Annotated in this window: 61 protein-coding genes (2 of these 61 running past the window's edge); 41 read left to right on the top strand and 20 right to left on the bottom strand. The window is 65.5% G+C overall.

Features of this window, described 5'->3' with window-relative positions:
• Positions 1-191, top strand: partial view of an electron transfer flavoprotein subunit beta/FixA family protein gene (locus KUV38_RS20735; RefSeq protein WP_222472116.1) — the end only. The gene continues 568 nt to the left of window position 1, outside the view; only the last 191 of its 759 coding nucleotides appear in the window; its start codon lies beyond the left edge, outside the window; its stop codon occupies positions 189-191.
• Positions 191-1,117 (top strand): electron transfer flavoprotein subunit alpha/FixB family protein, encoded by a 927-nt coding sequence (locus KUV38_RS20730; RefSeq protein WP_222472115.1) that lies wholly within the window; start codon positions 191-193, stop codon positions 1,115-1,117. The genes KUV38_RS20735 and KUV38_RS20730 overlap by 1 nt, the downstream gene beginning before the upstream one ends.
• 80 nt (positions 1,118-1,197) lie before the next feature.
• Here the strand turns inward: KUV38_RS20730 and KUV38_RS20725 are convergent, their stop codons facing one another.
• Positions 1,198-2,031, bottom strand: coding sequence for a DUF6473 family protein (locus KUV38_RS20725; protein ID WP_222472114.1), 834 nt, complete (start codon positions 2,029-2,031; stop codon positions 1,198-1,200).
• Between the two features lie 167 nt (positions 2,032-2,198).
• Between KUV38_RS20725 and KUV38_RS20720 the strand changes: the two genes are divergently transcribed.
• On the top strand, positions 2,199-3,074 hold the full coding sequence (locus KUV38_RS20720) for a 3-hydroxybutyryl-CoA dehydrogenase (protein ID WP_222472113.1): 876 nt from the start codon (positions 2,199-2,201) through the stop codon (positions 3,072-3,074).
• A 51-nt stretch (positions 3,075-3,125) separates the two neighbouring features.
• Here KUV38_RS20720 and KUV38_RS20715 read toward each other — a convergent pair whose 3' ends face one another.
• Genes KUV38_RS20715 through KUV38_RS20685 form a run of 7 tightly spaced genes read right to left on the bottom strand, consistent with a single transcriptional unit; the run spans position 3,126 to position 8,633 of the window.
• Positions 3,126-4,058 (bottom strand): lysophospholipid acyltransferase family protein, encoded by a 933-nt coding sequence (locus KUV38_RS20715; RefSeq protein ID WP_315898671.1) that lies wholly within the window; start codon positions 4,056-4,058, stop codon positions 3,126-3,128.
• Between the two features lie 31 nt (positions 4,059-4,089).
• Positions 4,090-4,359: an HPr family phosphocarrier protein gene (locus KUV38_RS20710; protein ID WP_222472112.1), complete on the bottom strand. Its 270-nt coding sequence runs from the start codon at positions 4,357-4,359 to the stop codon at positions 4,090-4,092.
• 12 nt (positions 4,360-4,371) lie between these two features.
• The gene (locus KUV38_RS20705; RefSeq protein ID WP_222472111.1) at positions 4,372-4,764 is read right to left on the bottom strand and encodes a PTS sugar transporter subunit IIA; all 393 of its coding nucleotides are present in this window, start codon (positions 4,762-4,764) and stop codon (positions 4,372-4,374) included.
• Positions 4,761-5,720 carry an RNase adapter RapZ gene (gene rapZ, locus KUV38_RS20700; protein ID WP_222472110.1) on the bottom strand — a complete coding sequence of 320 codons (960 nt, stop codon included), beginning with the start codon at positions 5,718-5,720 and terminating at the stop codon, positions 4,761-4,763. The genes KUV38_RS20705 and rapZ overlap by 4 nt, the downstream gene beginning before the upstream one ends.
• Positions 5,717-6,181, bottom strand: a complete 465-nt coding sequence (locus KUV38_RS20695; RefSeq protein ID WP_222472109.1) for an HPr kinase/phosphorylase — start codon at positions 6,179-6,181, stop codon at positions 5,717-5,719. The genes rapZ and KUV38_RS20695 overlap by 4 nt, the downstream gene beginning before the upstream one ends.
• A 34-nt stretch (positions 6,182-6,215) precedes the next feature.
• Positions 6,216-7,913, bottom strand: a complete 1,698-nt coding sequence (locus KUV38_RS20690) for a sensor histidine kinase (RefSeq protein WP_222472108.1) — start codon at positions 7,911-7,913, stop codon at positions 6,216-6,218.
• Positions 7,914-7,931: 18 nt separating this feature from the next.
• On the bottom strand, positions 7,932-8,633 hold the full coding sequence (locus KUV38_RS20685) for a response regulator transcription factor (RefSeq protein WP_222472107.1): 702 nt from the start codon (positions 8,631-8,633) through the stop codon (positions 7,932-7,934).
• Between the two features lie 354 nt (positions 8,634-8,987).
• Between KUV38_RS20685 and KUV38_RS20680 the strand changes: the two genes are divergently transcribed.
• The 6 genes from KUV38_RS20680 (at position 8,988) to KUV38_RS20655 (ending at position 14,243) form a co-directional block, all read left to right on the top strand.
• A complete protein-coding gene (locus tag KUV38_RS20680) occupies positions 8,988-10,586 on the top strand; it encodes a phosphoenolpyruvate carboxykinase (protein WP_222472106.1) in 1,599 nt (532 codons plus the stop codon).
• A gap of 98 nt (positions 10,587-10,684) precedes the next feature.
• Positions 10,685-11,182, top strand: coding sequence for a DUF3859 domain-containing protein (locus KUV38_RS20675; RefSeq protein WP_222472105.1), 498 nt, complete (start codon positions 10,685-10,687; stop codon positions 11,180-11,182).
• The gene (locus tag KUV38_RS20670; RefSeq protein WP_222472104.1) at positions 11,179-11,763 is read left to right on the top strand and encodes a DUF3859 domain-containing protein; all 585 of its coding nucleotides are present in this window, start codon (positions 11,179-11,181) and stop codon (positions 11,761-11,763) included. Before KUV38_RS20675 ends, KUV38_RS20670 begins: the two co-directional genes overlap by 4 nt.
• A 57-nt stretch (positions 11,764-11,820) precedes the next feature.
• Positions 11,821-12,756: a bifunctional riboflavin kinase/FAD synthetase gene (locus KUV38_RS20665; protein ID WP_222472103.1), complete on the top strand. Its 936-nt coding sequence runs from the start codon at positions 11,821-11,823 to the stop codon at positions 12,754-12,756.
• Positions 12,753-13,196 carry a YcgN family cysteine cluster protein gene (locus tag KUV38_RS20660; RefSeq protein ID WP_222472102.1) on the top strand — a complete coding sequence of 148 codons (444 nt, stop codon included), beginning with the start codon at positions 12,753-12,755 and terminating at the stop codon, positions 13,194-13,196. The genes KUV38_RS20665 and KUV38_RS20660 overlap by 4 nt, the downstream gene beginning before the upstream one ends.
• Positions 13,197-14,243: a threonine aldolase family protein gene (locus KUV38_RS20655; RefSeq protein WP_222472101.1), complete on the top strand. Its 1,047-nt coding sequence runs from the start codon at positions 13,197-13,199 to the stop codon at positions 14,241-14,243.
• A 183-nt stretch (positions 14,244-14,426) separates the two neighbouring features.
• On the opposite strand, the gene KUV38_RS20650 is transcribed toward KUV38_RS20655, so the two are convergent.
• Positions 14,427-15,860, bottom strand: a complete 1,434-nt coding sequence (locus KUV38_RS20650; RefSeq protein WP_222472100.1) for an MORN repeat-containing protein — start codon at positions 15,858-15,860, stop codon at positions 14,427-14,429.
• A 166-nt stretch (positions 15,861-16,026) separates the two neighbouring features.
• Between KUV38_RS20650 and KUV38_RS20645 the strand changes: the two genes are divergently transcribed.
• Positions 16,027-17,685 (top strand): NAD+ synthase, encoded by a 1,659-nt coding sequence (locus tag KUV38_RS20645; RefSeq protein ID WP_222472099.1) that lies wholly within the window; start codon positions 16,027-16,029, stop codon positions 17,683-17,685.
• Between the two features lie 4 nt (positions 17,686-17,689).
• Positions 17,690-18,628 (top strand): 1-phosphofructokinase family hexose kinase, encoded by a 939-nt coding sequence (locus KUV38_RS20640; RefSeq protein WP_222472098.1) that lies wholly within the window; start codon positions 17,690-17,692, stop codon positions 18,626-18,628.
• Positions 18,629-18,648: 20 nt separating this feature from the next.
• On the opposite strand, the gene KUV38_RS20635 is transcribed toward KUV38_RS20640, so the two are convergent.
• Together KUV38_RS20635 and KUV38_RS20630 are read right to left on the bottom strand one after the other, a co-directional pair.
• The gene (locus KUV38_RS20635) at positions 18,649-19,419 is read right to left on the bottom strand and encodes an SseB family protein (protein WP_222472097.1); all 771 of its coding nucleotides are present in this window, start codon (positions 19,417-19,419) and stop codon (positions 18,649-18,651) included.
• Positions 19,416-20,003, bottom strand: a complete 588-nt coding sequence (locus KUV38_RS20630; RefSeq protein WP_222472096.1) for a uracil-DNA glycosylase family protein — start codon at positions 20,001-20,003, stop codon at positions 19,416-19,418. The genes KUV38_RS20635 and KUV38_RS20630 overlap by 4 nt, the downstream gene beginning before the upstream one ends.
• A 115-nt stretch (positions 20,004-20,118) precedes the next feature.
• On the opposite strand from KUV38_RS20630, the gene KUV38_RS20625 reads away from it, so the two are divergent.
• The 6 genes from KUV38_RS20625 to KUV38_RS20600 all read left to right on the top strand — a co-directional run bounded on the left by KUV38_RS20625 (position 20,119) and on the right by KUV38_RS20600 (position 25,948).
• On the top strand, positions 20,119-20,457 hold the full coding sequence (locus KUV38_RS20625; protein ID WP_222472095.1) for an ArsR/SmtB family transcription factor: 339 nt from the start codon (positions 20,119-20,121) through the stop codon (positions 20,455-20,457).
• Positions 20,450-21,487: a permease gene (locus KUV38_RS20620; RefSeq protein ID WP_222472094.1), complete on the top strand. Its 1,038-nt coding sequence runs from the start codon at positions 20,450-20,452 to the stop codon at positions 21,485-21,487. The genes KUV38_RS20625 and KUV38_RS20620 overlap by 8 nt, the downstream gene beginning before the upstream one ends.
• A gap of 166 nt (positions 21,488-21,653) precedes the next feature.
• Positions 21,654-22,901, top strand: coding sequence for a Na+/H+ antiporter NhaA (locus KUV38_RS20615; protein ID WP_222472093.1), 1,248 nt, complete (start codon positions 21,654-21,656; stop codon positions 22,899-22,901).
• A gap of 188 nt (positions 22,902-23,089) precedes the next feature.
• Complete coding sequence (locus tag KUV38_RS20610; protein ID WP_222472092.1) at positions 23,090-23,749, top strand: ABC transporter ATP-binding protein; 660 nt, start codon at positions 23,090-23,092, stop codon at positions 23,747-23,749.
• Between the two features lie 46 nt (positions 23,750-23,795).
• Complete coding sequence (locus KUV38_RS20605) at positions 23,796-25,568, top strand: capsule biosynthesis protein (RefSeq protein ID WP_315898670.1); 1,773 nt, start codon at positions 23,796-23,798, stop codon at positions 25,566-25,568.
• The gene (locus KUV38_RS20600) at positions 25,565-25,948 is read left to right on the top strand and encodes a hypothetical protein (RefSeq protein WP_222472090.1); all 384 of its coding nucleotides are present in this window, start codon (positions 25,565-25,567) and stop codon (positions 25,946-25,948) included. Before KUV38_RS20605 ends, KUV38_RS20600 begins: the two co-directional genes overlap by 4 nt.
• 10 nt (positions 25,949-25,958) lie before the next feature.
• On the opposite strand, the gene KUV38_RS20595 is transcribed toward KUV38_RS20600, so the two are convergent.
• Complete coding sequence (locus KUV38_RS20595) at positions 25,959-28,100, bottom strand: lytic transglycosylase domain-containing protein (protein ID WP_222472089.1); 2,142 nt, start codon at positions 28,098-28,100, stop codon at positions 25,959-25,961.
• Between the two features lie 152 nt (positions 28,101-28,252).
• On the opposite strand from KUV38_RS20595, the gene dapA reads away from it, so the two are divergent.
• The 6 genes from dapA to KUV38_RS20565 all read left to right on the top strand — a co-directional run bounded on the left by dapA (position 28,253) and on the right by KUV38_RS20565 (position 33,029).
• Positions 28,253-29,125 (top strand): 4-hydroxy-tetrahydrodipicolinate synthase, encoded by an 873-nt coding sequence (gene dapA, locus KUV38_RS20590; RefSeq protein WP_222472088.1) that lies wholly within the window; start codon positions 28,253-28,255, stop codon positions 29,123-29,125.
• A complete protein-coding gene (gene tsaA, locus KUV38_RS21145) occupies positions 29,029-29,589 on the top strand; it encodes a tRNA (N6-threonylcarbamoyladenosine(37)-N6)-methyltransferase TrmO (protein ID WP_315898672.1) in 561 nt (186 codons plus the stop codon). The genes dapA and tsaA overlap by 97 nt, the downstream gene beginning before the upstream one ends.
• Before the next feature lie 60 nt (positions 29,590-29,649).
• Positions 29,650-30,126, top strand: a complete 477-nt coding sequence (smpB, locus tag KUV38_RS20580) for an SsrA-binding protein SmpB (RefSeq protein ID WP_222472086.1) — start codon at positions 29,650-29,652, stop codon at positions 30,124-30,126.
• Positions 30,127-30,223: 97 nt separating this feature from the next.
• The gene (locus KUV38_RS20575; RefSeq protein WP_222472085.1) at positions 30,224-30,838 is read left to right on the top strand and encodes a LysE family translocator; all 615 of its coding nucleotides are present in this window, start codon (positions 30,224-30,226) and stop codon (positions 30,836-30,838) included.
• A gap of 69 nt (positions 30,839-30,907) precedes the next feature.
• On the top strand, positions 30,908-31,759 hold the full coding sequence (gene sseA, locus KUV38_RS20570) for a 3-mercaptopyruvate sulfurtransferase (protein WP_222472084.1): 852 nt from the start codon (positions 30,908-30,910) through the stop codon (positions 31,757-31,759).
• Between the two features lie 85 nt (positions 31,760-31,844).
• Complete coding sequence (locus tag KUV38_RS20565; protein ID WP_222472083.1) at positions 31,845-33,029, top strand: aromatic amino acid transaminase; 1,185 nt, start codon at positions 31,845-31,847, stop codon at positions 33,027-33,029.
• Between the two features lie 18 nt (positions 33,030-33,047).
• Here KUV38_RS20565 and KUV38_RS20560 read toward each other — a convergent pair whose 3' ends face one another.
• On the bottom strand, positions 33,048-34,256 hold the full coding sequence (locus KUV38_RS20560) for a cytochrome P450 (RefSeq protein WP_222472082.1): 1,209 nt from the start codon (positions 34,254-34,256) through the stop codon (positions 33,048-33,050).
• A 150-nt stretch (positions 34,257-34,406) separates the two neighbouring features.
• Here KUV38_RS20560 and KUV38_RS20555 point away from each other — a divergent pair, with 150 nt between their 5' ends.
• Both KUV38_RS20555 and KUV38_RS20550 read left to right on the top strand, forming a co-directional pair.
• Complete coding sequence (locus KUV38_RS20555; protein ID WP_222472081.1) at positions 34,407-35,150, top strand: GntR family transcriptional regulator; 744 nt, start codon at positions 34,407-34,409, stop codon at positions 35,148-35,150.
• 115 nt (positions 35,151-35,265) lie between these two features.
• On the top strand, positions 35,266-35,706 hold the full coding sequence (locus KUV38_RS20550) for a hypothetical protein (RefSeq protein WP_222472080.1): 441 nt from the start codon (positions 35,266-35,268) through the stop codon (positions 35,704-35,706).
• A gap of 76 nt (positions 35,707-35,782) precedes the next feature.
• Here KUV38_RS20550 and KUV38_RS20545 read toward each other — a convergent pair whose 3' ends face one another.
• Positions 35,783-36,451, bottom strand: a complete 669-nt coding sequence (locus KUV38_RS20545) for an SOS response-associated peptidase (protein WP_222472079.1) — start codon at positions 36,449-36,451, stop codon at positions 35,783-35,785.
• A gap of 4 nt (positions 36,452-36,455) precedes the next feature.
• Positions 36,456-36,758, bottom strand: coding sequence for a DUF1992 domain-containing protein (locus KUV38_RS20540; protein ID WP_222472078.1), 303 nt, complete (start codon positions 36,756-36,758; stop codon positions 36,456-36,458).
• A 101-nt stretch (positions 36,759-36,859) separates the two neighbouring features.
• Here KUV38_RS20540 and KUV38_RS20535 point away from each other — a divergent pair, with 101 nt between their 5' ends.
• Complete coding sequence (locus tag KUV38_RS20535; protein ID WP_222472077.1) at positions 36,860-37,969, top strand: glycine cleavage system protein T; 1,110 nt, start codon at positions 36,860-36,862, stop codon at positions 37,967-37,969.
• Positions 37,970-38,005: 36 nt separating this feature from the next.
• Entirely contained in the window at positions 38,006-38,269 is a 264-nt protein-coding gene (locus KUV38_RS20530; protein WP_222472076.1) for a hypothetical protein, read from the top strand.
• A gap of 3 nt (positions 38,270-38,272) precedes the next feature.
• Here KUV38_RS20530 and KUV38_RS20525 read toward each other — a convergent pair whose 3' ends face one another.
• Together KUV38_RS20525 and KUV38_RS20520 are read right to left on the bottom strand one after the other, a co-directional pair.
• Positions 38,273-38,740, bottom strand: coding sequence for a GFA family protein (locus KUV38_RS20525; RefSeq protein WP_222472075.1), 468 nt, complete (start codon positions 38,738-38,740; stop codon positions 38,273-38,275).
• 475 nt (positions 38,741-39,215) lie between these two features.
• On the bottom strand, positions 39,216-40,784 hold the full coding sequence (locus KUV38_RS20520; RefSeq protein WP_222472074.1) for a bifunctional metallophosphatase/5'-nucleotidase: 1,569 nt from the start codon (positions 40,782-40,784) through the stop codon (positions 39,216-39,218).
• Between the two features lie 222 nt (positions 40,785-41,006).
• Between KUV38_RS20520 and KUV38_RS20515 the strand changes: the two genes are divergently transcribed.
• Genes KUV38_RS20515 through arsC form a run of 3 tightly spaced genes read left to right on the top strand, consistent with a single transcriptional unit; the run spans position 41,007 to position 42,741 of the window.
• Entirely contained in the window at positions 41,007-41,345 is a 339-nt protein-coding gene (locus tag KUV38_RS20515) for a DUF952 domain-containing protein (RefSeq protein WP_222472073.1), read from the top strand.
• Positions 41,342-42,400 carry a quinone-dependent dihydroorotate dehydrogenase gene (locus KUV38_RS20510; RefSeq protein ID WP_222472072.1) on the top strand — a complete coding sequence of 353 codons (1,059 nt, stop codon included), beginning with the start codon at positions 41,342-41,344 and terminating at the stop codon, positions 42,398-42,400. Before KUV38_RS20515 ends, KUV38_RS20510 begins: the two co-directional genes overlap by 4 nt.
• Positions 42,397-42,741 carry an arsenate reductase (glutaredoxin) gene (arsC, locus tag KUV38_RS20505; RefSeq protein WP_222472071.1) on the top strand — a complete coding sequence of 115 codons (345 nt, stop codon included), beginning with the start codon at positions 42,397-42,399 and terminating at the stop codon, positions 42,739-42,741. Before KUV38_RS20510 ends, arsC begins: the two co-directional genes overlap by 4 nt.
• A gap of 36 nt (positions 42,742-42,777) precedes the next feature.
• Here arsC and KUV38_RS20500 read toward each other — a convergent pair whose 3' ends face one another.
• The 3 genes from KUV38_RS20500 to KUV38_RS20490 are packed head-to-tail and all read right to left on the bottom strand — an operon-like array spanning position 42,778 to position 45,108.
• Complete coding sequence (locus tag KUV38_RS20500; RefSeq protein WP_222472070.1) at positions 42,778-44,121, bottom strand: MATE family efflux transporter; 1,344 nt, start codon at positions 44,119-44,121, stop codon at positions 42,778-42,780.
• Complete coding sequence (locus KUV38_RS20495; protein WP_222472069.1) at positions 44,099-44,623, bottom strand: PaaI family thioesterase; 525 nt, start codon at positions 44,621-44,623, stop codon at positions 44,099-44,101. The genes KUV38_RS20500 and KUV38_RS20495 overlap by 23 nt, the downstream gene beginning before the upstream one ends.
• Complete coding sequence (locus tag KUV38_RS20490; RefSeq protein ID WP_222472068.1) at positions 44,620-45,108, bottom strand: PaaI family thioesterase; 489 nt, start codon at positions 45,106-45,108, stop codon at positions 44,620-44,622. The genes KUV38_RS20495 and KUV38_RS20490 overlap by 4 nt, the downstream gene beginning before the upstream one ends.
• 138 nt (positions 45,109-45,246) lie before the next feature.
• Between KUV38_RS20490 and KUV38_RS20485 the strand changes: the two genes are divergently transcribed.
• The 11 genes from KUV38_RS20485 to KUV38_RS20435 form a co-directional block, all read left to right on the top strand.
• Entirely contained in the window at positions 45,247-45,627 is a 381-nt protein-coding gene (locus tag KUV38_RS20485) for a MerR family transcriptional regulator (protein ID WP_222472067.1), read from the top strand.
• A 271-nt stretch (positions 45,628-45,898) separates the two neighbouring features.
• Positions 45,899-46,297 (top strand): MerR family transcriptional regulator, encoded by a 399-nt coding sequence (locus KUV38_RS20480; RefSeq protein ID WP_222472066.1) that lies wholly within the window; start codon positions 45,899-45,901, stop codon positions 46,295-46,297.
• A gap of 25 nt (positions 46,298-46,322) precedes the next feature.
• The gene (locus tag KUV38_RS20475) at positions 46,323-48,101 is read left to right on the top strand and encodes an acyl-CoA dehydrogenase C-terminal domain-containing protein (protein ID WP_222472065.1); all 1,779 of its coding nucleotides are present in this window, start codon (positions 46,323-46,325) and stop codon (positions 48,099-48,101) included.
• A 56-nt stretch (positions 48,102-48,157) separates the two neighbouring features.
• Positions 48,158-48,370, top strand: a complete 213-nt coding sequence (locus KUV38_RS20470; protein ID WP_222472064.1) for a hypothetical protein — start codon at positions 48,158-48,160, stop codon at positions 48,368-48,370.
• Positions 48,370-49,023, top strand: a complete 654-nt coding sequence (locus tag KUV38_RS20465) for a hypothetical protein (RefSeq protein ID WP_222472063.1) — start codon at positions 48,370-48,372, stop codon at positions 49,021-49,023. Before KUV38_RS20470 ends, KUV38_RS20465 begins: the two co-directional genes overlap by 1 nt.
• Before the next feature lie 181 nt (positions 49,024-49,204).
• Positions 49,205-49,831 (top strand): glutathione S-transferase family protein, encoded by a 627-nt coding sequence (locus KUV38_RS20460; protein ID WP_222472062.1) that lies wholly within the window; start codon positions 49,205-49,207, stop codon positions 49,829-49,831.
• Positions 49,832-49,835: 4 nt separating this feature from the next.
• Positions 49,836-50,507: a hypothetical protein gene (locus tag KUV38_RS20455; protein ID WP_222472061.1), complete on the top strand. Its 672-nt coding sequence runs from the start codon at positions 49,836-49,838 to the stop codon at positions 50,505-50,507.
• A complete protein-coding gene (locus tag KUV38_RS20450) occupies positions 50,504-51,715 on the top strand; it encodes an acetyl-CoA C-acetyltransferase (RefSeq protein WP_222472060.1) in 1,212 nt (403 codons plus the stop codon). The genes KUV38_RS20455 and KUV38_RS20450 overlap by 4 nt, the downstream gene beginning before the upstream one ends.
• A gap of 9 nt (positions 51,716-51,724) precedes the next feature.
• Complete coding sequence (locus tag KUV38_RS20445; RefSeq protein ID WP_222472059.1) at positions 51,725-52,192, top strand: hypothetical protein; 468 nt, start codon at positions 51,725-51,727, stop codon at positions 52,190-52,192.
• Complete coding sequence (locus KUV38_RS21140; protein WP_222472058.1) at positions 52,183-53,115, top strand: cupin domain-containing protein; 933 nt, start codon at positions 52,183-52,185, stop codon at positions 53,113-53,115. Before KUV38_RS20445 ends, KUV38_RS21140 begins: the two co-directional genes overlap by 10 nt.
• A 19-nt stretch (positions 53,116-53,134) precedes the next feature.
• On the top strand, positions 53,135-53,285 hold the 5' portion of the coding sequence (locus tag KUV38_RS20435; RefSeq protein WP_222472057.1) for a 3-hydroxyacyl-CoA dehydrogenase NAD-binding domain-containing protein. It continues 2,051 nt past the right edge of the window; the window shows 151 of its 2,202 coding nt (coding positions 1-151); the start codon lies at positions 53,135-53,137; its stop codon lies off the right edge, out of view.

The raw sequence follows: 53,285 nt of genomic DNA, 5'->3' as shown, positions 1-53,285 counted from the left end.
CCTCGCTGCCCAACATCATGAAGGCCAAGAAGAAGCCGCTGGATGAGAAGACCGCCGCCGACTACGGCGTCGACGTGTCGCCGCGTCTGGAGATCGTGAAGACCTCCGAGCCCGAAACCCGCCAAGCTGGTGAGATCGTGCCCGACGTGGACACGCTGGTGGCCAAACTCAAAGAGAAGGGGATCGTCTGATGGCCGTTCTGCTGCTTGCCGAAGTGACCGACGGGGCGCTCTCCGTCGATGCCACCGCCAAGGCCGTGTCGGCCGCCAAATCTCTGGGTGACGTGACCGTGCTCTGCGCGGGGGCTTCCGCCTCTGCCGCAGGGGCCGAGGCCGCCAAGATCGAAGGCGTGGCCAAGGTGCTGGTTGCCGAAGATGCCTCGCTGGGCCACCGCCTCGCCGAACCGACTGCCGCGCTGATCGTCAGCCTTGCCGGCGACTACTCGCACATCGTCGCCCCGGCCACGACCGATGCGAAAAACGTGATGCCCCGCGTTGCGGCCCTGCTCGACGTGATGATCCTTTCGGACGTGACCGCCGTGGTCGATGCCGACACGTTCGAACGCCCGATCTACGCAGGCAACGCAATCCAGACGGTGAAATCGAAAGACGCCACCAAGGTGATCACCTTCCGGACCTCCACCTTCGACGCCGCAGGCGAAGGTGGATCGGCGGCCGTGGATACCATCGGCGCTGCCGAGAACCCCGGCCTCTCCGAATGGGTCGAGGACAAGGTGGCCGAGAGCGACCGCCCCGAGCTGACCTCGGCCGGCATCGTGGTCTCCGGTGGCCGTGGCGTGGGCTCCGAAGAGGACTTCGCCCTGATCGAGAAGCTGGCCGACAAGCTCGGCGCCGCCGTGGGTGCCTCGCGCGCCGCGGTGGACTCCGGCTTTGCCCCCAACGATTGGCAGGTCGGTCAGACCGGCAAGGTCGTGGCCCCCGAGCTCTACGTCGCCGTGGGCATCTCCGGTGCCATCCAGCACCTCGCCGGCATGAAGGACTCCAAGGTCATCGTCGCGATCAACAAGGACGAAGAGGCCCCGATCTTCCAGGTTGCCGACTACGGCCTGGTGGCCGACCTCTTCACCGCCGTGCCTGAGCTGATCGAAAAGCTCTGAGCACATCACGGGCGGCCTGAGCCGCTGTCAGAACACGCGAAGGCCCGCCCCAATGGCGGGCCTTCTTGCTTTTAGGCGGGCTAGTTCACCAGCGTGCTGATGACAGGCGAAAGCGCGCTGGCGATCTCCTCATGCACAGCAGGCCCCGGCATCTCGACGGCGGCGGGGGCCTCCATCTCGGAATACACCATGCCTGCCGTGCCCGCTCGCCAGGCTGCCACACTGGGCGTGATCTCTACCACATCAGCCAGTTGCGGGCGGAGGATATCGACCATCTCCTCATCCACGAAGAGCGGGTCGTTTCCGAGGCAATCGTGTGTCTCGTCGCGGCTGGGTGTCCGGGCATCGCGCACCCAGAGCAGCACCACCTTTCCCGGCACCCGCGCCAGCATGGTCTGCATCCGTGCCACCCAAGCCGACTTCAGCTCTTCCACCACCATCCCGTATTTCTCGGCGCTGACGCGATTGAGCGTCGAGAGCATGTGTCGTGTGAAGTTGAACTCGGTAAAATCCACCTCGCGGAACACCGTTTTCATCAGGCTGGAGGCCCGCAAGAAACGGTCATTCCGGCGGGGATGCACCGCGTAGAACCGGTTCGACATGTTCTGCGCGCCCATCACCTGCACCACCGTCACTGCAGCCCGCGTGGCGGCGTCGATCAGCGTTGGATCGTTTACGTACAGGTCAGCCCCCGCATTGAGGCAACCGAAGTTGACACAGCGCCGGCCGGTCGTCTCCTCGATCAACGCCGGAAACGGGTCTTCGACAAATTTTCCGTAGGTCTCGGTGCCACCGAAGAAGGCTACATAGGGGCCGTCCAGCTTGCGCCGCGGCCCACGAAACAGCAGCCGTGACTTGCCGTAACGACAATGCAAATAGTCCAGAGCACTTTGACCCGTCGTATCAACGGTCATTCCACCACCTCACAAATTTCTCTTCACCCGAAGGCGACCCTGACCGATGGGCCTTGCGATTTTGCTAAAGTTTCGAATTCGACCGATATTTCTTTGGTCCCCGGCTCTTGCTGCGGCTGCACAGCGCCCCTAATCTCGCCGCGACCAGCAAGAGCGGGGTAGCTATCATGGACATCCAGACCATCGGCGTTGTCGGCGCAGGACAGATGGGCAACGGCATTGCCCATGTGCTCGCGCTCGCGGGCTATGACGTTAAGCTGAATGACATCAAGCAGGATGCGATCGACAAGGCGCTGGGGACCATCGCCAAGAATATGGATCGGCAGGTCAGCCGCGAGAAGATCACCGCAGAGGAGCGCGACGCTGCCCTTGGCCGCATCTCCTCGACCCTCACGCTCACCGATCTCGGCCCCTCCGACCTGATCATCGAGGCCGCCACCGAGCGCGAGACCATCAAGACCGCGATCTTCGAAGACCTCGTGCCGCATCTGGCGCCGCATACGATCCTGTCGTCCAACACCTCCTCGATCTCCATCACCCGGCTCGCCTCGCGCACCGACCGGCCGGAAAAGTTCATGGGGTTCCACTTCATGAACCCGGTGCCGGTGATGCAGCTGGTCGAGTTGATCCGGGGCATCGCCACCGATGACGCCACCTACAAGGCCTGCGCCAAGGTGGTCGATAAGCTGGGCAAGACGGCCTCCTCGGCAGAGGACTTCCCGGCCTTCATCGTGAACCGCATCCTGATGCCGATGATTAACGAGGCGGTCTATGTGCTCTACGAAGGCGTGGGCAACGTGAAGTCGATCGACATGGCCATGAAGCTCGGCGCCAATCACCCGATGGGCCCGTTGGAACTGGCCGATTTTATCGGGCTGGATACCTGTCTCGCAATTATGAACGTGCTGCACGACGGGCTGGCCGACACAAAGTATCGCCCCTGCCCGCTACTTACCAAATACGTCGAGGCCGGTTGGCTGGGCCGCAAAACCCAACGCGGGTTCTACGACTACCGCGGCGAGGAGCCGGTGCCGACGCGGTAAGGAACCCTCGAGAAGGCTCTCAACTTCAGAAGAATTTTCTTTAGAAGCCTGCTACTTGGCCGGTTTGAGCGCCAGCGTCTGTTCCCGCAGCCATTTGATGAAGCCGCGCGGGTTATCCTTGCGGGCGTCAATCTCGTCGCGGCCGATCGGCTCGCCGACCACCGGGGCCTGCGGCTTGTTCAGCGCGTGGCGCACTTCGTACAGCAGAAGGCTCTGCCGCAGCACTGCACTCAGCTTGTTGGCGATCTGGTACCAGCGGCTGTTTTGCCCCTGAAAGTAGATCGGCAGCACCTTGGCCTCGGAGCGGAGCACCATCTTGGCCGTGAAGGCGTGCCATTCCTTCTCGATGGCCGGGCCGAACCAAGTTTTGGCCGAGGCCACCTCGCCCGCCGGGAAGAGCACCACGCAGCCGCCCTGCTTGAGGTGGTCGTTCGCCTTCTTCCGCATTTCCAGATTGCGCTCCAGCGCATCCGGTTCATGCGGAAAGGGCACCGGGATCATGAAATCGTCGATCTCGGCCACGCCGGTCAGTAGCGACCGGGTCAGGATCTTGTAGTCGGTCCGGCGGCGCCCGATCAGCTCGGCCAGCACCATGCCATCAACCAGCCCGTGCGGGTGGTTAGCCACGATCACCAGTGGACCGGTCTCGGGGATGTTGTCGATCTGCGACTGCGGCGTGGTCAGCTTGATCCCCATGACGCCCAACGCCTGCGCCCAGAAGCCCTGCCCGTGCGGCACGCCCAGCGCCTCGAATCGGCGGATCAGCCGGAGCAACCGCAGCTTGGCGGTCGCCCATTCCATCACCCGGATGAAATTGGCCTGAATCGGGTTGGGGAAGGTGTTGGCATAGCTCAGGCGACGGCGGTCATAGGGCGCATCGTTCAGCGCCTCGGACTCAGGCTGCGTCGCGGCACCGCCAACGGGCAGATCAAGCCCACGGCGCGGGCGCCTCAGGTTCATCGTCTTGGGTTGGTAACTTTCCACCAAGAGGGCCGTGCCTCCCTGCTCTCGTCTCTCAGATGCCTTCGCCGAACTTGTCGGCCACCAGCTCTGCAAGGGCGGTTGCCAGCTCTTCTGCCTGGGCTCCGCGGGTTTCGACCTCAATAAAGGTTCCCTTGGACGCTGCCAACATCAAAAGCCCCATGATGCTGTCGCCCCCGGTCGAGAGCCCGTCCTTTGACACATCGGCCTCGGCGTCGAACTGTTCGACGGTCTCGACGAACTTGGCAGATGCGCGGGCGTGCAGCCCTTTTTCGTTCACGATTTCCAAGCGTTGCACCGACATCCCCACTCCGCCTCAGACGACTCCACCGTCATAGCTGTTTATGTATTTACGCCCTGCCGCCATTGCGCAATTTACCGCATCCTCCACCCTGAGGTGGCGGGATTTGGCGAGTTTCACCAGCATGGGCAGGTTCGCGCCGTAGAGAATCTTGCGGTTCTCGGGCTGGCAGGCCAACAACGACAGATTGGAGGGCGAGCCGCCGAACATATCGGTCACCACTACCACGCCAGAGCCATCATCCACCGCATCTGCGGCGGCGCAAATCTCGGTCTGCTTGTTGGTCCTGTTACAGTCGGCGGCTATCGTGATGGCGCGGATTCCGTCCTGCTCGCCCACGACGTGCTCTACGGCGGCGAGGTATTCCTTCGCCAGCCCACCATGTGCCACGATCACGATACCGATCACGCCTTGTTCCCCAAAATGACGGAAGGCGGCCCTGCCGCCCGATCCCCTGCCCGTCGTTCGATTTCCCGATGCCGAATAGACACGCGCCATCCGGCACCTGCAAGCTCTTTCCCGAACCGTTCCGTGAGGGCAACAGAGCGATGCTTGCCGCCGGTACAGCCGAACCCGATCGAGAGGTGCGATTTGCCTTCCTCTACAAAGGCCGGAAGCAGCATGTCTACAAGCCCCCGCACGCGGTTGTGAAACTCCGCGAAGCGCGGGTCGGCCTCGACATAGGCCACCACGGCCGGATCGCGGCCATCGAGTGGCCTCAGGTCGGGCTGCCAATGCGGATTGTTGAGGAACCGGCAGTCGAACACCATGTCGAGCCCGTGCGGCAGGCCGCGCTTGTAGGAAAAGCTCTGGATCGCCACCCCCAGTCGCACGGTTGCCTCCAGCGAGAACAGCCGCCCCAACTCCTCACGCAGGTCATGGATCGACAGATCCGAGGTATCGATCAGCACATCGGCGCGGTCGCGGATGCCCGAGAGCAGCTCGAAGTCGCGCCGGATGCCCTCTTCTGGGCTTTCGGAGGGGGCAAGTGGGTGGCGGCGGCGGGTTTCGGAGTAGCGGCGCAGCAGAACCTCTGGCTGGCAGTCGAGGTAGAGAACCTCGTGCGAAAGGTCGGGCCGGGCATCGAGCTGGGAGAGGAGGTGGAGCAAGTGCGGCGGGTCGAACTCACGGTTACGGCTGTCGATCCCCAGCGCAAGCGCTCCGCCGCGCGGCGCGCCTTCCAGCAGCCGCGGGATCAGAGAGAGTGGCAGGTTGTCGATCGCCTCGTAGCCGAGATCTTCCAACACCCTCACCGCCGTGCTGCGGCCCGCCCCTGCAGGACCTGTGACCAGCACCAGCCGTTGCACCGCCGCGCCATGCGGCAGGCCTGTTTCGGCAGAGGCGGTGTCACTCGTGTCGGTCATCGGGCCGGAGGCTCCTTGGGGTCGCTGTTGATTTGGCTGCCGGTCAGCATCAGCTGCACCGCTGCCGGAAACTGCGCCCCCTCCGCGCGGTGAAGCAAGGGAAGACTGCACCCGAAGAGGAAAATCTCGCGCGCTGGCGGCAGCCTGTCACGCTCAACCCGGCCTGCATCCACCACCAGCACAATCTCGGCCTCTGACACGGACGGCACGGTGAGCAGGCCCACGCCCCGGCACTCGATCTGCCCCTCGAAGCCGGGCCTTGGCCGAGCGGTCAGCACGCCGCCCGCGCCTGAAATCATCAGCCTGTCGTCGCCAACAAGCCGCGCCCCGCGTGAGACCAGCTCCACCGCGAGGGCCGATTTGCCCGCTCCCGATGGTCCGAGGATCAGCACCCCGCGCGCCCCGAACGCCACAGCGCTGGCATGAAAGAAGGGATCTTCGGTTTTTTGCTGCCCGGCCATCGGGGACTGTCCTGCGCTGGCCTCCGGGCGCCTGTCAGACGGGCAGGCCCACCACGAAGCGTGCGCCGAGCGGCTCGGAGGTGATGTCGTCATGGGTGGGCCGGATGTTCTCGGCCCAGATCACACCGCCATGCGCTTCGACGATCTGCTTGGAGATCGCAAGGCCGAGGCCGGAGTGGTCGCCGAACTGGCCCTCGGGCCGCTCGGAATAGAAACGGTTGAACACCTTGGTCAGCGCCTGTTCGGGGATGCCGGGGCCGGTGTCTTCGACCACCACCAGCACGCGGTTTTCGCGTCGGCGGACCCAGACCCGCACGGCATCGCCCTCTTCGCAGAAGGAGAGCGCGTTGGTTATCAAGTTCACGAAGACCTGCGCCAAGCGCGCCTCGAGGCCGGTGATCCGGATCGGCTGCCGGGGTACATCGGTGATGAACTCCACGCCCTTCCGCTGCGCCTCGCCGCCGAGATACTCGGTCAGGTTGCCCAGCATCTTCAGCAGGTCGAAGTTCTCCTCCTCTTCCTTCACCAGCTCGCTGTCGAGCCGCGAGGCATTGGAAATATCGGAAACGAGGCGGTCGAGGCGACGCACGTCATGCTCGATCACGTCGAGCAGCTTCTGGCGCTGGTCGTCACGCTTGGCGACCCGCATCGAACTGACGGCGGAACGCAGGCTGGCCAGCGGGTTCTTGATTTCGTGGCTGACATCGGCAGCGAACTGTTCGTTCGCGTCGATCCGGTCGTAGAGCGCAGCCACCATGCCCCGCAGCGCGCCCGAGAGGCGCCCGATCTCGTCGGGGCGGCCGGTGAGGTCGGGGATGCGCACCCTGTTGGGGCTCATCTTCTGCCCACCCTTCTCGCGGCCAATCTCAGCGGCGGAGGCGAGGTCGGCAATGGGGTTGGCGATGGTTGAAGCCAGAAGCAGCGACAGGCCGATTGAGACGAGAATGGCGATGACGAACATCTGCAGCACCTGCTCGCGCTCGGAGCGCACCAGCGTGTCGATCTCGCCCTGCGCCGAAGTGATGGCCACCACGCCCACCACCTGATTGCCGACGATCACCGGGGTTGCTACCGAAAAGATCGTGCCACCCGCGGCGTTGGAGCCGGTGCGCACGGTGGTCTTGCCCGTGGCGGCGTCGGCCACCATGGCGCGGGCGAGGCCCTCGGCGTCGACGTCAGGAATGTCGGCGCTCTGGGTCGAGAAGATTGAAGACATCCCCTCCCAGATCGCGTTGAGGAAGTCGGTGATGACCGTGCGGCGCTCTTTCTGCGCTTGGGTCACCGCGCTCCGGTTCTCGCTGCCGACGGTGGAACCCAGAATGGTCTCTTCCTGCCCGAATACGAAAACCTCGACGCCAGATGAAAGATCGAGCCCGTCGACCACCGCCTGCGCGTCCACCCCGCTGGCATCGAGCGCCACAGGGTCGCCGCCGAGCTGAACCTCGAACACATCGGCAATCAGCTGAGCCTCGGCTTGAAGGCCGGACTCGCGCTGCAAAGCGAGGCTGTCGCGGAACGGGTTGAGGTAGAAGACGCCTGCCACCAGAAGCAGCAGGCCCAGAAGGTTGAACGTGATGATCTTGCGGGCAAGCGGCGAGCGGTTGAGCGTCAGGAAGCCCCGACGCGCCCGCTTTTCACGCATGGCATGGTCGGCGCTCTGGGGGCTTTCCCAGTCTTCGCCGAGGACCACATCCGCTTCATATGTCTGGCCAGTATCCCGCACGGGAGCCATCTCCTGCCCGAGCCTCGCTTACTCCTCGTTGTAGCGGTAGCCGATGCCGTAGAGGGTTTCGATGGCGGAAAACTCATCATCCACCGAGCGCATCTTCTTGCGCAGGCGTTTGATGTGACTGTCGATTGTGCGGTCGTCAACATAAACCTGATCGTCATAGGCCACGTCCATCAGCTGGTCGCGGCTCTTCACGAAGCCGGGGCGCTGGGCGAGGGCCTGAAGCAGGAGGAACTCGGTCACGGTTAGCGAAACGTCCATGCCCTTCCAAGTCACGGCGTGGCGCAGCGGGTCCATCACCAGTTCGCCGCGCACCATCACCTGCGCGGTCTCCGCCTCTGTCGGGCCGTCGCCAGAGATCACCTCCTGGCGGCGCAGCAGGGCGCGGATGCGTTCGACCAGCAGACGTTGGGAGAAGGGCTTCTTCACATAGTCGTCGGCGCCCATGCGCAGGCCGAGCACCTCGTCGATCTCGTCATCCTTGGAGGTGAGGAAGATCACCGGCATGGTCGTTTTCTGGCGCAGGCGCTGAAGCAGGTCCATCCCGTCCATCCGGGGCATCTTGATGTCGAGCACCGCCATGTCGGGGAGTTTTTTGTTGAACGCGTCGAGCGCGGTCTGACCGTCGTTGTAGGTTTCGACCTCGAAGCCCTCGGCCTCAAGAGTCATCGAAACCGATGTCAGAATATTACGGTCGTCGTCGACCAGGGCAATTCGCGACATGCCTGCATTCCTTATTGTTACTGCTCGTTGGCCTTATTTTGCCTCAACATCCCGAATCGGGCCTTTGGAATCAACTACTAAGTGCGAATCAACGGCTCCAGCGGCCTCTAATGAACCGCAAAAGTGAGAACGAATGGCTAATTTGCATCACCTGCGCGCCGCAATTCTCGCCCTTGGGCGGATGTTTGCGTTAAACTGCCCGTGGTTGCGCTAACGCCGCGCCTGCGCCGGTTCCTTTGCAAAAATGTCATGTTATAGGGGCGGAACTTCCCCATGCTCGGGGAGGCGTTCCGGGCCGCGAGGGGCCGGGACGGGCACCCAGATCAGAGCTTGCCTCAGGAGCACGAGAGAACGATGACCATCGGACGCGTCAACCCCGCCAAACGCTTGGAAGATCAAGGAATCGAAGGGCTGGGGAACGTCTATTACAACCTCATCGAACCGGCCATCATCGAAGAGGCCATCAAGCGTGGTGAAGGCGAACTGGGCAAGGGCGGCGCGTTTCTGTGCTCTACCGGCAAGTTCACCGGCCGTTCTCCCAAGGACAAGCACGTGGTCCGCTCGGCGGCGACCGAAAGCACCATCTGGTGGGAGAACAACGCGCCGATGTCCGAGGCGGGCTTCGATGCGCTCCACGCCGACATGCTCGAGCACATGAAGGGCCGCGACTACTTTGTGCAGGATCTTTTCGGGGGCGCCGACCCGGCCCAGCGGCTCGATGTGCGTATGGTCACCGAGTTGGCCTGGCACTCGCTCTTCATCCGCCACATGCTGCGCCGTCCGGCGCGCGAAGAGCTCGATACCTTCGAGCCCGAGTTCACCGTCATCAACTGCCCCAGCTTCCAGGCCGATCCGGCCCGGCACGACTGCCGCAGCGAGACCGTGATCGCGTTGAACCTGGACAAGAAGCTCATCTTGATCGGCGGCACCGAATACGCGGGCGAGAACAAGAAATCCGTGTTCACTCTGTTGAACTACCTGCTGCCCGAGCGCGGCATCATGCCGATGCACTGCTCAGCCAACCACGCCGAGGGCAACCCGGTGGATGCCGCCGTGTTCTTCGGCCTCTCCGGTACCGGCAAGACGACCCTTTCGGCAGATCCCAACCGCGTGCTGATCGGCGATGACGAGCACGGGTGGTCGGATCGCGGCACCTTCAACTTCGAGGGCGGCTGCTACGCGAAGACGATCAACCTCAGCCCCAAGGCCGAGCCGGAGATCTACGCGACGACCGAGATGTTCGGCACCGTCATCGAGAACATGGTTTACGATTCCGAGACCAAGGAACTCGATTTCGAGGATGACAGCCTCACCGCCAACATGCGCTGCGCCTACCCGCTGGAGTATATCTCCAACGCCTCCGACACAGCGCTTGGCGGCCACCCCAAGAACATCATCATGCTCACCTGCGATGCCTTCGGGGTGCTCCCCCCGATCGCCCGGCTGACCCCGGCGCAGGCGATGTATCACTTCCTCTCCGGCTTCACCTCCAAGGTGGCGGGCACCGAGCGCGGCGTGACCGAGCCCGAGCCCACCTTCTCTACCTGCTTCGGCGCGCCCTTCATGCCACGTCGGCCCGAGGTCTACGGCAACCTGCTGCGTGAGAAGATCGACACCCACGGCGCCACCTGCTGGCTGGTCAACACCGGCTGGACCGGCGGCGCCTACGGCACCGGCAACCGGATGCCGATCAAGGCCACCCGCGCCCTGCTCACCGCCGCGCTCGACGGCTCGCTGCACGAGGCGACGTTCCGCAAGGACGAGAACTTCGGCTTCCAGGTTCCCGTGACCGTGGCTGGCGTCGATGCCGCCCTGCTCGACCCGCGTTCGACCTGGGCCGACAAGGACGCCTATGACGCGCAGGCCAAGAAGCTGGTCGAAATGTTCGCCGAGAACTTCGCCCAATACGACGCCTACATCGACGACGACGTGAAGGCCGTCGCCATCGGGTGAGCGCCTCCGGCTTGACATCAGGGGCGGCGAGAGCCGGGCTGGCCCTTGCCGCCCTTCTGCTTTGTGCCCCCGCCGCCCCTGCCCAATCCCCTGTCGAGATGGACAGCAGCCGCCTCGCCGCACTTGAGTTTGGCCTCGTCTGCCCGCTCCGGATCATCGGCTCCCGCGAGGCGCCCGGCACCGAGAACGGGCGGATCGAGATTTTCGAGGGCGAGCCGCGCTTCGTGGAGAGCCGCAGCGTTCCGGCCACGCTCGGCGCCAGTTTCGGTGTCCGGGTTTGGGCCAGGGAAGGTCAGCACAGGCTCGCCGTGACCGTTCACAGCCTGCATCCGCCCTTCCCGGGCACCGGCACCCGTGAGCAGAGCTTTGCCTCCTCCATTGCGCCGGGTGCCCCCATGACCCATATCTACAGCTTCGACATGCCGCACGAGGCCGTCCCCGGCCTGTGGCGGATGGAAGCGATGGCGGAGGGAAGGTTGCTCTATTCCGTGACATTCGAGGTGGTGGCATCCGCGGCCTACAAAGGCCCCGCGCCGGACTGCGCCGATGCGCCTGTTCTGAGCCTGGGCACAGCACCTACGGAGCCCGCAGGATGAGCCGCACCGCTGCCCTCTTGCTCTCTGCCGCCTGCCTCGCCGCACTGCCTGCCGCGGCGCAGGAAACCTCTGCCGACCTCTACATCAACAGCGCCCTCGTGGCCGATGTCACCTATGGGCTCAACTGCGCGGTCGAGATCACCGGCTCGATTGACGCGCCTGACACCGACCGCGGTGCGGTGGATGTATTCGACATCCCGCCAGAACTCACCCCGCTCGGGCAGGTCGTGCCCGCGCTGATGGGTCTAGGCTTTGGCGTGCGGGCGAGGGCTGCCGATGGCGTCACCATCTCCAACGCTACCTTCGAGGTCTTCCACCCGCCCTTCCCCGGCCGTGGCACTGCCAGCCAAAGCTGGCGGGCGACCTATTCCGACGATGCCCATTCCACTCACCTCTATCGCTTCGACTTTCCATACGAGGCCGTCACCGGCACTTGGGTGATGCAGGCCAGCGTCGAGGGTGAGTTGCTGTACCGCATCCCCTTCACCGTGATTCCACCCGAGGATTACCCCGGCGCCCGTGAACTCTGCGACCCCGCCGGCCTGCTGAGCCTCGCGCCGACAACTCACAAACCCGGCTGACGCGCCATCCTCCGCGCCCGCTTGCGCTCCTCTGCCCCCGGCGCTACCTCAGGGCCCATGCGGACTGCACGCCAACTCTCCGAGATCAGCCCAGACCTGCGCGGCGCAAGCCTCGCGATCGGCAACTTCGATGGTGTCCATCTCGGGCACCAGGCGGTGCTGCGGCAGGCCCGTGCGGCGGCCCCCGATGCCCCGCTGGGTGTGCTCACCTTCGAGCCGCACCCGCGCGAGGTGTTCCAGCCCGCTGCCCCTCCCTTTCGCCTGATGAATGCCGTGGCCCGCGCGCACCGGCTGGCCAAGCTCGGCGTCGACCTTCTGGTCGAACTGCCGTTCGACGAGGCCTTCCGCTCGCTGACCGACGAGGCCTTCTGCCGCACAGTGCTCGCTGAGGGGATCGGCGCGGCCAATGTGACCGTCGGCGCCGACTTTCGCTATGGCAAGGGCCGCGCCGGCGATGTCCAAACACTGGCCCGCGATGGTACATCTCTGGGCTTTGGCGTGACCGTGGCCGAAATCGAGAGCCTGCCCGGCGTGGGCGAGATCAGCTCCACCGCCATCCGCGAGGCACTCACCGAGGGCCGCCCGCGCGAGGCGGCGGCCATGTTGGGCCACTGGCACCGCATAGAAGGGCCGGTGATCCACGGCGCCAAGCGCGGCCGCGAGTTGGGCTACCCCACTGCCAACATGGGCCTGCCCCGCCTCCACCGCCCTGCCTTCGGCGTCTACGCCGTGCTGGTCGAGGTATTGGGCGGCCCTCACAAGGGCCAGCATCAAGGGGTCGCCTCGCTCGGCATCCGCCCGATGTTCGAGGGCGACGCGCCCAACCTAGAGACCTATCTCTTCGACTTCTCCGGCGACCTATATGATGCCCACCTCTCCATCGGGCTGGTCGAGTTTCTGCGACCCGAGGCCAAGTTCGATGGCCTGCCCGCCCTGATCGAGCAGATGAAGCGCGACGAAGCCAAGGCCCGCACCATACTGGCCGCGCTATGAGGCCCCGTTTCTGGGAGCGTCCGCTCGGTGAACTGACCGCGCAAGAATGGGAGGCGCTCTGCGACGGCTGCGGCAAGTGCTGCCTGAACAAGCTGGAAGATGAAGAGACCGGCGAGGTCGTCTTTACCCGCATCGCTTGCCGCCTCTTCGATGACAGCACCTGCCGCTGCGCGAACTACGAGACCCGGCTGAAGATCGTGCCCGAATGCGTGGTGCTGAAGCCCGAGACGATGCACAAGACCGCCTATTTCATGCCCGAGAGCTGCGCCTACCGGCTGCGGCACGAGGGCAAACCCCTGCCCCACTGGCACCCTCTCCTCACCGGCGACCCGGAGAGCACGGCCAAGGCCGGGCGGGCCGTGCGCGGCCCGACATGGCCGGAGTTCTCGGTGCCCGAGGACGACTGGGAAGATTACATCGCCGCAGAAGAGGACCTTTGAATGCGCTTTGCCTCCGACAACACCGGCCCCGTCCACCCCGCCGTGATGGAGGCACTGGTCGCTGCCAATGACGGCTACGCCATGCCTTACGGCAACGACCCTCTGTCGCAGGCCGTGGTGGAGCAGGTGCGCGAGACTTTCGAGGCCCCGGAGGCAGCCGTCTTCCTCGCAGCCACTGGTACGGCAGCCAACGTGCTCCTACTCGCCACGATGGCAGAGCCCTTCGAGACGATCTTCTGCTCGACCTGCGCCCACATCCATGAAGACGAGTGCAATGCGCCCGAGCTTTTTACCGGCGGGACCAAGCTGACGCTGGTGCCGCATCAGGCTGGGCGAATGGCCCCGGACGATCTGCGCGCAGCCATCGCGGCAGAGGGCACCCGGGGCGTTCACGGGCCTCGGCGCGGGCCGGTGTCGATCACCCAGGCGACCGAAAAGGGTGCGGTCCACACTCTGGCCGAGCTGAAGGCCCTCACTGGGGTGGCCAAGGGCTTCGGCCTCACCACCCATATGGACGGCGCCCGCTTTGCAAACGCAGTAGCCCATCTGGGTTGCTCGCCCGCCGAGGCCAGCTGGAAGGCGGGCGTGGATGCGCTCAGCTTTGGCGGCACCAAGAACGGGCTGATGGGGGTGGAAGCGATGGTGCTCTTCGATCCGGCCAAGGCCGAAGAACTGGAATATCGCCGCAAGCGCGGGGCGCAGCTCTTCTCCAAGCACCGCTACCTCGCCGCCCAGATGAATGCCTACCTGACCCGCGACCTCTGGCTGGAAACCGCCCGCACCGCCAACGCCGCAGCGGCGGCCCTTGCGCGGGGCGTCGAAGCTGCCGGCGGGCGACTCCACGCTCCGCAGGAAAGCAACCTGCTCTTCGTCGACCTGCCCCGCGCCGCCCACCAGCGGCTTAGAGCGGCAGGTGCGGAATACTACATCATGGCCGGTGAGTTGGAGGGCGATGACCCGAACGAAATGCTCACCGCGCGTCTGGTCTGTGACTGGAGCGTGCGGGAAGAGGACATCGCCCATTTCGCGGAACTCGCCGCCGGCTGAACATCTAGCCGAGACATCCTCTCGACCGGCCGGTCAGCAGGGGCGACGCCGTTGAAGCACTTGCAGTAGAAACGCCCGTGAGGGGGACAATTTCATTCGAATTGTCCCCGTCCCAAGCCGCAACTCGCACCATTTTCTAGCGTCATGTATCCCGACCGGAGGCCTTAAACCTCTTATGGCGCATCAACCGTCGCTGGGCGAAGCCTCCACGGGCTCGTCGGAGGTTGGGGCGTCTGCGCTGGTCAGGATACCTTCCTTCCATTCGCCGCTTTCCACCTCGCCCGTGGCATAGGTCATGGTGCCTTGCCCCTGCCGTTTGCCCTCGGCAAAGAGCCCGTCGTAGATGTCACCGTTGGCGTAGGTCGCAGTGCCCTTGCCGTCGATCTTCCCAGCCTTCCAGCCTCCAACGTAGGTGAAGCCGTCGGCCATGGTGATCTTGCCCTGACCCTCACGCTGCCCCGCAACGAAGCCGCCTTCGTAGGTCGTGCCATCCGCATAGCTGGCAACGCCTTGGCCATCGCGCAGCCCTGCTTTCCACTCCCCCACGTATTTGTAGCCATCGGGGGAGGTCATGGTGCCTTGGCCGTGGTTCTTGGCGTCCTTGAACCCGCCCTCATAGACCATGCCGCCTTTGTAGCGGGCCACGCCCTGGCCTTCGATCACCCCTTCGACCCAGGCGCCGGTATAAACCGAGCCATCGGGGTAAGTGATCGTGCCTTGGCCGTGCGCCATGTCGTTGGCAAAGTCGCCTTCATACACGGAGCCATCCGGATAGGTGACGGTGCCCTTGCCGTGAATCCGGCCCTCTTTCCACGCGCCGACGTATTTGTAACCGTCGGAGCCAGTGAAGCTGCCCTGACCGTCGCGCTGATCGGCCTTGAAGTCGCCGTCGTAGATCTCGCCGTTGGAGTAGGTGACCTTGCCCTTGCCGTGGCGTTGACCGTTCACCAGCAGGCCGGTGTAAACATCGCCGTTGGGCTGGGTCAGCGTGCCGAGGCCGTTGATCTGCCCGGCTTTCCACGCGCCGTTGTAGGTGAGCCCGTCCGTCATGGTCAGCACGCCCTGCCCGGCACGCTGGTTGCGCGCGAAGTTGCCCTCATAAACCGAGCCATCGGCGTAGCTCATCCGGCCCTTGCCCTCTTTCGCCCCGGCGAGCCATGCACCCTCGTAAACCGAGCCGTTGGGCGAGGTCATCTTACCCTGCCCCTCGTGCAAGCCCCCCACAAAGGCGCCTTCGTAGCGGCGGCCATCGGCATAGGTGGCCACGCCCTGCCCGGTCATCTGGCCATTCTTCCAATCGCCATCGTAGGTGCCACCATCGGCAAAGGTGATCTTGCCCTTGCCCTCGGGTTTGCCCTTGGCGAAAGCGCCTTGATAGACCGAGCCGTTCGGGTAACGGGCCACGCCTTGGCCGAGGATTTCACCCTCGACCCAATCGCCCTGATACTCGTAGCCATTGGGCAAGGTGTAGGTGCCCTTGCCGTGCTGAAGCCCGTTCTTGAAGGTGCCCTCGTAGACACCGCCGTTGTCGTATTGCTTGATCTGCTTGTCCTGCGCAGCCAGCGGTGTGGCCAGCGCCAGAGTGGCTGCCAGTGCGATATATCCTGCCCGGATCATGGGTTCGTCCTCTTGGCTGCCCCTTGCCTCTTTCCCTCGCGGTACTTGCCCCCGCGGGCCGCGAAGGTAAGGCGGCAGGCCATGGGTCGCAATGGTTTTTGCCACGGCCACCTTTCACTTCAGCGTCAATCTGCTAATTCGGAGCGCATCAAGGAAAGGCACAGGCATGGCCGACAGGTTCCGGATCACACTGGCACAGCTCAACCCCGTTCTGGGGGATATGGCAGGCAACGCGGCCAAGGCCCGCGAAGTCTGGGAGGCGGGCAAGGCGGCCGGCGCCGATCTCGTGGCGTTCACCGAGATGTTCATCTGCGGCTACAACGCGCAGGATCTGGTGGACCGCCCCGCCTTTGCAGCCGACGCCGTGGCCCATATCGAAGCACTGGCCGAGTTCTGCGCCGACGGGCCCGCCATCGCCATCGGCGGGCCGTGGCCGGAAGACGGCAAGCTCTTCAACGCCTATTTCATCCTGAAGGGCGGCAAGGTGATGACCCGGGTGCTCAAGCACCACCTGCCCAACGAGACGGTCTTTGACGAGGTCCGCATCTACGATGCCGGGCCGCTGGGTGGCCCCTATGCCGTGGGCAATGTCCGCGTCGGCAGCCCGATTTGCGAAGACGCGTGGCACGAGGATGTGGCCGAAACGCTGGCCGAGACCGGTGCAGAGTTTTTGCTCGTCCCCAACGGCTCGCCCTACTACCGCGGCAAGATGGACGTGCGGCTCAACCTGATGGTCCAGCGTGTCGTCGAGACCGGGCTGCCGCTGATCTACCTCAACATGGTGGGCGGGCAGGATGACCAGGTCTTTGACGGCGGCTCCTTCGTGCTGAACCCGGGCGGCAAGCTGGCCCTTCAGATGCCGGTGTTCGACGAGGCGCTGGCGCATCTCGATCTCGAGCGCGGGCCAGAGGGCTGGCGCGCGGTCGAGGGTGAGAAGGCCAAGATCCCGGATGCATGGGAGCAAGACTATCGCTGCATGGTGCAGTCAGTGCGCGATTACTTCGCCAAGACAGGGTTCAAGAAGGCCCTGCTTGGTCTCTCGGGCGGGGTGGATTCGGCACTGGTGGCGGCCATTGCCGCCGATGCGCTCGGCCCGGAAAACGTCCGCTGCGTCATGCTGCCCTCCGAGTACACCTCCGAACATTCGCTGGAAGACGCCAAGGCCGTCGCCGAGAAACTGGGCTGCCGCTACGACTTCGTGCCGATCTCGGGGCCGCGCGCAGCGGTGACAGAGGCGCTGGCCCCGCTCTTCGAAGGCACCGAGCCGGGGCTTACGGAGGAGAACATCCAGAGCCGCTTGCGCGGCCTCCTGCTCATGGCGCTCTCCAACAAGTTTGGCGAGATGCTCCTGACCACCGGCAACAAATCAGAAGTCGCGGTGGGCTATGCCACGATCTACGGCGACATGGCGGGAGGCTACAACCCGCTGAAAGACCTCTACAAGACCCGCGTCTTCGAGACCTGCCGCTGGCGCAACGCCAACCACCGGCCGTGGATGCTTGCGCCCGAGGGCGAAGTGATCCCGCCCCGGGTGATTGACAAGCCCCCCAGCGCGGAGCTGCGCGAAGACCAGAAGGATGAAGACAGCCTGCCGCCCTACGAGGTGCTCGACCGCATCCTTGAGATGTTGGTCGATGAAGAAGCCGCTGTGGCCGAGGTGGTGGCCGAGGGTTTCGACCGCGAGGTGGTGAAGAAGGTGGAGCGGCTGATCTATCTCAGCGAATACAAGCGCTTCCAGTCCGCGCCCGGAACGCGGTTGACCAAAGCCGCCTTCTGGCTCGACCGGCGCTACCCTGTCGTCAACCGCTGGCGCGACCCCTCCTGACGCCATGCGTCCCATCCTGACCCTCACCCCCAACCCGGCGCTGGATCTCTCGGCGGGCACGGCGCAGGTGCGCCCCAATACAAAGCTCCGCTGCGGCCCTGCCTTGGTGGAGCCGGGCGGCGGCGGGGTCAACGTGAGCCGCGCGGTGCACCAGTTGGGCGGAGCATCGCGCTGTCTTGTTGCGCTGGGCGGAGCCACCGGGGCCGCGCTGGAGGCCGGGCTTGTGGCGCAGGGGCTGGATGTGTTGCGCGTCTCCGCGCCCGGCGACACCCGCCAGAGCCTTGCCGTCACCTGTGAAGAGACCGGCAACCAGTTCCGTTTCTCGCTGGCCGGTGCGGCGTGGTCTGAGGCCGACTGTGCCGGCTTCCTTGAGGCCGTCAAGGCGGCGGTGGAACCGGGTGCTCTGGTGGTTCTCTCCGGCTCCCTGCCGCCCGGCATGGGTCCGGAGTGGCTCAAACCGCTTGCCGATGTCGTCGCCGCCGCCGATGCAACCTTCATCGTCGACACCTCTGGTGAGCCGCTCAAACGGCTGGCGGCAGAGGGCGGAGCCGATGTGTTGCGGATGGATCATGCCGAGGCGCGCTTCCTCTCCGGCACCCAGCTGGCCGATGTGGCGGAGGTCCGCGCCTTTGCAGCCACGCTGGCAAAGGTGACGCCGCAGGTGATCGTCGCAATGGGCGCGGCAGGGTCTGTCATGGCCTGCTCGGACGGCAGCGCCTGGCACGCGGCGGGGGCCGATGTGCCGGTGGTGAGCAAGGTGGGCGCTGGCGACAGCTTTGTTGGCGGGTTCACCCTTTCGCTCGCCTCAGGCAAGCCGCGCGAAGAGGCGCTTCAGGCCGGCATGGCGGCAGCCTCTGCCGCGGTGATGACGGCTGGGACCGAGCTGTGCCGCATTGAAGACTACAACCGCCTCTTGCCGGAGTGCGTGCTCACGCGCCTCTAAAGACAGCGCCTCACCCGCCCCTATCGCAGCTTCGGCGGCTTGTCCGGGTTTGAGCCAGGCGGTTCGGGCGCCCACGGCTCCCGCTTCTCCGGTTCGGGCAGATCAAACCGCATCCCGTTCCGCTCCATCGCCTGCGCCAGCGGCGAGCCGGTGTCCAAAAAGGCCACGTCCAGCGCGCCGCTCTCCAGACCGGAGAACTTGAGCGCCTCGTTGGCCGCGCCTGCAAGCGCGTGCTCGGCACCGTCTTGCGCGTCGATGAAAGCCAGCAGGTGGCCCTCCGCGCCTGAGCGGTAGCTCGCCCGCACCAGCAGCGCCGCTGTTGCCAGCCCGGCGGCCGTGGCCAGCTTGGCATCGAGCGCCACCAGCAGCGCCTGTGGCAAGGCCGGGGCCGCAACCTCGACCGGAATTTCCTCTGCCGCCTCCGGCCCGTGACCCAGCGTGTCGGCAAGCCAGTCGATCGCGGCGGCGGGGAGCACCAGCGCCGAGGGTGCCTCGAGGTTCACCCCAAGGCCCAGCCCCTGCCCGGCCATCATCGCCACCAAACCGCGCCCCGACATGGCGGCAAAAGCCGCCTCGCCTTGCGTGAAACCGACCAGCCTGTCTTCGCTGTCGAAGGCCAGCAGGATCTCCCCCTCGCCGGTCTCCACCGCACGGGGCGAGATCACCTCTCCGGTCGGCTCTTCTTCAAGCAGCAGGAACAACTGGCTGTCGGCCAGTTGGGCATAAAAGGCAAGCCGTTCGGCCTCGCCCCCCGCCTCCATCGCGGCGTGAGCCTCATCCAGCGTGGTCATAGTACCTCCTTCACCCGTGCCCGTAGCACCGGCAGCAGCTCGGCCTCGAACCAAGGGTTTTTCTTCAGCCACCCCGTATTGCGCCACGACGGGTGGGGCAAGGGGAAGACCCCGGGCGCATGGTCGCGCCACCCGGCCACGGTGCGGGTGACGCCCGCGCGCTTGGCGGCCGGGCCGAGGTGCCAGCCTTGAGAGTACCCGCCCACCAGCAGCGTCAGCGGCACCGGCCCGATCTGCGCCAGCGCCGCATCCCGCCATGTTTCGGCGCAGATCGCGGGGGGCGGCAGATCGCCTCCTTTTGCGTCGTAGCCCGGAAAGCAGAAGGCCATCGGCAGGATCGCGATGCGCGCGGTGTCGTAGAAGGTCTCGCGATCGACGCCGAGCCAGTCCCGCAGCCGGTCGCCGGAGCGGTCGTTGAAGGGAATGCCGGTCTCATGCACCCGCATGCCCGGCGCCTGCCCGACGATGAGCACCCGCGCACCGGGCTCGAACCACGGCACCGGGCGCGGCGCGTGGCGCGTGGCCGTGGCGGCAAAGCGCGGGGCGCAAAGGCGGCAGGCGCGAATTTCATCCGTGAGTGGCATGTGGCTGGATATAGGCCAGCCGGATCTGGGCCGCCACAAAGGGTGGCGAACGCATTACTTCGACAAGTCTCGAAACATCTTGCCGAGCGACCATCCTTTCGATATTTCTAGAATCATGAAAACGACTCACACCGATGATCTTTCCCTCGCAACCGCCGCCTCCACCTTCGCGGCGCTCGGCTCTGAGCAGCGCCTCGCCGTGCTGCGATGCCTCGTGCGGGCCGGTCCGGAAGGGCTGCGGATTGGCGAGCTTGGCACCCGCACCGGCGTCACCGGCTCGACCCTCACCCACCACATGAAGATCCTCGCAGCGGCCGGGCTGGTCCGGCAGGAGAAACAGGGCCGCAGCATCATCTGCGCCGCCGTGGCCTACCCCGAAATCCGCGCCCTCACCGACTTTCTGCTTGCCGAATGCTGCGCCGACGCGCCCGATGGAGACCACGCCCATGGCTGACCTCACCCAGTCCCCCCGCCCCTCCCTCGGTGACCTTTGGAAGCGTGCGCCAAAAGCTTGGCTCGCCTCTCTGCTGATTGTGCTGGCCGTCGCCCTGCTCGACACAACGCAGCTCTGGCCCACGCTCCGGTTTGCCGCCAATGCCCTGCTCCACACCGCGCCCTTCATCCTCTTCGCCGTCTTCGCTGTGGCCTGGCTGAAGGCTACCGGGGCCGAGAGCCTGCTGGCCCGCGCCTTCGAGGGCAAACAAACGCGGATGATCGCGATGGCCGCCCTGCTCGGCGGCCTCTCGCCTTTCTGCTCCTGCGAGGTCATCCCCTTCATCGCGGCCCTTCTTGCCGTTGGTGCGCCCCTCTCGGCGGTCATGGCCTTTTGGCTGGCCTCTCCACTGATGGACCCGGCAATGTTCTCTATCACCGCAGGCACGCTCGGGCTGGAGTTTGCCGTCGCAAAAACCATCGCCGCCGTGGGCCTCGGCCTGATGGGCGGTTACCTGACGATGGCCTTCGCAGGCTCGCCCGTGTTTGCTGACCCGCTCCGCCCGAAGAAGACCTGTGGCTCCTGCTGCGGTGCAAAGAAGCCCTTCGAGGGCAAGCCCGTGTGGCGGTTCTGGGCAGAGGCGCCCCGCCGCGAGACCTTCCGCGAAACGGCGCTGGAGAACGGCCTGTTTCTCTTCAAATGGCTGCTGCTTGCCTACCTGCTGGAGAGCCTGATGCTCACCTATGTGCCCGCCGAGATGATCGGCTCGGTGCTGGGCGGTGAGGGGCTTGGCCCGATCCTGCTGGGGGCACTGGTTGGCGCACCGGCCTATCTGAACGGCTACGCCGCCGTGCCACTGATCGATGCCCTTTTGGCCCAAGGCATGAGCCAGGGCGCGGCCATGGCCTTCGTCATCGCCGGGGGGGTCTCCTGCATCCCCGCCGCCGTGGCCGTCTGGGCGCTGGTGAAGCCGCGGGTCTTTGCCGCCTACCTTGGCTTCGCCTTCATCGGGGCCGTTCTAGCGGGCCTCGCATGGGGTGGCTACGCCTGACAGCGCGCGTTTTGCCATGCCGCCCAAGTGGCATGGCAGAGCGCCATCTCTCTCACTGACGCAGGCGAAATGCGCGGATGTGCGCAGGCCGTCTTCTCGCCGCCCGGTTGCCCCGCTGCGCCGATTTCATTATTTGTGGGCAACGTCGGCATGGGAGGGGTGAGGCATGTATCGCGTTTGGAACTTCGTCGCGAACTATTCGCTCCTGCTGATCGCGGGGGCGCTGATCGCTCTGGTCTGGGCGAACATCAACGCCGAAAGCTACCACCACTTCGTCGAATTCGTGATCTGGGACCACGCGCCCATCGGCCACCTGCATGACGGCCACCGCACCCTGACCCTACACTACCTCGTCAATGACGTGCTGATGGCCTTCTTCTTCGCCATCGCGGCGAAGGAAGTCTGGGAGGCGGTGATCCTCGAAAACGGCAGCCTGCGCGGGCGCAAGGCTGCCACGCCGCTGATCGCCACCGTGGGCGGCATGATCGGCCCGATCTCCGTCTACCTCGGGATCGCCTATTTCCTCGGCTCCGAGACCTTCTCCGCCGTGGCCAACGGCTGGGCCATCCCCACGGCGACAGATATCGCCTTCTCCTATCTGATCGGCCGCATGGTCTTTGGCGCGGGACACCCGGCGGTGCGCTTCCTGCTGCTGCTCGCTATCGCCGACGATGCCGCAGGCCTCATCATCCTCGCCATCTTCTACCCCTCTGGCGAGTTGGCCCCCGAATGGCTGCTGCTGTCGCTCGGCGCGGCCCTTGCGGTGTTCATCCTCTGCAACTGGCTGCCGCGCCGGATGGATGCCGGCAATCAGGACCGCCCGAACTCCACATGGATGGCCTCCACCCTCGGTGTTTGGCCCTACCTGCTGGCAGGTTGCGTCAGCTGGTATGGCTTTCAAGAGGCGGGCATTCACCCGGCCCTCGGCCTGCTGCCGATCGTTCCCACCCTACCCCACGCAGACCGCGCCTTCGGCATCTTCTCGGAGGCCGAGCAGTATCTCAGCGACCTCCTGAACAAGGCCGAGCATATGCTGAAGCACCCGGTCGAGGTGATCCTTTTCTTCTTCGGCCTGCTGAACGCGGGCGTCGAGTTCAACGCCATCGGTGAGGCCACTTGGCTTGTGCTGGCGGGCCTCATCATCGGCAAACCCGTGGGAATCTTCCTCATGGGCTGGCTCGCCGCCTACCCGATGAAGCTGGGCCTGCCGTCGGGCATGCGCTCGATCGACCTTGTGGTGATCGGCTTCGTCGCCGCCATCGGCTTCACCGTGTCGCTCTTCGTGGCCTCCGTCGCCTTCCCCGGCGGCCCGGTGCAGGACGCCGCCAAGATGGGCGCGCTCTTCAGCTTCGGCGCAGCCGTGCTCTCCATCGTGGCAGGCAAATTGACCCGGGTAGAGAAACAGAACGCCTGATCAGCCGCCTTTGACTCGGATTGGGGCACCTCTCACGCCACAGTGATGCCCCATTTGCCGCGTGGTTAACCAACATTCCGTTGAAAACCGTCAGCTTTGGGCGACATAATACTGCCCAACTGGCGCTCTATACCAAAGTCTTAATCAAGCGCCGTTAAGGTGTAGAAACGAGCAGCCAAAGGCGACGAATGCTGGAATTCTCCAATGTCAGCAAGTCCTTCTGGACGGGCAAGCAGCGCAAGGTGATCCTTGACCGCGTGTCCTTTCAGGTCGAGCTCGGCAATTCGCTCGGCATCCTCGCCCCCAACGGCACGGGCAAGACCACTCTGATCAACATGATGGCCGGGCTCGAAAAACCCGATGAGGGCGAGATCCGCCGGGGCTGCCGCATCTCCTTTCCGCTCGGCTTCATGGGAGGCGTCGTCAACCGCCACACCGGCACCGAGAACGCCCGCTACATCTCCCGGCTCTACGGGCTCGACCCCGATTACGTGGAGGCCTTCTGCCGCTGGCTCTGCGGGATCGAAGAGTATTTCGACATGCCGGTCGGCACCTACAGCCAAGGCATGCGGGCGCGCTTCTGCTTCTCGTTGATGTTGGCGCTCGACTTCGACATGTACCTGATCGACGAGGGCATGCCCTCGACAACGGATGTGGAGTTCAACCGCCGCGCAGGCTCGATCCTGCGGGAACGGCTGAAGGACACCACCGTCATCATCGTCTCGCATCAGGCGGGCACGCTGGAAAAGTTCTGCCGCTCGGCGGCGGTGCTGCGCGACGGGCAGTTCCACATGTTTGAAACGCTGGAAGAGGCGAAGAGGCTCTATGACTACCAAGCCCAAGGCTAGCAGGTTCCGCATTCGCCGGGACGGCCCCCTGACCCCGGGTCAGGCGATGGCCGCGACCGAAGGGGCCACCGCCCGCAAGGTCGCCCCTCCCGTTGCCGAAACGCCTGTGGCGGAGCAGCCCGCCGCGGCGCCCACTGCTGTTTCGCCCGCCGATTCTGCGCCCAAAACCACGCCCCAGCCGCCCGTCGATGAAGACGTTGCGATGATGGAGGCCGCCTCCCCCGACATGCACGAAGACGGGTTCGGCGCCGAGGCCATGCCCGGCTCCGCCGCTGCCGAAAAGCAATCCGGCGCTGGCGAGGCTTCGGCCCAGTCCGGCGAGGTGCAAAGCGCCGCGTCCGCCAAGAGCGAGCAGACCATCGCCGACATCCGCAAAGAGGGCCTTACCGGGCGCCAGCTGCGTATGGCCCGGCGGGTGGCGCAAAAGCATGGGCTGACGCCAACCTCCGACTTCGACGCCGTCAAACAGCTGCGCGACCGCGGGATTGACCCGTTCCAGCGCTCGGCAATGCTCGAATTGGTGCAGAACAACGCCAAGGCGCAGGGCGCGGGCGGCGGTCAAGGTGGCGGCGCAACGCCAAACTTGCCGCAGGTCGCCCGCCAGCCCGGCACCGATGTTGCCGTGCCCCAGCAATCGCCGGTGCCCGGCCCTGTGCTCAACACCTCCGATCAGCGCGCCAGCGAGATCGGCCGCATCCAGCGTGACATCGCCCGCCGCCGCCGCCGCAAGTCGATGCTGCTGTTCACCCGGCTGGCTTTCTTCGTGCTGCTGCCGGCCTTCATCGCCGGGTGGTATTACTACGTGCTGGCCACGCCGCTCTTTGCCACCAAGTCCGAGTTCGTGATCCAGCAGGCCGAACCCGCGGCATCCGCAGGCCTCGGCGGCCTGTTCCAGGGCACAAGCTTCGCCACCCAGCAAGACAGCACGACAGTGCAGAGCTACCTCGCCAGCCGCGCCGCCATGAAGCGGCTCGATGCTGACCACGGCTTCAAACAGCACTTCGAGCAAGACTTCATCGACCCGATCCAGCGGCTCGAAGACGGCGCAACGGACGAGGCCGCCTACCGTCTCTACCAGCGCAACGTGAAAATCGGCTACGACCCGACTGAGGGCATCCTGAAGATGGAGGTTATCGCCGCCAGCCCCGAAAAGAGCCAAGAGTTCTCCGAGGCGTTGCTGGGCTATGCCGAGGAGCAGGTCGATCAGTTGACCCAGCGCCTGCGCGAAGACCAGATGAAGGGCGCACGCGCCAGCTTCGACGAGGCAGAGGCCAAGGTGCTCGCCGCACAAAAGCGGGTGCTCGAATTGCAGGAGCAGCTCGGCGTGCTCGACCCGGTGAGCGAGAGCGGCTCGCTGATGACCCAGATCACCCAGTTCGAGGTGGAGCTGCGCCAGAAGGAGCTCGACCTTCAGCAGCAGCTCGCCAACACCCGGCCCAATCAGGCCCGTGTGCGGGCGCTGGAGGGCGATATCTCGCGGCTCAAGGCCCTTGTCGCCAGCCTGCGCGCTTCGATGACAGAGACCACCGATGGCAACGCCTCTCTGGCCCGGATCACCGGCGAGCTGCGCATCGCCGAGGCCGATCTTGCCACCCGGCAGCTGCTGCTCCAGCAGGCCGCCGCTCAACTCGAGACCGCGCGGATCGAGGCCAACCGGCAGGTGCGTTATCTCTCGCTCGGCGTCACGCCCATTGCGCCAGACGAGGCCACCTACCCACGCGCCTTCGAGAACACCGCGCTCGCGCTGCTGATCTTCGCCGGCATCTACCTGATGATCTCGCTCACCGCCTCGGTGCTGCGCGAACAGGTCGCCGGGTGACGGAGGGCGGCGAGCCCCCCGCCCTCGCCGCCACGATCGACGCCTATTGCGCCTGCTGGACGGTGATGGAAACCGCCGCCCGCCACGCCGCCCTCGCCCGTTGCGTTGCACCCGACATCCACTACGCCGACCCGATGGTGGCGCTTGCCGGCATCCCCGCGCTCTCCGAACACATTGCCCAAGTCACTGCCGCACGGCCCGAGGCGGTGATCGCCCGTTGCACGGAGGTCGACGCCCACCACACCCACGCCCGCTTCGGCTGGAACCTCCGCTATGGCAAAGAGACCCTGCTCGCTGGCAGCATCGATGTGGTGGAATGGGAGCCTCGGACCGGCCTGTTGACGCGGATCACCGGTTTCTTTGGCCCGTTGGAGGCCTGAGAGCGGGCCGTCAGTTGGCCGAGCCGTGCAGCAGCTTGGTGAACTCCAGCGCCTCGACCCGGCCGGTCAACCGGGCGCGATAAACGGGGATGCTCTCGGTCACACGCATCACGTAGTTGCGGGTTTCGCGGAAGGGGATCATCTCGATCCAGTCGACCACGTCGACGCCCGGATAACGCGGGTCGCCCCGATCGCTCACCCAATTCACTGCGCGCCCCGGCCCCGCGTTATAGCCAACCGAAACCAGCACCGGCGCATCCCCGAAAATCTCGATCAGCCCGGCCAGATAGGCGGTGCCGAGCTGCGCGTTATAAACCGGGTCTTGGGTCAGCTTTCCAGCGTCGTAACGGATCTTCAGCTCGCCAGCCATGTCCTTGGCCGTGCCTGGCATCAGCTGCATCAGCCCGCGCGCGCCAGCCGGGCTGATCACCACGGGGTCAAACTCGCTCTCCCGCCGCGCAATGGAGAGCGCAAGCTCGGGCGCCACCGGCCAGTCGGTCTTGGCCATTTCATGCAGCGGGTAATAGGCGGCAGGAATGGTGATGCCGTTGCGAGCCGCGCTCTTGGCGATCTTCAGCGCCAGATGCACCTCCCCGCGCTCGATCATCAGCGCCCCGAGGCTGCCCACATCGTTCCGCTCCAGCGTACCGCCAAGATGGGTCAGAAAGCGTTCGGCCTCGTTGGCCTCTCCTTCCTCGATCATCTTCAGCCCCACCGCCAGCACCTCGGAGCTTCCAATGCTGGTCTCGTCCAGCGGCGGAAACTCCTCGCGCCCCGTGAGGGTCACATCCATCGGCAGGCCCGCAGCCTCGGCGGCAAGGAGGCCGTAGTAGCTGGTCTGGTACTGCGCGCCGAAGGCATAGGCGTCCCGCGCCTTCTCGGCATCTCCCAGATCGGTATAGGCCCGCCCCAGCCAGTAGCCAGCGCGGCCAAGGCTGATCGGCGTTTCGACCGCCTCGCCGAAGCGCTCAAAGTGCCAAAGCGCCAGCTCAGGGTCTTTCAGAAAGCGCAGCGCGATCCAGCCGGAGAGCCACTCGAGATCAGCGTAATCAGATCCATCGGCCAGAAAGTGCCGCGACGCCAGCGCATAGGCAGCCGCCACATTGCCCTCTCGCAGTTGGCTGCGGGCATAGATGCGCCGGTAGTTGGACCACATCTCGGCCCGCCCGAGCGCCTCGGCAGAGGTCGAGCGTTCCGCCATCAGCTCCTCGGCGCCCTCGTGCAGCCCCTTGCGCAGGCGCCAATTGTACCGTTCCCAAACAAGGCCCGCGTTGTCCTGCAACGCCTCGGGCACGGCCTCGATCTTGGCGTCCACACCGGCCGCGCGAGTGCGCAGGGCCATGCGGGCTTCGGCAAGTTTCTGCCAGTCTTCGCCGACCCGGCCCATCTGGCGGAGGGCAGCGGTGCGACTGTCCCGCCAGAGCAGGTCATCCAGCCGGGCTTCGTGATGCGGCTCCAGCACCTCGGAGAATCGCTCGAGCAGGGCGCCCTCGACCTCGCTGTTCAGCGTGCGCGTGCGCCACGCCAGCACCGCCAGCGCCGCCGCATCCCCATCTTCGCCGCGGGCCTCATGGGCCTCGATCAGGCGCTGCACGCCAAGGCCGGTTTCCGGGATTTTGTCACCGAAATAGGCAACCACCTTGCCCGGGTCTTCGCCCCGGCCAATCGAGGCCTCGCCCCGGTCGTGGATATACTCCATCGAGGGCCAGCTCGGGTGATCGCGGATGAAGTCGACATATTCCTCAAAGCTGCCGCCACCGCCGCGCAGCTTGGCCCAATGGGCATAGCGCTCCATCGCGCCGCTTTGCTGCTTGGCCTGAAAGCTCGCCTGCCCCCAATCGCCCCGCTCCAGCGCGCGCATCATCAAGGTGAAAGGCCCGGCCTGCTTGGGTCGCACGGGCGGTGCCTTGGCCGCCAGTTCAACGCCCTCCAATGCCTCGGCACGGGGCAGCGGGCGCTCCTCCTGCTCTTCTTCCGGGGCGGCATCGGCTCCGGGCGCGGCTTCCGCCTCGCCCTCCTCATCCAGCTCCAGCGCAACGCCCTGCACCACCTCCGGCCCCTCCTCGGGCGAGGGGTCCGCCGCCTGCGCATGGGCTACCGGCCAGTCCAGCAGCCAAGCGGCGGCAAGAAGCGACAAGACAAGACGAGACATGGCTCAGGCAAGCTCCGGAGCAGGCAAAGGGCGGTTGCGCCAAGTGTAGCGCCTCAACCTTGATGAACAATACAACAACTTGGCATTGCCCCGCGCTGGCTCTATAGCTCCGCCGGAGTTGGGAAAATGGCCGCAAGAGAGGAGGGCTCAACATGTTCCACGGATCGCTTCCAGCGCTGGTGACCCCCTTCAAAGACGGCGAGCTTGACCTCGAGGCCTTCGAGGCCCTCGTGAACTGGCAGATCGAAGAGGGTTCCTCCGGCCTCGTGCCCGTTGGCACCACCGGCGAGAGCCCCACCCTGACCCATGACGAGCACGATGCCGTCGTCGCCGCCTGCGTGAAGGCAGCGGCAGGCCGGGTGCCGGTGGTTGCGGGCGCAGGCTCCAATTCCACCCGCGAGACGGTGCGGCTCGTCGAGGCTGCCAAGAGCGCCGGCGCCGATGCGGCGCTGGTCGTCACGCCCTACTACAATAAGCCCACGCAGGCCGGGCTGATCGGCCATTTCGAGGCCGCTGCCGAGGTTGGGCTTCCGATCATCATCTACAACATTCCGCCCCGTTCGGTGATCGACATGCTGCCCGGCACCATGGCCGAGTTGTCGAAGAACCCCAACATCGTGGGCGTGAAGGATGCCACCGCCGACCTGGCCCGCGTGGCCATTACCCGGCAGATGTGCGGCCCCGAGTTCATCCAGCTCTCGGGTGAAGATCCGACAGCCGTAGGCTACAACGCCATGGGCGGTGTGGGCTGCATCTCCGTCACCGCCAACGTGGCCCCCCGGCTCTGCGCCGAGATGCAGGCGGCAACGCTTGCGGGCGACTACCCCAAGGCGCTGGAGTATCAGGACAGGCTGATCCCGCTGCACCGCGCGATCTTTGCCGAGCCGGGCCTCTGCGGCGCCAAATACGGCCTGTCGCTGCTGGGCCGCTGCGACGAGAGCGTGCGCCGCCCGCACGTGCAGGTGTCGGACTTCGTGAAGAACCAGATCGAAGACGCCATGCGCTTTGCGGGGATTCTGAACTGAAGCCGCCCCGCGAGGGCGAAGAGCGGCTGGGTTTCGACCCGGCCGACCGCCCCGACGCGAGCCTGCACTTCATCGGGGAGATCCGCTCCGACTGGCGCGAGGGCACTGCCCCCAAGAACCTGCGTCTGGCGCGGGAGCAGGGTGGCGGCAATGCCCGGATCGAGTTGAAGCCAGAGTTTGTTCCAGCCCTGACGGGCCTGAGCCCTGGCGACTGGATCATGCTGCTCTATTGGACAGGTGAAGCCCGCCGCGACCTGCTCGTGCAGCGCCCCCGCCACGCCGATGGCCCACGCGGCACCTTCGCCCTGCGCTCCCCAGCCCGCCCCAACCCCGTGGCGCTCGGCTGCGTGCGGATCGAGGCAATTGAGGGCACAACGGTCCGGATCGACGCCACCGATGCCTTTGACGGCACCCCCGTCATCGACATCAAACCCTGGATCGAAACGGTCGACAGCCCCGCCTAGGCCGGGACTTCTCCCGACTCCCCTTCCCCACAGGCGGCCCAGCCCCTATATCCCTCCCCCATGGCCAAGAAAGACGACAATCCGAACTACAAGGTGATCGCCGAGAACCGGCGGGCCCGGCACGACTATGCCATCGAGGAAGATCTCGAGGTGGGCATCGTGTTGGAAGGCTCGGAGGTGAAGTCGCTGCGCGAGAACTCCAGCCAGATCAACGAGAGCTACGCAGCCGTCGAAAATGGCGAGCTCTGGCTGGTGAACGGCTACATCGCGCCCTACGACAAGGCCAAAACTTTCGGCCATGAGGAGCGCCGCCGTCGCAAGCTGCTCTGCTCCAAGAAGGAGCTGGCCCGGCTCTGGAACGACACCCAACGCAAAGGCATGACCCTCGTGCCACTGGTGCTCTACTTCAACCATCGCGGCATCGCGAAGATGAAGATCGGCATCGCCAAGGGCAAAAAGAACGCCGACAAGCGCGATACCGCCGCCAAGCGCGACTGGAACCGCCAGAAACAGCGGCTGCTGAAGCAGGGCGGCTGACGGTGAGCCAACGGGGCGGCCTCAGCGCAGCCCTGCCTTTTAACACCACCACTCTTCGGCCTTGCGCAGCGGCCCGCTCCGGCGCAGCCTGCGGCTCATGGATCTCGCCTTCTTCATCCCCGCCTGTTTCGCACTCAACCTCACCTTCGGGCCATCCAACCTGCTGGCCCTGACCCATGGGGCCGAGCGGGGTATCCGGTTTGCCTTTCTGGCCGCTCTGGCCCGGCTTACAGTGTTTGCGCCGATGATCGCCGCCTCCGCCCTTGGCCTCGGGTTGCTGCTTACGGTCTCCGCCGCCGCCTTCACCGCCGTCAAACTCGCAGGCGCCGCCTATCTCGTTTGGATCGGGATCAAGCTCCTGCGCACCCGGCCCGACAACCACGCACTGGGCCGCCCCGCACCCAGCCTCGCCCGTGCCGCCCGCCGCGAGGGGCTGGTGGCGCTCGGCAACCCCAAGGCCATCCTGATCTTCGCCGCCTTCTTCCCGCAATTCGTTCGCCCCGAGAGTTACTGGCCCGACTATGCCCTGCTCGGCGGTCTGTTCCTCGCGCTGGAGGCCTGCGCCGTCACCGCCTATGCCACCGCTGGCCGTTTCGCCGCCCGCCTTGCCGCCAGCCGGATGCACTGGCTGCAACGGGCTTCAGGCGCCACGATGGTCGGCTTCGGACTGCTGCTACTGCTTGCGCGCGCCCCTGCCCGCACCGCCGCCTGACCGTCGCACCACTTGCCAGCCCCGCGCCTTCCGGCTAGCAACGCCAGCGACGCGAGAGGGGGTATTCCCATGTCCGACGATCCGAAAACGCTGGTCTCCACCGACTGGCTCGCCCAACACCTGAAAGACCCCGACCTGCGGGTGCTCGATGCCTCATGGTATCTGCCGGCGATGAACCGCGACGCCAAGGCAGAGTATGACGCCGCCCATATCCCCGGTGCGCGCTTCTTCGATATCGACGAGATTTCAGACGCTCGCTCCGAGTTGCCGCACATGGCCCCGCCGGTCGAAAAATTCATGTCCCGCATGCGGGCAATGGGCGTGGGAGACGGGCATCAGGTCGTGGTCTACGACGGCGCGGGCCTGTTCTCGGCCGCGCGGGTCTGGTGGCTCTTCCGGCTGATGGGCAAGCAGGACGTGGCCGTGCTCGATGGCGGCTTCCCCAAGTGGCAGGCCGAGGAGCGCGAGGTGGAGGATATGGCCCCCATCGTCCGCGACCGCCACATGACCGTGCAGCGCCAGGCCGATATGGTGAAAGATGTCACCCAGGTCGCCGCCGCCTCCAAGCTGGGCGACTGGCAGATCGTCGATGCCCGTGCGCCCGAGCGCTTTGCCGGTGAGGCTCCCGAGCCGCGGGAGGGCCTCCGCGCCGGGCACATCCCTGGCTCTCGCAACGTGCCCTTCGGCAACCTGCTGAAGGCCGACAAGACGATGAAACGCGGGCAGGAGCTGCGCGATGCCTTCGAGGATGCCGGTGTGGACCTCGCCAAGCCGGTGATCACTTCCTGCGGCTCCGGCGTGACCGCCGCCGTGCTGTCGCTCGGGCTCGAGGTGCTGGGCCACCCACGCCACGCGCTCTATGATGGCAGCTGGGCCGAGTGGGGCCTCTACGACGACCTCGGCATCGAAACCGGGCGTTGACGCCCACGGGCAGGGCTCGCCCCGCCCCCTCTTGCCGCCGCCGCATGCTTGCGCCACCGTCGCGCAACTGAACCGGAGTGCCTGAATGCTCGAATCCATCCCGCCCCGCGAAGAAGACAAGATCCTCCGTCTGATGAAGCTCTTCGCCGACGACCCGCGCGTCGGCAAGATCGACCTCGGCGTTGGCGTCTACCACGATGCCGATGGCCGCACGCCGATCTTCTCCGCCGTCAAACAGGCCGAGCAACGCCTGATCGAAACGCAGGAGAGCAAGGGCTACGTCGGGCTGGCCGGCGACCCGGCTTTTCACCGCGCCATTGCCGGCCTCGTGCTTGGCGATCTGGCCGAGACCATGCCCTTCGCCGCCTGTGGCACCCCCGGCGGCACAGGCGCGGTGCGGCAAGGCTTCGAGCTGATGAAGCTCGCAGGCAATCCGCAACGCCGCATCTGGCTGCCCGATCCGAGCTGGATCAACCACGGCTCGATCCTCGACACGCTGGGCATCCCCCGCGCCGATTATCGCTACTACGATGCCGATACCGGCGGCGTTGACGCCGAGGGCATGCTGGCCGATCTCGCCAAGGCTGCGCCGGGCGATGTGGTGCTGCTCCACGGCTGCTGCCACAACCCCACCGGCGCAGACCTGAAGGCGCAGGACTGGGCGGCACTCACCAAACTGCTGGCCGAGCGCGGCCTCACGCCCTTTGTTGATCTGGCGTACCAGGGCTTCGGAGATGGGGTGGAAGCCGATGTCTCCGGGCTGCGCACGATGGTCGCTGCCCTGCCCGAAACCATCATCACCGTCTCTGCCTCCAAGAACTTCGGCCTCTACCGCGAGCGCGTCGGTTGTGTGCTGGCCCCCTGCGCCGACCCCAAGGCGCGTGACATGACCGACGCCGCCCTCGCCTGGCTCAACCGGCAGAACTACGCTTTCCCGCCCGATCACGGCGCCCGCGTCGTCACCACCATCCTGACGGACGCCGGCCTGCGCGCCGACTGGCAGGACGAACTCGACGGCATGCGCGCCCGGATGAAGGAGAACCGCACCGCGCTTGCAGGCGAGCTGCGCCGCCTCACCGGGTCCGATCGCTTTGGCTTTCTTCAGTCGCACAAAGGCATGTTCACCGTGCTCGGCCTGAGCACCGAGCAGGTGCTGACCCTGCGCAAGGAGCATGGGCTCTACATGGTCGAGGACAGCCGCATCAACCTCGCCGGCCTGACGGATGCCACCATCCCCCCTGCCGCCGAGGCCATCGCTGCGGTGCTGTAGGCCGGGACCTGTCCCGACCTACCCCAGCACCACCGGCAGGTTGAGCGGGCCGCGGAAGCCCCAGCCTCCCCACCTGACATCCTCCGGTTCGGCCAGCCGGATGTTCGGGTATTTCTCGAAGATCATCGGCAGCATCACCTGCCCCACCGCCCGGCGCGCTACATGGGTGCCTTGGCAGAAGTGCGGGCCATTGCCGAAGCTCTGGTGCGGGTTGTCCTTGCGATAGACATTGTACAGGTGGCCATCCTCGAACACCTCTTCATCCCAGTTGGCCGAGGCCTGACAGGTCATCACCGTGCTCTTGGCCGGAATGTGGAAGCCCCGGATCACGGTATCCTCCAGCACATAGCGGCCTGAAACCGAGATTGGCGCGACCCAGCGCACCCCTTCCTCAAAGGCTTTCACCCAGTCGCCATTCGCCTTCACCTGCTCAAGCTGATCCGGGTTGGTCAGCAGACCGCAGAGAATGGTGCAAAGCGCGTCGCGCGGCTCGTTTATGCCGCCGCCGATGGCGATCTTGATATTGGCCCAGATCTGGCTGAGCGGGATCGGGTTCTCGGCGTTCAACATCACCGAGAAGGCCGAGTTGTTCGGGCTCTCCTTGTGCCGCGCCTCGATGCGGGTGAAGAGCGCATCCATCTCGTCATTGGCGGCTTCCGAACGGGCAAAGATCGCCTCGTCCTCGCCAAAGTTGCCGGCCCCGTCGATCAGCGACTGGCTCCAGCGGATCATCTCCTCGTCGCTCGCCTCTTCAGTGCCCAGCAGCACCGCAAGGCCGCGCGCCGCATAGGGGGCGGCGAGCATCGGGAAGAGATCCACCACCTCACCATTGGGCAGCCGGTCAAGATACTCCTCCGCCACCTGCTGGTAGCGCGGCACCCAATCCTGGGTGATGACCTTGGGGCTGAAGGCCCCCTGCATCGCCATCCGCTCGCACTTGTGCGCCTCGCCGTCCTTGCGCATCAGCGTGTGCGCGCGGAAAGCCCGGTGCATCGGCGTGATCGGGTCATTCGATGAAAAGATCTGCGGGTTGTCCTTCACATACTTCGTGTCGGCCCATTTGGTCAGCAGGATGCGGTTCATCTTCGGCACCCGCACCACGGGTGTCTCACGCCGGAGCCGCTCGTAGATCGGATAGGGATCGCGGCTCAGGGCCTCCAGTGTGATGGTTTCATCCACCGGCACCGGTTTGCCAGCTGCCTGCACGTCGGTTGCTGTATCGCTCATCATGTCCTCCCAAGCGGGCAGCCCCTCCGACTCGCCCGAATTTCGCCAAACTGTATACCGTTGTGGCAAGAATGCCAGAAAAATATGATAATCACTTGGGAAGCGCCCTTTAACAGTATACCGTTCAAGCAGAAACGGGGGAGAACTCCAATGCCAGATGGCAACAAGCCCAGAACGATCGACCACGCCACGCGCGACCTGCGAGACCGTATCCTCTCAGGCGCTCTGCCCAGCGGCATGCACTTGTCCGAAACAGCAGCCGCCGAGATGCTGGGCATGTCGCGCACGCCCACCCGCGAGGCGATGGCATTGCTGGTCGAAGAAGGACTGCTGGAGCGCAGCGCCTCGGGCCGCTGCACGGTGCGCGCCCTCACCCGAGCCGATGTGGCCGATGCCATCGAGCTGCGCGGCGTGCTGGAGGGCATGGCCCTCCGGCTGGCGGCAGAGCGCGGCCCAGAGCCCGATGCGCTGGCAGAGGCAGAGGCCTGTGTAGAGGCCATCGAAGAGGTCATCACCCCCGGCGCTCAGGCGCTCGACTTCGAGCGCTACGCCACGCTGAACGCCCGCTTTCACGCCGCGCTCGCTCGCCTGCCCGGCTCGCCGCTGATGGAGCGCGAACTGCTTCGCGCCCACCGCCAGCCCCTCGCCTCGCCCTCCGCCTTTCTCGGCTCGCAGGCTGGGCAACTGGCCTTTCGCCGCTCGCTGATCATCGCCCAGAGCCAGCACCGCGCGATGCTCGCCGCCGTCACCGCCCGCGAGGGCAGCCGCGCCGAAGCCCTCGGCCGCGAGCACGCCCGGCTGGCGCGGCAGAACTTCGAGGACGCGCTCAGCCTCGATACCGGCGCCGAGGGGCATGGTATTCCCGGCCTCGCCCTCGTCTGTGCTGAAAATTAACCCAAAAATGTCACGGTTTTCGCCCCCGCGGGGCCATGGTTTGGCCCGATTTCGGAGGCAGAAACGGGTCTGATACCCCCGGGTTGGGGCCCATTCGCAGTTCAAGGAGGCTCCGATGCTGCGCAAAACCGTGACTTACGCCGCCCTCGCCGCGGCGCTCTCCGCCGGTTCCGCCGCCACGGCGGAGGTCCATGAAGTGACCATCTTCGACAACGACCTGATGCCGCCGGTGGTCTATGCAGAACCCGGTGACTACGTTCAGTTCACCAACGATGACGAAGGCTCGCATGTCGTCTGGTCGCAGGATGAAACCTGGTCCACCGGCCCGATCCCCGCTGGCGTGGCAGTGGTCTTCATGGTCCACGAGTGGATGAGCCTCGAGTACAAGCTCGATGAAGACCGCTTCGAGGACTATTCCGAAGGCGAAGGCGATGACCCGTTCGACGGTGTGATCGAAGAAGGCATCGACATTGCCGACACCAACGCCAACGGCGAGTTCGACGAAGGCGAGATATACTTCGAAGCCGCCGAGAACAACGGCACCGGCAACAACTGATCGCCGCCTAGCGTGCAAGACAATGCAGGGCCGCCTCCCCCGGAGCGCGGCCCTTGTGCCGTGGCACACGCATTGCTCAGAGCGGCTCCACCAGCGCCTCTCCGGTGGCGCGGTTCGAGTTGACCTTCGGATCGACCCGCCACATGCGCACCACGCCCTCGTCTGGCGGCTTCATCAGTGTCGCCGCGCCCTTGCCCTCCTCGCCCAGCCATTTGGCCCAGTCATCCGGCTCCAGGATCACCGGCGTGCGGTGATGGATCTCCGCCATCTCGTGGGTGGCGGCGCAGGTCACGATCGCGCAGGTCGGCCCGTCCACCTTATCTTCCCCTTCGCGCGACCAGTCCTGCCAGATCGCTGCAAAGGCCATCGGCGCACCGTCGGTGCGGGTGATGTACCACGGCAGCCGGTTGCCCTCGCTGTCCTTCGTCCATTCGTAAAACCCGCTCGCCGGAATGATGCAGCGCCGCTCGCGGCAGGCCACCCTGAAGGCGGGCTTCTCGGCCACCGTCTCGGCGCGCGCATTGATCAGCAGCGGCCCGTCCGTGGGGTTCTTGTACCAATGCGGGATGAACCCCCAGCGCATCGGCCTCAGCCGCCGTGCCCCCTCGCCGCTCACCACCGTCGCCACCGGCGTCGTCGGGCAAACGTTGAAACGCGGCACTTCCGGCAAGTCATTACCCGGCACTGCCCCGAACAGCTGCGCCATCGCGTCATCCGGTAGGGTGATAGCAAACCGCCCGCACATGGGCCTAACCCCGGCGGCGGGCGATCTCGATCTTCGCCTCCGCCAGCGACATTTCCTTGACGATCTCGGCCCGCCGGGTGCGGTCGCCGGTCTCGCGCAGTTCTTCCCGCAACCGCGCCAGCTCGCGCGAGAGCGAGACAAACCCGGGCACCCCGCCATTCTCCTTCAGGATACGGTTCATCACCGCGTTCTCCGGGTCGTCGCAGGCAGGCAGCGGCTTGCCCGCGCCCGGCAGGTCATCAAACTGCCCCTCCGCCTCTGCGGCGTGGATCTTGGCTGTGATGAGGTCGATCAACGGGTGGTCCATGCGCCCAATCTAGCCCTTTGCGCCACGCGGAAAAACCCCGGCTTGCAGCCACCCCGTGCCCGGGGCTATCCCCGCCGAAACCGCCCAGCAGGACGCCCGCCATGCCCTATGCCCTCCACATCGGCCCCAACATCCGCAAATCCCCCTATTTCGACGCCACGGTGGCCGACGGGGTACAAGGCTTCTCGGTCTATAATCACATGTTCATCCCCGGCCATTTCGGCGATCCCGAGGCCGAGTATGACCGGCTGCTGAACGGCGTGGCGATGTGGGATGTCGCAGCCCAGCGTCAGGTAGAACTCAAAGGCCCCGACGCCGCCCGCCTCGCCCAGCGCCTCACCCCGCGGGATCTCGACGGCCTGAAGGTCGGCCGCGGTCGCTACGTCCCGATCTGCGATCATGACGGCTGGCTCATCAACGACCCTGTGCTGCTGAAACTGGCCGAAGATCACTTCTGGCTCTCCGTCGCCGACAGCGACATGCACCTCTGGGCGCTCGCCGTGGCCCGCGAGAGTGGCATGGATGTGCAGGTCTCCGAGCCCGATGTCTCCCCGCTCGCCATTCAGGGCCCGAAGGCGATGGATGTGGCGGATGCCCTACTGGGCGGCTGGGTGCGCGATCTGCCCTTCTTCGGCTTCCGCGAGGTGGAGCTGGAGGGCATCCCGCTCGTCGTCGCCCGCTCCGGCTGGTCTAAGCAGGGCGGGGTGGAGCTTTACCTGCGGGACGGCAGCAAGGGCGTCGCATTGTGGCAACGGGTCAAGGCAGCAGGCCAGCCTTTCGGGATCGGCCCGGGCGCGCCGAATGACACAGAGCGCCTGGAGAGCGGTCTCATCTCCTACGGGGCCGACATGCGGCGCCAGTGCCAGCCCGCCAACCCCTTCGAGATGCGCTTCGGCGCGATGGTGAACCTTGATGCGGGCCATGGCTTCATCGGCCGCGCTGCGCTGGAGCGGATCAAGGCAGAAGGCTGGACCCGCGAGCGGCGCGTGCTGGAGGTCGAGGGCGCGCCGGTGGAGGGCAATGCCCATCCCCTGCCTCTGCTACTGGATGGCACCGAGGTCGGCACGCTCTTCGAGATGGCGCATTCCCGACGTCTCGAGATCAACATCGCCCACGGCATGCTGCCCCGCGATCTGCCCGAGGGTGCCACCCTCACTGTCACCCTCCCCGATGGCCCCCGCCGCGTTGTGCCCCGCCCGTCCTCTGGCTAAGTTCGCGCCAAGCAGCACAGGATCAGCGCCAGCCCCATGCCCATCGTCATCTCCGCCCTCGTCGTCATTGGCCTCTTCATCTGGTGGAACTGGGGCCGCAACCGGGCGCGGGCCGAGCTGAGCAACAGGCTCGACCCGCTCGCTAACCGCGTTTTCCGCCGCCGCAAATGCCGCTGGTCACCCGTGGGCGGCTCCGGCGCGTTGAAGGAGTTTCGCTGCGAGACCTGCGGGGTCACCGCCTATTCCCAATCGGCCCGCGGCCCGGCGGAGTGCAAGAAGGGCCTGCGCGGCGGCCTCTGAGCCTCACATCCGGTGCGCCAGTGCCCTGTCGCGCCGTTCCAGCGCCCAATCGGGCCAATGCTCCGATCGGCGATAGAACTCCTTCATCACCGGCACGCCTTCGGGGATCACCACCCAAGGCAGTTTTGTTTCGGTGAATATGTGAATGTCGGGCGGCACCTGTGCAGACTCCTCCAGCGTGCCGACCCGGACAAAGGCAATCAGCTCGCCTGCGCCAGAGTAATGGCTCCAGAGTGCCACCTTGCAGCGCGGGCAGCGATGGATGACCTGCCCTCTGCCACTGGCCGACGGCGTCACAACCGCTTCAGGCGCGCCGTGATGCACCTCCACGCAGGCCCGCTCGATCATAGCGTTCAGCACAAAGGCCGAGCCGGTTTCGCGCTGGCACCATGTGCAGTGGCAGCAATGGGCAAACAGCGGCTTGTCGGTCAGCCGGTAGCGGATTTCTCCGCAGGTGCAGCGCCCTTCCATGCAGTCCTCCTCGCTCGGTGCGTTAGCGTCCTGGACGTGAGCGTTAACTTTTGAGCCTACTTTGTTAACTACTTCGTTGCGAATTGGCGTCACACCGCCGATGACGGGGGTATGTTGACCTAACGTCTTGCAATGCGGCCCGCCTGCGCGCACCCTTGGGTTGAGTTAGGTCAAGTCGTGGGTTTCTAACATGTTTTATTGGGTTCTCGGGTCTTTGTGTTTCTGCACCGTGCTCTATTTTGCACTGCTCCGCCGACGCCACAGCGGCGGACCAAAATCTACCCCAGAGATCATCCGCCGCCGCCCCTGACTTCGCCACTCGCGCACTAGGGCAAATGCCGCAGCCTACTCTGCGGTGTCTCGCTCAAGGATTTCTGCACGCGAGCCAACAAAGCGATCAAACCAAACACAATCCTCTACTTCCCCAACAAAAAAGGGCGCCCCGAAGAGCGCCCTTTCCGTAGCCTGAACCGGCTTACTTCTTGGTGATCCGCCCATCGGTGTAGGGCGTGTAGGGCGCGTTCTCGGCGATGTACTCGGCGGTCACATCGGCAAGGTCCGGCCCGAAGTCATAGGCGTTCTCGGCATCCACGAACATCTTGTAGCCGTCGCCGCCATTGCGGACGTAGTTGTTGGACACGAGGCCATAGGTCTTTTCGGCGTCGAGCGGCAGCCACTCCTCACCTTCCTGCACCATCACGTCCGACACGCGGCTGCCCGGCTCGGCGGCGGCATCAAAGGAGAACTTCAGGCCGGCAACCTGCGGGAAGCGGCCCGCCCCCTCTTCAACCTGGCTCACGCCGTTCTCGAGCGCGTCCTTCACCACGGCCCCGGAGACCTGGAAGGTCGAGAGCGTGTTCTGGAACGGCAGCACGGTGAGCACTTCGCCCATCGTCACCTCGCCCGCGTCGATCGAGGCACGCAGCCCGCCCGAGTTGGCGATGGCGATGGAGATGCCCTGATCCTTCACCCGGTCGAGCATCGCGTCGGCCACGAGGTTGCCCATCGAGCACTCTTCGGCCCGGCAGACGTCGCGGTTGCCCTCGATGGCTTCGGCAGCCTCGGCCACCACGCGGTTGCGGATCTCTTCCAGCGGCTGGGCGGCCTCGGCGATGCGTGCCTTGGTGGCCTCGTCCTCGACCACTTCGCCGCTCATCACGATGGGCGCACCCACGGCCTCGGTCACGACGCCTTCGTCATCGAAGGTCACGTTCAGCTCGCCAAGGAACTTGCCGTAGGCGTACGCCTGCACGATCTGCACGCCGTTCACCACGGTCGGATATGGGCCTTCGGCGCCATCCATCTTGCCCAGCAGGGTGTTGGAGTGGCCGCCCACGATCACGTCAACGCCCGTGGTGCCCTCGGCCACCGTCTGATCGATCACGTAGCCCGAGTGCGAGAGCACGATGATCTTGTTCACGCCCTCATCGGTCAGCTTGTCGACCTCGCCCTGCACGGCATCGACTGGCGCGGTGAAGATCACGTTGGGGCCGGGAGAGGCCAACTCATCGGTGTCCTGCGGGGTGAGGCCGATCAGGCCGATCTTCTCGCCACCCTGCTCGATCACCGTGCTCTTCATGATCGCATCGGCCAGCAGCGGCTCGCCCGACACATCGGCATTCGACATCAGCACCGGGAACTCGACCGCGTCGATGAAGCCCGCAAGCACTTCGGGGCCATCGTCGAACTCGTGGTTGCCCACGGTCATCGCCGTGTAGCCCATCTGGTTCATCATCTCGGCGGCGAGCTTGCCTTTGTAATAGGTGTAGAAGAGTGTGCCCTGAAACTGGTCACCGCCATCCACGAGGATCCAGTTGTTGGACCGCGCCTTGGCATCCTGCATCGCTGTCATCAGGCGGGCGGAACCACCAAAGCACTCACCGGCATCGTTGTCTTCCACCGAGCACGGGCCGTCGTACTTGGAGATCGGCTCGAAGCGCGCGTGAAAGTCGTTGGTGTGGAGAATGGTCAGCGAATACTCGGCAGAGGCAGCCCCGGCTGTCAGCGCCAGCGCGGCCACGGAGGAGAGGATCTTGGAGGACATTTTTGATTAGCTCCCGGTTGGATTATTGCCCGATGTTGGCCCCCCGCACCCCGAGAGTCAAAGGGGGAACGCTGCGTCTTTCCTCACCTCTCCGGGCATCTGGCAAAGACCGGACCTGTCGCGCCAGCCCATGCCCCTAGGTCACCCCTCATGCCTCCGCTCGCTCCCATGCTGCCCGCGGCCCCGCTTGACCCTCGCCGCGTTCCGGGGCATCTCCGACCCATGCTGATCTACAAGATCTTTCGCCGCCCCGAGTGGGACGCCTTCCGCGCTGCCGGCCTGACGGATGGTGCCCCCGTCGATGTGGCTGACGGTTTCATCCACTTTTCCACCTCCGCGCAGGTGGTGGAGACCGCCGCCAAGCATTTCTCCGAGGAGTCAGACCTCGTGCTGGTCTCCTTCGACCCCGATGCGCTTGGCGAGGCCCTCAAGTGGGAGCCATCCCGCGGCGGCGCGCTCTTTCCGCACCTCTACCGGCGGCTCGCCCTCTCCGAAGTGGTGTGGGACAAGTCCCTGCCGCTTGGGCAGGCGGGCCATATCTTCCCCGAAGGCGTGCTGTGAGCCTGATCGAGCAACTGGGCCTGACCGCGCTCCGCAAACTTGACCCGGAGCGCGCCCACGGCCTCGCCCTCAAGGCCCTCCACAGCCCCTTCGCCCCCCTGCCCGGCCCAGTTACGTCGCCCCGCCTTGCCACCGAACTGGCGGGTCTCGCCCTGCCCAACCCGGTCGGGCTGGCAGCGGGGTTTGACAAGAACGGCACCGCGATGCGCCCGCTCGCCCGCGCAGGCTTCGGCTTCATCGAGCTGGGTGCGGTCACGCCGCGCCCGCAGCCCGGCAACCCCAAGCCCCGCCTGTTCCGGCTCACCGAGGATCGGGCCGCGATCAACCGCTTCGGCTTCAACAACGAGGGAATGGAGGTTATGGTCGCCCGGCTTGAAGCTCGGCCACAAGGCTTTCCCATCGGCCTCAACCTCGGCGCCAACAAAGACAGCGCCGACCGCGCCGCAGATTTTGCAACCGTGCTCAGCCGCTGCGGTGCGCATCTCGATTTCGCCACCGTCAACGTGAGCAGCCCCAACACCGAAAAGCTGCGCGACCTGCAAGGCGCCGACGCGCTCACCGCCTTGCTGAACGGTGTCATCGCCGCCCGCAACGTGCTGGAGCGGCCCATTCCGGTCTTCCTCAAGATCGCGCCCGATCTGGAAGCGCAGGAGATCGAGGACATCGCCCTCGTCGCCCGCAGCACCGGGGTTGATGCGATCATCGCCACCAACACCACGCTCAGCCGTGACGATCTACAAAGCGCCCACGCTGGCGAAACCGGCGGCCTCTCCGGCGCGCCCCTCTTTGAAAAATCCACCCGCGTGCTGGCCCGCCTCTCCCGCGCCACCGAGGGGCAGATCCCCCTCATCGGCGTCGGCGGCATCAGCACCGCCGAAGAGGCCTTCACCAAGATCACCGCTGGGGCCTCCGCCGTGCAGCTCTATACCGCGATGGTTTACCACGGCATCAGCCTCGCCGCCCGCATTGCCCGCGGCCTCGACGATATCCTTGCCGCGCGCGGCTACACTCACATCTCTCAGGCCATCGGCACCGACAGAGAGGCATGGCTATGAGCAACCCCGTCATCTGGCACAACCCGCGCTGCTCCAAGTCGCGCGAAACGCTGAAACTGCTGGAAGATAACGGCTACACCCCCGAGGTGCGGCTCTACCTGCAAAACCCGCCCGATGCCGAAGAGCTGGAACGCGCCGCCGCCGAACTGGGCGTGGTTCCACTCGCCATGATCCGCCGCAAGGAGGAGCCTGCCAAGGCGCTCTCGGAAGACACGCCGCAGGATATGCTCTTCGCCGCCATGGCCGCTGATCCGATCATCATCGAGCGCCCCATCGTTTTCTTCAACAGCAAGGCCGCCATCGGCCGCCCGCCGGAATCCGTGCTGTCGATCCTCGATTGAGGCAATCCACACATGGCCGGGCCATTCGTAGCTCCCCTACCCCGCCGCCTCCCGCTCCAGCGCCGGGTAGCGCCACCCCATGAACACGCCGCGCGCCGCAAAGCTCACCAGCAGCGCCGCCCAGACCCCATGGTTGCCCATCAGCGGGATCAGCACGGCAACCGCCGCGCCATAGCAGAGCAGCGCGAGGAACATCAGGTTGCGCATGTCGCGGCTCCGGGTCGCGCCGATGTAGATGCCATCGAGCATCCATGCCGCCGCGCCCACGAACGGCGCCAGCACCATCCACCCCAAATGCGCCCGCGCTGCCTCCCGCACCCCCGGCGCGGTGGTCATCACATCAATGATCCACGGCCCCAGCGCCAAAAAGGCCAGCCCCAGCACCACGCCGGTTCCGCCACCCCATAGGCTCGTCATCACAGCCCCGCGACGCACCGCCACCGGGCTCCTGCGCCCATATGCCTGCCCGATGAAGACCTCCGCCGCAAAGGCAAAACCGTCGAGCGCGTAGGAGGTGATGTAGAGAAATTGCAGCAGGATCTGGTTGGCCGCCAGCTTCACGTCGCCAAAGCGGGCACCGAGAAAGAGGAAGGAGACGAAGATCACGTTCAGCATCAACGTCCGCAACAGGATGTTGGTGTTGACGGTGGCCATGTGGAGCAGCCGCACCCGGTCGAACACCAGCGCGCGGTCTTTCCAGTAACCGCCCGCAAAGGCATCGCGGCAGAGCCACAGGCCCAGCCCGGCGCCGGACCATTCGGCGATGAAAGTCGCCAGCGCCACCCCTTCCACGCCCCAGCCGAAGCCCAGCACGAAAAGGAAGTCGAGCGCGATGTTGGTGAGATTCATCCAAAGCTGGATCACCAGCACACCGCGCGTGCGCTCCTTGGCAATGAGCCAGCCGGTCAGGCCATAAACCGCAATCGCGCCGGGCGCCGACCAGACCCGGATGGCCATGTAACTCCGCGCGGCCTCCTCCACTTCCGGGCTGGCAGGCGAGAGCGCAAAGCCGCCCGCGAAGAGCGGATATTGAAGCAAGATCAGCAGCGCCCCGCCCGCCGCCGCGATGAGCAGCGCGCGCACCAGCAGGGCCGCAACCTCCGCCGCATCGCCCGCCCCTTCGGCCTGGCTCGTCAGCCCCACCGTGCCCATTCTCAGAAAGCCGAAGGCCCAGTAGATCGCCGTCAGGATGATTGCCCCGATCCCCACCGCGCCAATCGGCACCGGGTCGCCCAACTGCCCGACCACGCCGGTATCCACCGCGCCGAGGATCGGCACCGTGGCGTTGGAGATCACGATCGGAACCGCGATATGCAGAATACGCCGGTGAGTGACGGGCTTGCCCGCCGCAGCCGCCTCAGCCGCCGCTTGGGTCGTCATCTTGCTTTGGCTGCGGCATCAGAAAATGGCCGGTGGCTTGAGCAAAGGGGCGGTTCACGTTGTCCTGCCACGCCTCGACGTGAACAGAGGCATATCGCCGACCGGAACGGTTGACCCTTGCGCGGGCATAGGCATCGCGCGGCAGGCCCGCGCGCAGGTAATCGACCGAAAAGTCGATGGTCTTCGGCAGGCGCGGTCGGCCCTCGGCGGCAAAGCGTTCGGGGTCAAACGGCCCGCCCTCGATCTGGCCCCAAAGCTCCTGCCAAGCCAGCTGCACCACCGCTGCCACTTCCAAAAAGCCCGCCGTCGCCCCACCGTGGAGCGCGGGCAGCATCGGGTTGCCGATCAGCTTTTGGTCGTAGGGCAGCACGGCGGTCAGCTCGTCGCCCCTCCGGTCAAACCGGATACCGAGGAACTGCACAAAGTTGATGCCGCCCACCAGCGCGTTCAGCGCCATGTCTCGCCGCTCCTTGATCACCTGCACGGGTTCCGGCGTCTTCATTGGCCCAGCTCCTTCTGACGGGTCGCCAGCGCCTGCATCGCCGCCTGCATCTCCTCAGGCGTGCGCGGGGCGCGCATGTGGCCATAGGTAAATGCCCCCGCCGCCGTGGCGACCGGCTTGCTCTCATCCTCGTCCCACGCGGTCGTGCGCACGAACACCACCGTGCGGGTGATATGGTAGCACTCCGCCGAGGCCCGCACCCGCTGGCCCGGCGTGGCGGCGCGCATGTAGTCGATCCGCAGGTCGAGCGTGGCCGTGCCCAGCCCCTTGGGCAGCGTCATCACCGCCGTGCCGCTGGTGGTATCCATTAGCGCCGAGATCGCGCCCCCGTGCAGCACCTCGCCATCGCCCGCCAATGCCTCCGCATAGGGCATCGAAATGCTCACCCGCCCCTCCGAAACCTCGTCGGCCCGCATCCCGAGCGCCTTCGAATAGGGCAAGGCGTCAATGAATGACTGCACCCAGTCCACGCTGAAATCGCTCATCGGGGTCCTTCCTATCCTTCTGGTCAGCCCACTATCCTTCTGCGCCGGGCCGCCCGCAACCCTGCGCGATTGATAAGCGCCTGCCTCTGATTTAGGCTAGGCCCGAGTTGGGGAAGTCAAGCCGGGGAGCCATCGCCCATGGCCGAAGACAAGGCCGAGCAGCGGCTGAGTTTCAAGGAAATGTGCGCGCGTTTCGACGTGACGCCTCGCACGCTGCGTTATTACGAGTACATCGAACTTCTCGATCCCGAGAAGAAGGGTCGGTCGCGCTTTTACGGCCCGCGCGAGATTGCGCGGATGACCCTCATCCTGCGCGGCCGCCGGTTCGGCTTCTCGCTGGAGAACATCCGCCAGTGGCTTGAGATGTACGAAAGCGACGGCAGCCGCCCCCAGCTCGAGATCTGGATCGAGCGCGCAGACCTGCAGTTGGCCGAGCTGGAGAAACAGCGCGCCGAGCTCGACTCGACCATCGCGGAACTGCGCCAATTGCGCGACGACACCGAAGCCTCGCTCTCCTGAAAGGCGAGTGAGCGACCTCTCGCCGGACCCCGAAATAATTATCACGATAAATAGTTTTTAAAGCGCTTTGGGTGGCCCCCAAAGCGGTTTGGCAGCGAGAAAAGTTGCGCATGACCCCGGGTAAGCTTTCCGAATATTTTACCCAACGGAAAATGACGTAGCGTTCCAACTGCGTCAGCGCACGCGATGCTTGTATGGTCCGGCGCAACTTATCATGTCCCCCGCACGTTCAAGAAAAGACACACTTGGGCAGCCATTCGGAGGGCAAGAAATGATGGAGAAATATTTGACCATCCGCGAGATGTGTGACGCGTTCAACGTGACGGCACGCACCCTGCGGTTCTACGAGGCCAAGGAGCTTCTGTTCCCGGTGCGCGAAGGCCAGAAACGGCTCTTCACAAAGCGCGATCAGGCACGACTGACGCTCATCCTGCGCGGCAAACGGTTCGGGTTCTCGCTCGAAGACATACGCCAGCTGCTTGACCTCTACGACATGGAAAACGGCGAGCACCGGCAGCTTGAGGCCTCGGTGCAGATGGCCGAGCAGCGCGTGGAAGAGATGGAAGAGCAGCGCGCAGAGCTCGCAACCGCCATCACAGAGCTGAAAGCCCAGATCGACTGGGGCAAGGGCACGCTCGCCGACAACGGAATGAAACAAGCGGCCGAATAATCCGGCCGGCAACGGGAGGAAACAGATGCCCACGTACACCGCGCCCACCAAGGACATGCAATTCATTCTGCACGATGTCCTCAAGGTCTCGCAGTCCGATATTCCCGGCTACAGCGAACTTGAAGCCGATTTCACCGGCGCGGTGCTGGAGGAGGCGGGCAAGCTCGCCTCCGAGGTTCTGGCTCCCCTCAACCCCGTGGGCGACCAGCAGGGCTGCAAGCTCGAAAACGGAGTTGTCCGCACCCCCGAGGGCTTCAAGGCAGCCTTCGACCAGATGAAAGAGGGCGGCTGGACCGGCCTCGACCTGCCCGAGGAATTCGGCGGCCAGAACATGCCCTACCTGATGGGCACCGCCGTGGGCGAGATGTTCTCTGCCTCCAACCAGTCGTTCACCATGTACCAGGGCCTCACTCACGGAGCCGCCTCGGCGATCCTCGCGCATGGTACCGACGACCAGAAGGCCAAGTGGCTGCCCAAGATGGTGAGCTGCGAGTGGACTGGCACGATGAACCTCACCGAGCCCCACTGCGGCACCGACCTCGGCCTGCTGCGCACCAAAGCCGAGCCACAAGGCGACGGCAGCTACAAGATTTCCGGCCAGAAGATCTTCATCTCCGCCGGTGAGCACGACATGGCCGACAACATCGTCCACCTCGTGCTGGCCAAAATCCCCGGCGGCCCCGAGGGCGTAAAGGGCATCTCGCTCTTCATCGTCCCCAAGTTCCTCGTCGATGACGAGGGCAACATGGGCGCGCGCAACGGCGTCAGCTGCGGCAAGCTCGAAGAGAAGATGGGCATCCACGGCAACGCCACCTGCGTGATGAACTACGACGAGGCGGAGGGCTACCTGCTCGGCACCGAGCACAAGGGTATGCGCGCCATGTTCACCATGATGAACGAAGCCCGCCTCGGCGTCGGCATGCAAGGCCTCGCCCAGGCCGCCATCGCCTACGAGAACAGCCTCGCTTACGCCAAGGACCGCCTGCAGGGCCGCGACGTGACCGGCGTGAAAAACCCCGATGGCCCCGCCGATCCGCTGATCGTCCACCCCGACATCCGCCGCAACCTGATGGACCAGAAGAGCTTCGTCGAAGGCGGCCGGGCCTTCCTGATGTGGGGGGCGCAACTCATCGACAAGTCGCACCGTTCGGGTGACGACGAGGCCGAAGGGCTGATCTCGCTGCTGACGCCCGTGCTCAAAGGCTTCCTGACCGATCAGGGCTTCGACATGGCGGTGCAGGCACAGCAGGTCTACGGCGGCCACGGCTACATCGAAGAGTGGGGCATGTCGCAATACGTTCGCGACGCCCGGATCACCCAGATCTACGAAGGCGCAAATGGCGTTCAGGCGCTCGATCTCGTCGGCCGTAAGCTGGCGCAGGACGGCGGCAAGCACGTCATGGGCTTCTTCGAACTGGTGAAGGGCTTCCTCAAGGAGAACGAGGGTAACGAAGAGCTGAAAAAAGGCTTCCTCGACCCGCTAAAGCAGGCCTCCAAGGATCTTCAGGCCGCCGGCATGTTCTTCATGCAGAACGGCATGAAGAACCCCAACGCGGCGCTCGCCGGCAGCTACGACTTCATGCACCTCTTCGGTCACACCTGCCTCGGGCTGGTCTGGTCGATGATGGCCAAGGCTTCGCTTGAGGCGCTCGAGTCGGGCACCTCCGACCCGGACTTCCACAAGACCAAGCTGGCCACCGGGCGCTACTACATGGCCCGCCGCCTGCCCGCGACCGCGATGCACCTCAAGCGTATCGAAAGCGGCGCCGAGCCGGTGATGGACCTCGCGGCTGAGGCCTTCTAGGCTGGGATCAACGGGCGGGGGCCTCACCCCGCCCACCCCAACCCTGAAGGATGGCAATGGCCCACAAGCTCCGCCTGACCCGCAAACACCAGATTACCCTCACCGAGACGGCCCACCGCAATCTCAAGCGGTTCTGCGATGAAACCGGCCTTTCCGCCGATCACGCCCTGACCTTTCTGTTCGAGAACGCCAGCTCGGTGCTGCACGAAGAAACGCTGCCGCACCGCCTCCGCGCCTTCAAGGCGGAGCTGGCCGCGCAGGAAATCTGATGCGCCGCGCGCTTGCCCTCTGGCTGGCGCTCTCCCCGGTCGCCGCCGCCGCGCAGGCGATCACCGACACCCCGCGTATGCTCGAGGCGGCCGCAGGACTCTCCGGCTACGCAGACCTCCAGCCAGAGCGCTTCGGCACTCCGGCGGCCCCACATCCCAACGAAATGGGCGCTGTCCTCCTCCTGCGCATGTTCCGCAACACCTGCCTCGCCTCCGAGGCCGGCGCCCCTGTTGAGGATGTCCTGCCGCCCGGCTTTGCCGCTTACGACTCAGGCCCCTACCTCTTCGGCACGCCCGACAGGTCCACCGGCACCACCTATCTCTCCGCCACCGGCGACGTGGTCCGCGACGAAGAAGAAGGGCACCCCTCCATCTCCCTCAGTGGAAGCTGCCGGGTGGAGTGGCGCCTCCCTGCCCCGATAGGCGAGGAACCCGCGAGCAGGCTGCGCTACATCCTCGCGGATCACTTCCCCTACGTTTTCGCCCTCATCCGCGCCTCGCGCCCCGAAGTCACGAGCCCGCCCGGCATCAGCACCTTCATCGAATGGGATCGCCCCTGCGGCGGCCAGTGGTGCCCGACCTCGCTGATCTTCGACCCGAAATCCGGCCTGATCATCTTCACAACCCGGCTCAACCGCAGCCCGCGGCCCTGACCGGGCCAAAACAACGTGACGTCGCCCTTGCCGCGCACGTCAACTCGTGGCGTGATGCGGCCCAAGCGGAGGAGCGCGGCGCGGGTTGGCATGAAACCACCCTGCCCATTTTCTTGCTCTAAATATCTCCGGGGGTGTGGGGGCTGGCCCCCACTTCAACCGCAGCCAAGGGAGCCGACACATGACACTCAAACTCCATTGCTTCGGAGAATCCGGCAACGCCTACAAGGCGGCCTTGGCGCTCGAATTGGCGGGCCTCGAGTGGGAGCCGGTCTATGTCGATTTCTTCAACGGCGAATCCCGCAGCCCCGAGTTTCGTGCGCTCAACGAGATGGGCGAGGTGCCCGTGCTGGTCGATGGCGACGAGACCATCACTCAGTCCGGCGCGATCCTGTTCCACATCGCCGAGAAAACCGGCAAGTTCCTCGATGCCCCCCGCGCTGAAATTCTCCGCTGGATCCTCTGGGACTGCCAGAAAGGCTCCGGCCAGCAAGGCCCGCTGCGCTTTCTGATGAACTTCCTGCCCGAAGAGAAGCGCCCGCAGGAGGCCATCGCCTTCGTCTCCGGCCGCACTCAGGCCGCGCTGAAAACCCTTGAGGCGCACCTGACGGGCCGCGACTGGGTCGCAGGCGACGCGCTCACCATCGCCGACCTCGCCTGCTGCGGCTACCTCTTCTACCCCGAACCCTTCGGCTTCTCCCGCGCCGACTTCCCCGCCATCGACGCCTGGCTCACCCGCATCAGCGAAACGCCCGGCTGGAAACACCCCTACGACCTGATGCCCGGCTCGCCCGCGGATCGTGCCTGAACCGATGACGCCGACCATCACCCTCCTTGAGCGCGATCTTGCGCAGGCCCCGCCGGACTACGGCCCGTTTCGCCGCCATGACGCGATCACGGTGCTGGCCGATAGCGCGGTCAACCTGATGCAGCACGGCGGCTTCGGGCTGACCGACCTGCCAGAGCCGCTGCGGCTGGCGGTGGTGTTCTCCGGCTTCTACGAGGCCGCGCTCGGGTCCTTCGACACGCCCAGCGCCTTCGGCCATGCGCCGGACGGGCTGGATGCTGCCATTGCCGACATCGCCCTCGTTGCCATCGCGACGGGGTGGGATGCGCTGAACGCTGAGTTGGTGGCAAGCCGCGAGGCGCTGGCCACCGTTCCAGCAGATATGCTGGAGGCCCATCTGACCTGGGGCCATCAGAGCCAGGAAGAGCACGAGCGCCTGCTCACCCTGCTGGTCACCAACTACCAGCCAGTGGTCGAGGCTGACGTGGCCGAGGGCTACCCGATGCGCCGCGCCGCCGCCCGCTGGTTCTTGACCCAGCTCGACCCCGCAACCTGCAACGACACGACCGCCCTTCCGCCCCTGCCTGGCACCATCGAGGCCGCCCGCAAGCGGATCGGCGCAACCCACTCTGTTCCGACCCAAATTCAATGGCGCGCGTCCATAAACGCCTGGCGCCGAAAATGGAGACCGCAATGACCGAAGCCTATATCTACGACGCCGTTCGCACTCCGCGTGGCAAGGGCCGCAAGGACGGCTCGCTGCACGAAGTCACCGCCATGACCCTCTCCGCTGGCGTGCTGAACGCCATCAAGGAGCGCAACGGCCTTGAGGGTCACGCAGTGGAAGACGTGATCTGGGGCAACGCGACCCAGGTGAAAGAGCAAGGCGGCTGCCTTGCCCGTACCGCCGTTCTGGCCTCCGATCTCGACGAGCGCATCCCCGGCCTCTCGATCAACCGCTTCTGCGCCTCCGGCCTCGAGGCCGTGAACCTCGCCGCGAACCAGGTGAAGGGCGGCGCAGGCGCGGGCTATATCGCCGGTGGTGTCGAGTGCATGAGCCGCGTGCCGATGGGCTCCGACGGCGCCGCCGTGGCCGTCGATCCCTCCGTCGCGATGAAGCACTATTTCGTCCCGCAGGGTATTTCTGCCGATATCATCGCCACCGAATACGGCTTCACCCGCGATCAGGCCGATGCGCTGGCCGTCGAGAGCCAGGACCGCGCCGCTGCCGCATGGGAGGCCGAGCGCTTCTCCAAGTCCATCGTGCCGGTAACCGATCAGAACGGCCTCACCATCCTTGACCGTGATGAATACATGCGCCCCGGCACCGACATGCAGGCGCTCGGTGCGCTCAACCCGTCCTTCAAGGACATGGGCGAGGTCATGCCCGGCTTCGACAAGATCGCGCTGATGAAGTACCCGCACCTCGAGCGGATCAATCACATCCACCACGCGGGCAACAGTTCCGGCATCGTCGATGGCTCGGCGGGCGTGCTGATCGGCTCCAAAGAGTTCGGCGAGGCTCACGGGCTGAAAGCCCGCGCCCGCATCCGCGCCACCGCCAAGATCGGCACCGACCCGACCATCATGCTCACCGGCCCCGTGCCCGTGACCGAGAAGATCATGGCCGACAACGGCATGAGCGTGTCCGACATCGACCTCTTCGAGGTCAACGAGGCCTTCGCCTCCGTGGTGCTCCGCTTCATGCAGGCCTTCGATGTCGACCCGGCCCTCGTCAACCCCAACGGCGGCTCCATCGCCATGGGCCACCCGCTGGGCGCCACCGGCGCGATCATCCTCGGCACCCTGCTCGATGAGCTGGAGCGGCAAGATAAAGAGCTCGGCCTCGCCACCCTCTGCGTCGCCTCCGGCATGGGCGCCGCCACCATCATTGAGCGCGTCTGAGGCCGACCCTTGGACGCCTCCGGCAACATAGGCAGCGACGAAGAGGCCCGCGCCATCAGCCAGCATCTGCTGGACGTGACCGGCGCGGCCTACCGCGATCGCGACTACGCGGCTTTCGCGCCCCACTTCGTCGTGCCCGGCGATGTGCACAGCTTCGGCGGGCTGCGGCTGGTGAAGGATCTGGCCGACCTGCACGATCTCTTCACCGAGGTCATGGCCTACTTCGACCAAATCGGCCTGACCTCGCTGGAGCGCGACTGCATCGCCGCCGAGTTCGACGGGCCTGACAGGGTCAAGGCCACTCACGTCACCCGAATGATGTGCGGCAGCAGCCTGCTCTCCAGCCCCTTCCCGGCCTTCTCTTTGCTGCGCCGGATCGAGGGCCGCTGGATGATCGCCTCCAGCCAATACGCCACGGATGACGAGCGCCTCGCCAAGGCCCTCACGCGCAGCTGGGAGGAGCGGCCATGCCGGTGATCCCGCACGACAGCGTCCGCCGCGACCACGGCACCCCCGAGGCTATCGCCAGCCACGGTGCCTATGAGGCGCGGCTCTATTCCGATACTGGCGGCCTCACCCAGTTCGGCGCCTTCGTCGAAGAGTTGCAGCCCGGCTCCCGCTCATCGAACCGCCATTGGCACGAAGAGCAGGACGAGTTCCTGTGGATGCTCACCGGCGAGGCCACGCTGCACGAGAACCGCGGCAGCAGCACGCTACGCCCCGGCGACGCGGTGGCCTGGCCCAAGGGCGTCGCCAACGCCCATTGCATCGAAAACGCGAGCAATACGCCCTGCAGCTACCTGATCGTCGGCAAACGCGGCGGAGATGACGTGGTCCATTACCCTGATCACGGCGAGAAAAAGCTGATCCCCGCAGCGGGCGACCGGCAGATGCTGCCTGACGATGCCGCGGCCCCCGCCGAGCTGCCCAGCGCCCTGCTCGACCCTTCCGCCGCGCCGGTGAAAACCGGCTCGATCTACCCCGAGCCCTACAACGCCATGGTCGGCGGCCGCTCCTCGCTGCGGCTCGGCCAGCACGGCGGGCTCACCCAGTTCGGCGCCAACCTCGTCAACCTCCAGCCCGGCGCGCTCGCCTCGCTGCGGCACTGGCACGAGAACGAGGACGAGTTCCTGATCGTGACCGAGGGCCACTTCGTGCTGGTCGACGACCACGGCACGCATCCGATGGCGCCCGGCGATGTGGCCACCTTCCCAGCGGGCGAGGCCAACGGCCACCACATGACCAACCGGAGCGACGCCCCCGCGACGTTCCTCGTGATCGGCACCAAGGCCCCCTCAGAGGTGGCCCACTACACCGATCACGACTTCCGCATCGAAATCGAAGGCGGCGAGATCCGCTTCACCTACAGAGACGGCAGCCCGTGGGACGGGCCCCGCTGAGCCGAAAGGGAGAGAACCCATGACCCAATTCACCAAGAGCATAGACGCCGACGGCGTGGCCACCCTCACTTGGGACACGCCCGGCAAATCCATGAACGTGATGAACATGGAGGGCTTTCAGGAGCTCGACGCGCTGATCGACGATGTGCTGGCCGATGACGCCGTGAAAG

Source organism: Vannielia litorea (assembly GCF_019801175.1).
In the GTDB taxonomy this organism is placed as follows: domain Bacteria; phylum Pseudomonadota; class Alphaproteobacteria; order Rhodobacterales; family Rhodobacteraceae; genus Vannielia; species Vannielia litorea_B.
Note: the sequence above shows the minus strand (reverse complement) of the source record. Positions and strands in the feature narration are given on the sequence as shown.

What these genes read in the sequence shown, in the direction of transcription:
- KUV38_RS20680 (WP_222472106.1), top strand. Translation starts at nt 8,988, where the DNA reads ATGACCATCGGACGCGTCAACCCCGCCAAACGCTTGGAAGATCAAGGA.
- KUV38_RS20650 (WP_222472100.1), bottom strand. Translation starts at nt 15,860, where the DNA reads ATGATCCGGGCAGGATATATCGCACTGGCAGCCACTCTGGCGCTGGCC.
- smpB (WP_222472086.1), top strand. Translation starts at nt 29,650, where the DNA reads ATGGCCAAGAAAGACGACAATCCGAACTACAAGGTGATCGCCGAGAAC.
- KUV38_RS20465 (WP_222472063.1), top strand. Translation starts at nt 48,370, where the DNA reads ATGCGCCGCGCGCTTGCCCTCTGGCTGGCGCTCTCCCCGGTCGCCGCC.
- KUV38_RS20555 (WP_222472081.1), top strand. Translation starts at nt 34,407, where the DNA reads ATGCCAGATGGCAACAAGCCCAGAACGATCGACCACGCCACGCGCGAC.
- KUV38_RS20560 (WP_222472082.1), bottom strand. Translation starts at nt 34,256, where the DNA reads ATGAGCGATACAGCAACCGACGTGCAGGCAGCTGGCAAACCGGTGCCG.
- KUV38_RS20670 (WP_222472104.1), top strand. Translation starts at nt 11,179, where the DNA reads ATGAGCCGCACCGCTGCCCTCTTGCTCTCTGCCGCCTGCCTCGCCGCA.
- KUV38_RS20535 (WP_222472077.1), top strand. Translation starts at nt 36,860, where the DNA reads ATGCCCTATGCCCTCCACATCGGCCCCAACATCCGCAAATCCCCCTAT.
- KUV38_RS20460 (WP_222472062.1), top strand. Translation starts at nt 49,205, where the DNA reads ATGACACTCAAACTCCATTGCTTCGGAGAATCCGGCAACGCCTACAAG.
- KUV38_RS20710 (WP_222472112.1), bottom strand. Translation starts at nt 4,359, where the DNA reads ATGTCGGTGCAACGCTTGGAAATCGTGAACGAAAAAGGGCTGCACGCC.
- KUV38_RS20655 (WP_222472101.1), top strand. Translation starts at nt 13,197, where the DNA reads ATGCGCTTTGCCTCCGACAACACCGGCCCCGTCCACCCCGCCGTGATG.
- KUV38_RS20495 (WP_222472069.1), bottom strand. Translation starts at nt 44,623, where the DNA reads ATGAAGACGCCGGAACCCGTGCAGGTGATCAAGGAGCGGCGAGACATG.
- KUV38_RS20565 (WP_222472083.1), top strand. Translation starts at nt 31,845, where the DNA reads ATGCTCGAATCCATCCCGCCCCGCGAAGAAGACAAGATCCTCCGTCTG.
- KUV38_RS20490 (WP_222472068.1), bottom strand. Translation starts at nt 45,108, where the DNA reads ATGAGCGATTTCAGCGTGGACTGGGTGCAGTCATTCATTGACGCCTTG.
- KUV38_RS20530 (WP_222472076.1), top strand. Translation starts at nt 38,006, where the DNA reads ATGCCCATCGTCATCTCCGCCCTCGTCGTCATTGGCCTCTTCATCTGG.
- KUV38_RS20695 (WP_222472109.1), bottom strand. Translation starts at nt 6,181, where the DNA reads ATGGCCGGGCAGCAAAAAACCGAAGATCCCTTCTTTCATGCCAGCGCT.
- KUV38_RS20575 (WP_222472085.1), top strand. Translation starts at nt 30,224, where the DNA reads ATGGATCTCGCCTTCTTCATCCCCGCCTGTTTCGCACTCAACCTCACC.
- KUV38_RS20500 (WP_222472070.1), bottom strand. Translation starts at nt 44,121, where the DNA reads ATGACGACCCAAGCGGCGGCTGAGGCGGCTGCGGCGGGCAAGCCCGTC.
- KUV38_RS20615 (WP_222472093.1), top strand. Translation starts at nt 21,654, where the DNA reads ATGTATCGCGTTTGGAACTTCGTCGCGAACTATTCGCTCCTGCTGATC.
- KUV38_RS20730 (WP_222472115.1), top strand. Translation starts at nt 191, where the DNA reads ATGGCCGTTCTGCTGCTTGCCGAAGTGACCGACGGGGCGCTCTCCGTC.
- KUV38_RS20675 (WP_222472105.1), top strand. Translation starts at nt 10,685, where the DNA reads ATGGACAGCAGCCGCCTCGCCGCACTTGAGTTTGGCCTCGTCTGCCCG.
- KUV38_RS20640 (WP_222472098.1), top strand. Translation starts at nt 17,690, where the DNA reads ATGCGTCCCATCCTGACCCTCACCCCCAACCCGGCGCTGGATCTCTCG.
- KUV38_RS20545 (WP_222472079.1), bottom strand. Translation starts at nt 36,451, where the DNA reads ATGTGCGGGCGGTTTGCTATCACCCTACCGGATGACGCGATGGCGCAG.
- KUV38_RS20525 (WP_222472075.1), bottom strand. Translation starts at nt 38,740, where the DNA reads ATGGAAGGGCGCTGCACCTGCGGAGAAATCCGCTACCGGCTGACCGAC.
- KUV38_RS20610 (WP_222472092.1), top strand. Translation starts at nt 23,090, where the DNA reads ATGCTGGAATTCTCCAATGTCAGCAAGTCCTTCTGGACGGGCAAGCAG.
- arsC (WP_222472071.1), top strand. Translation starts at nt 42,397, where the DNA reads ATGAGCAACCCCGTCATCTGGCACAACCCGCGCTGCTCCAAGTCGCGC.
- KUV38_RS20620 (WP_222472094.1), top strand. Translation starts at nt 20,450, where the DNA reads ATGGCTGACCTCACCCAGTCCCCCCGCCCCTCCCTCGGTGACCTTTGG.
- KUV38_RS20725 (WP_222472114.1), bottom strand. Translation starts at nt 2,031, where the DNA reads ATGACCGTTGATACGACGGGTCAAAGTGCTCTGGACTATTTGCATTGT.
- KUV38_RS20625 (WP_222472095.1), top strand. Translation starts at nt 20,119, where the DNA reads ATGAAAACGACTCACACCGATGATCTTTCCCTCGCAACCGCCGCCTCC.
- KUV38_RS20470 (WP_222472064.1), top strand. Translation starts at nt 48,158, where the DNA reads ATGGCCCACAAGCTCCGCCTGACCCGCAAACACCAGATTACCCTCACC.
- KUV38_RS20645 (WP_222472099.1), top strand. Translation starts at nt 16,027, where the DNA reads ATGGCCGACAGGTTCCGGATCACACTGGCACAGCTCAACCCCGTTCTG.
- KUV38_RS20720 (WP_222472113.1), top strand. Translation starts at nt 2,199, where the DNA reads ATGGACATCCAGACCATCGGCGTTGTCGGCGCAGGACAGATGGGCAAC.
- rapZ (WP_222472110.1), bottom strand. Translation starts at nt 5,720, where the DNA reads ATGACCGACACGAGTGACACCGCCTCTGCCGAAACAGGCCTGCCGCAT.
- KUV38_RS20665 (WP_222472103.1), top strand. Translation starts at nt 11,821, where the DNA reads ATGCGGACTGCACGCCAACTCTCCGAGATCAGCCCAGACCTGCGCGGC.
- KUV38_RS20520 (WP_222472074.1), bottom strand. Translation starts at nt 40,784, where the DNA reads ATGTCCTCCAAGATCCTCTCCTCCGTGGCCGCGCTGGCGCTGACAGCC.
- dapA (WP_222472088.1), top strand. Translation starts at nt 28,253, where the DNA reads ATGTTCCACGGATCGCTTCCAGCGCTGGTGACCCCCTTCAAAGACGGC.
- KUV38_RS20515 (WP_222472073.1), top strand. Translation starts at nt 41,007, where the DNA reads ATGCTGATCTACAAGATCTTTCGCCGCCCCGAGTGGGACGCCTTCCGC.
- KUV38_RS20630 (WP_222472096.1), bottom strand. Translation starts at nt 20,003, where the DNA reads ATGCCACTCACGGATGAAATTCGCGCCTGCCGCCTTTGCGCCCCGCGC.
- KUV38_RS20480 (WP_222472066.1), top strand. Translation starts at nt 45,899, where the DNA reads ATGATGGAGAAATATTTGACCATCCGCGAGATGTGTGACGCGTTCAAC.
- KUV38_RS20690 (WP_222472108.1), bottom strand. Translation starts at nt 7,913, where the DNA reads ATGGCTCCCGTGCGGGATACTGGCCAGACATATGAAGCGGATGTGGTC.
- KUV38_RS20455 (WP_222472061.1), top strand. Translation starts at nt 49,836, where the DNA reads ATGACGCCGACCATCACCCTCCTTGAGCGCGATCTTGCGCAGGCCCCG.
- KUV38_RS20485 (WP_222472067.1), top strand. Translation starts at nt 45,247, where the DNA reads ATGGCCGAAGACAAGGCCGAGCAGCGGCTGAGTTTCAAGGAAATGTGC.
- KUV38_RS20450 (WP_222472060.1), top strand. Translation starts at nt 50,504, where the DNA reads ATGACCGAAGCCTATATCTACGACGCCGTTCGCACTCCGCGTGGCAAG.
- KUV38_RS21140 (WP_222472058.1), top strand. Translation starts at nt 52,183, where the DNA reads ATGCCGGTGATCCCGCACGACAGCGTCCGCCGCGACCACGGCACCCCC.
- KUV38_RS20540 (WP_222472078.1), bottom strand. Translation starts at nt 36,758, where the DNA reads ATGGACCACCCGTTGATCGACCTCATCACAGCCAAGATCCACGCCGCA.
- KUV38_RS20475 (WP_222472065.1), top strand. Translation starts at nt 46,323, where the DNA reads ATGCCCACGTACACCGCGCCCACCAAGGACATGCAATTCATTCTGCAC.
- KUV38_RS20595 (WP_222472089.1), bottom strand. Translation starts at nt 28,100, where the DNA reads ATGTCTCGTCTTGTCTTGTCGCTTCTTGCCGCCGCTTGGCTGCTGGAC.
- KUV38_RS20685 (WP_222472107.1), bottom strand. Translation starts at nt 8,633, where the DNA reads ATGTCGCGAATTGCCCTGGTCGACGACGACCGTAATATTCTGACATCG.
- KUV38_RS20660 (WP_222472102.1), top strand. Translation starts at nt 12,753, where the DNA reads ATGAGGCCCCGTTTCTGGGAGCGTCCGCTCGGTGAACTGACCGCGCAA.
- KUV38_RS20635 (WP_222472097.1), bottom strand. Translation starts at nt 19,419, where the DNA reads ATGACCACGCTGGATGAGGCTCACGCCGCGATGGAGGCGGGGGGCGAG.
- KUV38_RS20550 (WP_222472080.1), top strand. Translation starts at nt 35,266, where the DNA reads ATGCTGCGCAAAACCGTGACTTACGCCGCCCTCGCCGCGGCGCTCTCC.
- sseA (WP_222472084.1), top strand. Translation starts at nt 30,908, where the DNA reads ATGTCCGACGATCCGAAAACGCTGGTCTCCACCGACTGGCTCGCCCAA.
- KUV38_RS20605 (WP_315898670.1), top strand. Translation starts at nt 23,796, where the DNA reads ATGGCCGCGACCGAAGGGGCCACCGCCCGCAAGGTCGCCCCTCCCGTT.